48 protein-coding genes and 1 pseudogene (1 of these 49 running past the window's edge) are annotated in these 57,671 nt (G+C 63.5%); 38 read left to right on the forward strand and 11 right to left on the reverse strand.

Going from position 1 to position 57,671, the window contains the following annotated elements; translation table 11 throughout:
• Positions 1–183: 183 nt before the first annotated feature.
• The 6 genes from H1D44_RS08080 to H1D44_RS08105 all read right to left on the reverse strand — a co-directional run bounded on the left by H1D44_RS08080 (position 184) and on the right by H1D44_RS08105 (position 7,929).
• The gene (locus H1D44_RS08080; RefSeq protein WP_181514339.1) at positions 184–1,767 is read right to left on the reverse strand and encodes an indolepyruvate oxidoreductase subunit beta family protein; all 1,584 of its coding nucleotides are present in this window, start codon (positions 1,765–1,767) and stop codon (positions 184–186) included.
• Complete coding sequence (locus tag H1D44_RS08085; protein ID WP_181514340.1) at positions 1,760–3,916, reverse strand: thiamine pyrophosphate-dependent enzyme; 2,157 nt, start codon at positions 3,914–3,916, stop codon at positions 1,760–1,762. Before H1D44_RS08085 ends, H1D44_RS08080 begins: the two co-directional genes overlap by 8 nt.
• Before the next feature lie 57 nt (positions 3,917–3,973).
• Positions 3,974–5,290, reverse strand: coding sequence for a TRAP transporter large permease (locus H1D44_RS08090; protein WP_181514341.1), 1,317 nt, complete (start codon positions 5,288–5,290; stop codon positions 3,974–3,976).
• A 4-nt stretch (positions 5,291–5,294) separates the two neighbouring features.
• Positions 5,295–5,753, reverse strand: a complete 459-nt coding sequence (locus H1D44_RS08095) for a TRAP transporter small permease (protein ID WP_181514342.1) — start codon at positions 5,751–5,753, stop codon at positions 5,295–5,297.
• A gap of 61 nt (positions 5,754–5,814) precedes the next feature.
• Positions 5,815–6,792, reverse strand: a complete 978-nt coding sequence (gene dctP / locus H1D44_RS08100; RefSeq protein ID WP_181514343.1) for a TRAP transporter substrate-binding protein DctP — start codon at positions 6,790–6,792, stop codon at positions 5,815–5,817.
• A 54-nt stretch (positions 6,793–6,846) separates the two neighbouring features.
• The gene (locus H1D44_RS08105) at positions 6,847–7,929 is read right to left on the reverse strand and encodes a cyclase family protein (RefSeq protein ID WP_220128029.1); all 1,083 of its coding nucleotides are present in this window, start codon (positions 7,927–7,929) and stop codon (positions 6,847–6,849) included.
• 371 nt (positions 7,930–8,300) lie between these two features.
• Between H1D44_RS08105 and H1D44_RS08110 the strand changes: the two genes are divergently transcribed.
• The 30 genes and pseudogenes from H1D44_RS08110 to H1D44_RS08250 all read left to right on the forward strand — a co-directional run bounded on the left by H1D44_RS08110 (position 8,301) and on the right by H1D44_RS08250 (position 44,038).
• Positions 8,301–8,522 carry a DUF2835 family protein gene (locus tag H1D44_RS08110; RefSeq protein WP_181514344.1) on the forward strand — a complete coding sequence of 74 codons (222 nt, stop codon included), beginning with the start codon at positions 8,301–8,303 and terminating at the stop codon, positions 8,520–8,522.
• A 139-nt stretch (positions 8,523–8,661) separates the two neighbouring features.
• On the forward strand, positions 8,662–9,939 hold the full coding sequence (locus tag H1D44_RS08115; RefSeq protein WP_181514345.1) for a GGDEF domain-containing protein: 1,278 nt from the start codon (positions 8,662–8,664) through the stop codon (positions 9,937–9,939).
• A 74-nt stretch (positions 9,940–10,013) separates the two neighbouring features.
• Entirely contained in the window at positions 10,014–13,997 is a 3,984-nt protein-coding gene (locus H1D44_RS08120) for an EAL domain-containing protein (RefSeq protein WP_238984515.1), read from the forward strand.
• Positions 13,998–14,063: 66 nt separating this feature from the next.
• The gene (locus tag H1D44_RS08125) at positions 14,064–15,755 is read left to right on the forward strand and encodes an HD domain-containing phosphohydrolase (protein ID WP_181514346.1); all 1,692 of its coding nucleotides are present in this window, start codon (positions 14,064–14,066) and stop codon (positions 15,753–15,755) included.
• A 123-nt stretch (positions 15,756–15,878) separates the two neighbouring features.
• A complete protein-coding gene (fliD, locus tag H1D44_RS08130; protein ID WP_181514347.1) occupies positions 15,879–17,279 on the forward strand; it encodes a flagellar filament capping protein FliD in 1,401 nt (466 codons plus the stop codon).
• 69 nt (positions 17,280–17,348) lie between these two features.
• Positions 17,349–17,768, forward strand: coding sequence for a flagellar export chaperone FliS (fliS, locus tag H1D44_RS08135; RefSeq protein ID WP_181514348.1), 420 nt, complete (start codon positions 17,349–17,351; stop codon positions 17,766–17,768).
• Positions 17,769–18,152 (forward strand): flagellar protein FliT, encoded by a 384-nt coding sequence (locus tag H1D44_RS08140; protein WP_181514349.1) that lies wholly within the window; start codon positions 17,769–17,771, stop codon positions 18,150–18,152. It begins immediately after the preceding gene.
• Positions 18,149–19,468: a flagellar hook-length control protein FliK gene (gene fliK, locus H1D44_RS21235; protein WP_181514350.1), complete on the forward strand. Its 1,320-nt coding sequence runs from the start codon at positions 18,149–18,151 to the stop codon at positions 19,466–19,468. Before H1D44_RS08140 ends, fliK begins: the two co-directional genes overlap by 4 nt.
• Positions 19,449–19,730 (forward strand): EscU/YscU/HrcU family type III secretion system export apparatus switch protein, encoded by a 282-nt coding sequence (locus H1D44_RS08150; protein ID WP_181514351.1) that lies wholly within the window; start codon positions 19,449–19,451, stop codon positions 19,728–19,730. The genes fliK and H1D44_RS08150 overlap by 20 nt, the downstream gene beginning before the upstream one ends.
• Positions 19,731–20,054: 324 nt before the next feature.
• Positions 20,055–20,384 carry a flagellar transcriptional regulator FlhD gene (gene flhD / locus H1D44_RS08155; protein ID WP_181514352.1) on the forward strand — a complete coding sequence of 110 codons (330 nt, stop codon included), beginning with the start codon at positions 20,055–20,057 and terminating at the stop codon, positions 20,382–20,384.
• The gene (gene flhC, locus H1D44_RS08160) at positions 20,384–20,959 is read left to right on the forward strand and encodes a flagellar transcriptional regulator FlhC (RefSeq protein WP_181514353.1); all 576 of its coding nucleotides are present in this window, start codon (positions 20,384–20,386) and stop codon (positions 20,957–20,959) included. Before flhD ends, flhC begins: the two co-directional genes overlap by 1 nt.
• A gap of 168 nt (positions 20,960–21,127) precedes the next feature.
• Positions 21,128–22,000, forward strand: a complete 873-nt coding sequence (gene motA / locus H1D44_RS08165) for a flagellar motor stator protein MotA (protein ID WP_181514354.1) — start codon at positions 21,128–21,130, stop codon at positions 21,998–22,000.
• Positions 21,997–22,944 (forward strand): flagellar motor protein MotB, encoded by a 948-nt coding sequence (gene motB / locus H1D44_RS08170; RefSeq protein WP_181514355.1) that lies wholly within the window; start codon positions 21,997–21,999, stop codon positions 22,942–22,944. Before motA ends, motB begins: the two co-directional genes overlap by 4 nt.
• A 53-nt stretch (positions 22,945–22,997) precedes the next feature.
• Positions 22,998–25,100: a chemotaxis protein CheA gene (gene cheA / locus H1D44_RS08175; RefSeq protein ID WP_181514356.1), complete on the forward strand. Its 2,103-nt coding sequence runs from the start codon at positions 22,998–23,000 to the stop codon at positions 25,098–25,100.
• Between the two features lie 2 nt (positions 25,101–25,102).
• Positions 25,103–25,597, forward strand: a complete 495-nt coding sequence (locus tag H1D44_RS08180) for a chemotaxis protein CheW (protein WP_181514357.1) — start codon at positions 25,103–25,105, stop codon at positions 25,595–25,597.
• 79 nt (positions 25,598–25,676) lie between these two features.
• Positions 25,677–27,020 carry a methyl-accepting chemotaxis protein gene (locus tag H1D44_RS08185; RefSeq protein ID WP_238984516.1) on the forward strand — a complete coding sequence of 448 codons (1,344 nt, stop codon included), beginning with the start codon at positions 25,677–25,679 and terminating at the stop codon, positions 27,018–27,020.
• A gap of 83 nt (positions 27,021–27,103) precedes the next feature.
• The gene (locus tag H1D44_RS08190) at positions 27,104–29,260 is read left to right on the forward strand and encodes a methyl-accepting chemotaxis protein (RefSeq protein ID WP_181514359.1); all 2,157 of its coding nucleotides are present in this window, start codon (positions 27,104–27,106) and stop codon (positions 29,258–29,260) included.
• A gap of 90 nt (positions 29,261–29,350) precedes the next feature.
• Positions 29,351–29,467: pseudogene (locus H1D44_RS20975) on the forward strand (hypothetical protein); the annotation flags it as partial.
• 62 nt (positions 29,468–29,529) lie between these two features.
• Positions 29,530–31,530, forward strand: a complete 2,001-nt coding sequence (locus tag H1D44_RS08195; protein WP_238984517.1) for a methyl-accepting chemotaxis protein — start codon at positions 29,530–29,532, stop codon at positions 31,528–31,530.
• Positions 31,527–32,414: a CheR family methyltransferase gene (locus H1D44_RS08200; protein ID WP_181514360.1), complete on the forward strand. Its 888-nt coding sequence runs from the start codon at positions 31,527–31,529 to the stop codon at positions 32,412–32,414. Before H1D44_RS08195 ends, H1D44_RS08200 begins: the two co-directional genes overlap by 4 nt.
• Before the next feature lie 102 nt (positions 32,415–32,516).
• Positions 32,517–33,575: a protein-glutamate methylesterase/protein-glutamine glutaminase gene (locus H1D44_RS08205; protein WP_181514361.1), complete on the forward strand. Its 1,059-nt coding sequence runs from the start codon at positions 32,517–32,519 to the stop codon at positions 33,573–33,575.
• 68 nt (positions 33,576–33,643) lie between these two features.
• Positions 33,644–35,416 (forward strand): methyl-accepting chemotaxis protein, encoded by a 1,773-nt coding sequence (locus tag H1D44_RS08210; protein WP_181514362.1) that lies wholly within the window; start codon positions 33,644–33,646, stop codon positions 35,414–35,416.
• A 78-nt stretch (positions 35,417–35,494) separates the two neighbouring features.
• Positions 35,495–35,884 (forward strand): chemotaxis response regulator CheY, encoded by a 390-nt coding sequence (cheY, locus tag H1D44_RS08215; RefSeq protein WP_181514363.1) that lies wholly within the window; start codon positions 35,495–35,497, stop codon positions 35,882–35,884.
• 37 nt (positions 35,885–35,921) lie between these two features.
• On the forward strand, positions 35,922–36,605 hold the full coding sequence (gene cheZ, locus H1D44_RS08220; protein WP_181514364.1) for a protein phosphatase CheZ: 684 nt from the start codon (positions 35,922–35,924) through the stop codon (positions 36,603–36,605).
• A gap of 169 nt (positions 36,606–36,774) precedes the next feature.
• Positions 36,775–37,959: a flagellar biosynthesis protein FlhB gene (flhB, locus tag H1D44_RS08225; protein ID WP_181514365.1), complete on the forward strand. Its 1,185-nt coding sequence runs from the start codon at positions 36,775–36,777 to the stop codon at positions 37,957–37,959.
• Positions 37,956–40,037: a flagellar biosynthesis protein FlhA gene (gene flhA / locus H1D44_RS08230; protein WP_181514366.1), complete on the forward strand. Its 2,082-nt coding sequence runs from the start codon at positions 37,956–37,958 to the stop codon at positions 40,035–40,037. Before flhB ends, flhA begins: the two co-directional genes overlap by 4 nt.
• Before the next feature lie 12 nt (positions 40,038–40,049).
• The gene (gene flhF / locus H1D44_RS08235) at positions 40,050–42,257 is read left to right on the forward strand and encodes a flagellar biosynthesis GTPase FlhF (protein ID WP_181514418.1); all 2,208 of its coding nucleotides are present in this window, start codon (positions 40,050–40,052) and stop codon (positions 42,255–42,257) included.
• A gap of 228 nt (positions 42,258–42,485) precedes the next feature.
• Entirely contained in the window at positions 42,486–42,857 is a 372-nt protein-coding gene (locus tag H1D44_RS08240; protein WP_238984519.1) for a hypothetical protein, read from the forward strand.
• A complete protein-coding gene (locus tag H1D44_RS08245) occupies positions 42,854–43,267 on the forward strand; it encodes a flagellar protein FlhE (RefSeq protein ID WP_181514368.1) in 414 nt (137 codons plus the stop codon). Before H1D44_RS08240 ends, H1D44_RS08245 begins: the two co-directional genes overlap by 4 nt.
• Positions 43,268–43,330: 63 nt before the next feature.
• Positions 43,331–44,038, forward strand: coding sequence for an RNA polymerase sigma factor FliA (locus H1D44_RS08250; protein WP_181514369.1), 708 nt, complete (start codon positions 43,331–43,333; stop codon positions 44,036–44,038).
• An 18-nt stretch (positions 44,039–44,056) separates the two neighbouring features.
• On the opposite strand, the gene H1D44_RS08255 is transcribed toward H1D44_RS08250, so the two are convergent.
• A complete protein-coding gene (locus tag H1D44_RS08255; RefSeq protein ID WP_181514370.1) occupies positions 44,057–45,259 on the reverse strand; it encodes an EAL and HDOD domain-containing protein in 1,203 nt (400 codons plus the stop codon).
• A gap of 97 nt (positions 45,260–45,356) precedes the next feature.
• Positions 45,357–46,133: an EAL domain-containing protein gene (locus H1D44_RS08260; protein WP_181514371.1), complete on the reverse strand. Its 777-nt coding sequence runs from the start codon at positions 46,131–46,133 to the stop codon at positions 45,357–45,359.
• 259 nt (positions 46,134–46,392) lie between these two features.
• Between H1D44_RS08260 and H1D44_RS08265 the strand changes: the two genes are divergently transcribed.
• From H1D44_RS08265 to H1D44_RS08275, 3 genes are read left to right on the forward strand one after another with little or no spacing between them, the layout of a single operon-like run.
• Complete coding sequence (locus H1D44_RS08265) at positions 46,393–47,208, forward strand: motility protein A (RefSeq protein ID WP_181514372.1); 816 nt, start codon at positions 46,393–46,395, stop codon at positions 47,206–47,208.
• Positions 47,201–47,887 (forward strand): OmpA/MotB family protein, encoded by a 687-nt coding sequence (locus H1D44_RS08270; protein ID WP_181514373.1) that lies wholly within the window; start codon positions 47,201–47,203, stop codon positions 47,885–47,887. Before H1D44_RS08265 ends, H1D44_RS08270 begins: the two co-directional genes overlap by 8 nt.
• Before the next feature lie 39 nt (positions 47,888–47,926).
• Positions 47,927–50,659 carry a bifunctional diguanylate cyclase/phosphodiesterase gene (locus H1D44_RS08275; protein ID WP_181514374.1) on the forward strand — a complete coding sequence of 911 codons (2,733 nt, stop codon included), beginning with the start codon at positions 47,927–47,929 and terminating at the stop codon, positions 50,657–50,659.
• Positions 50,660–50,678: 19 nt separating this feature from the next.
• Here the strand turns inward: H1D44_RS08275 and argF are convergent, their stop codons facing one another.
• Positions 50,679–51,599: an ornithine carbamoyltransferase gene (gene argF / locus H1D44_RS08280; protein WP_181514375.1), complete on the reverse strand. Its 921-nt coding sequence runs from the start codon at positions 51,597–51,599 to the stop codon at positions 50,679–50,681.
• Positions 51,600–51,760: 161 nt separating this feature from the next.
• Between argF and grxD the strand changes: the two genes are divergently transcribed.
• Both grxD and H1D44_RS08290 read left to right on the forward strand, forming a co-directional pair.
• Positions 51,761–52,111 (forward strand): Grx4 family monothiol glutaredoxin, encoded by a 351-nt coding sequence (gene grxD, locus H1D44_RS08285; protein ID WP_181514376.1) that lies wholly within the window; start codon positions 51,761–51,763, stop codon positions 52,109–52,111.
• Between the two features lie 194 nt (positions 52,112–52,305).
• Positions 52,306–52,944: an HPF/RaiA family ribosome-associated protein gene (locus H1D44_RS08290; RefSeq protein WP_181514377.1), complete on the forward strand. Its 639-nt coding sequence runs from the start codon at positions 52,306–52,308 to the stop codon at positions 52,942–52,944.
• A gap of 33 nt (positions 52,945–52,977) precedes the next feature.
• On the opposite strand, the gene rnt is transcribed toward H1D44_RS08290, so the two are convergent.
• Positions 52,978–53,640, reverse strand: coding sequence for a ribonuclease T (rnt, locus tag H1D44_RS08295; RefSeq protein ID WP_181514378.1), 663 nt, complete (start codon positions 53,638–53,640; stop codon positions 52,978–52,980).
• A 155-nt stretch (positions 53,641–53,795) separates the two neighbouring features.
• Here rnt and H1D44_RS08300 point away from each other — a divergent pair, with 155 nt between their 5' ends.
• The 3 genes from H1D44_RS08300 (at position 53,796) to H1D44_RS08310 (ending at position 56,637) form a co-directional block, all read left to right on the forward strand.
• Positions 53,796–55,016: an argininosuccinate synthase gene (locus tag H1D44_RS08300; RefSeq protein ID WP_181514379.1), complete on the forward strand. Its 1,221-nt coding sequence runs from the start codon at positions 53,796–53,798 to the stop codon at positions 55,014–55,016.
• An 84-nt stretch (positions 55,017–55,100) separates the two neighbouring features.
• Positions 55,101–55,400 (forward strand): HlyU family transcriptional regulator, encoded by a 300-nt coding sequence (locus H1D44_RS08305; protein ID WP_181514380.1) that lies wholly within the window; start codon positions 55,101–55,103, stop codon positions 55,398–55,400.
• A 109-nt stretch (positions 55,401–55,509) separates the two neighbouring features.
• Positions 55,510–56,637 (forward strand): DUF294 nucleotidyltransferase-like domain-containing protein, encoded by a 1,128-nt coding sequence (locus H1D44_RS08310; RefSeq protein ID WP_181514381.1) that lies wholly within the window; start codon positions 55,510–55,512, stop codon positions 56,635–56,637.
• Positions 56,638–56,655: 18 nt separating this feature from the next.
• Here H1D44_RS08310 and H1D44_RS08315 read toward each other — a convergent pair whose 3' ends face one another.
• On the reverse strand, positions 56,656–57,671 hold the 3' portion of the coding sequence (locus H1D44_RS08315) for an EAL and HDOD domain-containing protein (protein ID WP_181514382.1). 211 nt of this gene lie beyond the right edge of the window; the window shows 1,016 of its 1,227 coding nt (coding positions 212–1,227); its start codon lies beyond the right edge, outside the window; it ends in the stop codon at positions 56,656–56,658.

A 57,671-nucleotide genomic window follows, 5' to 3' on the forward strand; every position in this document is an offset into this window, starting at 1 on the left:
TGGGCGGGGTCGTGCAGCTTCATGCTGATGGCGAAGTAGAGGCCGGCGGGGCCGCCGCCGAGACAGGCGATTCTCATGGCTGTTCTCCGTCTTGTTGTACTTGAAATATTTAAGCTTGAAGTACCTATGCGCTTTTCGGGAACCTGCGTTCCTGTGTCTAGCGCTTGAATGTCTAAGGCATAGCTAGAGCTGCTTTACCGCGATACGCGACGGATCATCCTCGCTGCGTGCCGGCTGTTCCGGCTGCCACTCGCCAACGCTTTGCGTGAGGGTTTCGCCCTTTTCATCGGCGAGGGCGGCATCGCGTAGCTGGCGTAGCCGTGCGGCGGCATCTGGCGCGTCACCCTGGCGCTCGAAGGCCTGCATCAGGGTGTCGAAACTCGCCAGGCCGCGGCGGTGGGTGTCGCCATAGCCCTTGACCAGGCCCTGGGCCTTGATCACCTCCAGGGCGACCTCGGGCGAGATGGCGAGCGCCCGGTCGACGGCTGACAGCCAGCCATCGATGCGCTCACGCTCCTCACGGTAGCGCAGGGTCTTGCGACGCCAGCGGCGCAGGCTCGCCACGCTCATCAACAGCAGAAAGCCCCGTAATTTCTGGGGGCTGATGCGTCGCCCACGCTGGGTCAGCTTCGCCAGCGGACGGCGAACCCAGCCGGTACGCAGCACCCAACGCCCCAGGCCGGCGGGCAGGGTATCGCAGATCTCCTCGACGCGCGGGTGCATGAACTCGGCGGTATAGACGATCTGGTCCGGTTCGGCCTTGACCTCGCTGCGCACCCGTTCCACGCGGTCGCGACGGATCTTCAGGTCGGCGACACGAATGGTGTCCTCATAGCTCAGCCACAGGGCCAGGTGGCGTGCCAGCTCTCGCAGCAGGTGGTGATCGCCGGCTTGTTGCTGAAGCAATGGCAGGCGCTGCTGCAACAGAGCGAGATACTCGCTGGCGTAGGCGGCATCCTGATAGTCGATCAGGCGCAGCACGCCCTGGTGGATTACCTCGCGTGCCGGCTCGGGGAAGCGGCTGTCGACCTCGTCCTTCAAGGCGACGAGCTCCGCGGCCTCTGGGCGGGGCGCTGTCTCGCCGGGCCGGTGGGAGCTGGCGTCTGGCTCAGTGCGTGGCGCCGTGTCCTGGGCCTGGCGGTAGCTGTCATCGAAGGCGCGCAGGCTGGCCGTGACGCCGATGCCGCCGTCGCGTATCGCCTGTTCGAAGGCGGCACGCGGGAACGGCAGCGTCTGGCTGCCGGCCAGGGCGCCGAACAGCACGGCGCTGATCACGCTGCCCTGGCGGCGTGCCGTGGCCTCCATGTCGAACTCGATGAAGCGCAGGGCATGCTGATTGAGCTGCTCACGCACCGGCATCGGGTCGAGGATGCCGTCGCCCATGGCGCTCTTCTCGGTGATGCCGTAGACCCGGTGGCTCGAGGCAATCACCGTGGTGCGATCCGGGGTGACGAGCCCGCGTTCCAGTGCGCGGCCCGCCTCCATGAACTCGGCGGCCAGCACGATATCGACATCGCCGGGAGAGGGCATCAGCGCCAGCACCGGGGCCTGGCCGGTACGCTCGGCCTCGGCTTCCGGAAACAGCTCCAGATAATAGATGGTGGCTCCGGTGCGTTGGGCGACACCGGGCACCGAGGTGGCCTGGGCCAGGTAGCCGTGGCTCTCGGCCAGATGGACGATCCAGTCGGAGAGTACGCCGCCGCCCTGGCCGCCCATGGCCATGATCGCCAGCGTGATCGGTCGTGTGGCGTTGGTCAGGTCAGGCATGGGGTTCTCCCGTGAGATGCGCGGAGGGGGGCAGCTGGGCCAGGCGCTTTTCGCGCCATGCCTGCAGGCGCTGGATGAGGCCCTGGCGCCAGCGATGCAGCAAACGGTCCCAGCGATTGGGATGGCTGATCACATCGGCGCGATAGAAGGAGGGGCAGAGCACGGCGGCGTGGGCCGCCTCGCCGCACAGGCCGCAGCCGACACAGGTGTTGTCCACCTGGGCCACCGGGTGCTCGCGCAGCGGGTCGGGGTTGGGGCGGATCGACAGCGACGGGCAGCCGGAAATGCGGATGCAGGCGTGGTCCCCGGTGCAGGTGTCGCTGTCGACGCCGAAGCGCTGGCGCACGGTGCGCTTGCCCTCCTTGAGGGCCTGACGCACCTTGGGCTTTTCCCGCCGCTGCTTGTTCAGCATGCACTCCGACTGGGCGATGATCACCTTGGGGCCCTTCTCCCGGGTGGTCAGGGCCTCGGTCAAGGTGTCCTTCATGCGCTGCACGTCGTAGGTGTGATCGACGACCCGCACCCACTTGACCCCCACGCCCTTCACCGCCTGCTCGATGGGAATGTTGGTGTGGCGCAGGGGGTTCTCGGCGCGGGAGGAGGGCAGGTCCTGCCCGCCGGTGGCCGCCGAGTAGTAGTTGTCGACGATCAGCAGCACGTCGTCATCGCCGTTGTAGACGGCATTGGCCACGCCGTTGGTCAGGCCGTTGTGCCAGAAGCCGCCGTCGCCCATCACGCTGATGGCGCGTCCTCCCTTGGAGCCATGGAAGGCCGATGCCGCCGAGGCGCCCAGGCCATAGCCCATGGTGGTGTTGCCGATGTTGAAGGGCGGCAGGATGGAGAACAGGTGACAGCCGATGTCGCAGCTGACGTGACGCGGTCCCAGCTCCCGCTCGACTAGCTTCATGGCGGTAAAGATCGGTCGCTCCGGGCAGCCGGTGCAGAATCCCGGCGGGCGGGGCGGCAGGGCCGGTGCCTGAATGTCGAGGGCCGGCTGGGCCTCGGACGCAGGCAGCAGGTCCGGCTCTGCGGCAGCCAGGAAGTCGCGCAGGCCCTTGAGCATCACCTGGCCATTGTATTCACCGGCCTTGGGCAGCACGTCCTTGCCATGAATGCGCGTGGCGATATCGGCGCGGCGCAGGATGCTGGCCAAGGCCTGCTCCAGGTAGTCGGGCTGGCCCTCCTCGATCATCATCACGGCACGCTTGTCGGCGCAGAAGGCCTCCAGCTCGTCGTCCACCAGCGGGTAGGTGACGTTGAGCACATGCAGCGGAATACGCGTGTTGCCGAAGGTGTCGGCCAGGCCGAGGCGCTCGAGTCCGCGGATGACCGTATTGTAGAGCCCGCCCTGCAGGATCAGGCCGATCTCGCCGTGTTCGCCGGGGAAGGTCTCGTTGAGCCCGTGCGCCTTGATGTAGTCCACCGCCGCCGGCCAGCGCGCGTTGACCTTCTCGTGCTCGTGCTGGAAGCTCGCCGGCGGCAGCACGATGCGGCTGGTATCGCGCACCGGGTTGGCCAGGGCGTCATCGATGGTGAAGTCGGGCGAGCGGTTGGCCTGGGCCTGGAAGCGGCCGTGAACGTGACACGCCCGGATGCGCAGCTCCAGCATCACCGGGGTGTTGCTGGCTTCCGAGAGGGCGAAGCCGTGCTCCACCGCCTTGACGATGGAGGGCAGGTTGGGGCGCGGGTCGAGCAGCCAGATCTGGCTCTTCATGGCGAAGGCGTGGGTGCGTTCCTGCATGATGCTCGAGCCGTCGCCGTAGTCTTCGCCGACGATGATCAGCGCGCCGCCGGTCACGCCGCCCGAGGCCAGGTTGGCCAGGGCATCGGATGCGACGTTGGTGCCGACGGTGGATTTCCACGCCACGGCGCCGCGCAGCGGGTAGTTGACCGAGGCGGCCAGCATGGCGGCAGCGGCGGCCTCGCTGGCATTGTTCTCGAAGTGGACGCCCAGCTCCTCGAGGATCGGCTGGGCATCGGCCAGCACGTCCATGAGGTGAGAGATCGGTGCGCCCTGGTAGCCGCCCACGTAGGCGACTCCCGACTGCAGCAGTGCCTTGGTCACGGCCAGGATGCCCTCGCCCTGGAAGGTTTCCCCCTCCCCGAGGCGCAGCTTCTTGACCTCCTCGACAAACGTTCTTTCAGCCATCTTGTTCTCCTCGCCGCGCGGGCATCTTGCCCGCGTCGTGAGCGGTATCGTTGGGTGTCAGCGCATCAGGTTGGGTAGGCCGGTGGCGAGCCAGGGCAATGCCACCACCAGGGCCAGCACCAGTAGCTGCAGCAACAGGAAGGGCAGCGCGGCCTGGTAGACCTGGGTCAGCCGGATGCCGGCAGGTGCCACCCCCTGCATCACGATCAGCAGCAGCCCGAAGGGTGGCGTCAGGAAACTGATCTCCATGGCCACCAGGAACAGCACGCCGATCCAGATCGGGTCGATGCCCAGGCTCGAGACCAGCGGCATGAAGAACGGCAGGGTGATCATGATCATGCTGATCTGGTCGGCGAAGCAGCCCAGCACCAGCAGCACCAGCAGCATGCCGAGCACGATCATCAGCGGCGTCAGCTCCCAGGCGGTGACCACCTGCAGCAGGCCGCTGGTGGCGCCGGAGAAGGAGAGCAGCTGGGAAAAGGTGGTGGAAGCCACCAGCACGAAGAGGATCATGACCGAGACCTTGGCGGTCTCCATCAGAGCCGTGACCAGGGCCTGTCGAGTCAGGCAGCGATAGCACATCGCTGCGATCGTGGCGGCAACGGCGCCGAAGGCGGCCGACTCCGTGGGCTCGGCCCAGCCGGCCAGCAGGCTGCCCACCACGGCGACGAAGATACCGCTCAGCGGCAGGACGTAGACGCAGAACGGCTGCCAGCGCTCCCAGGTAGTGAGGCCGGGATTGCCTTCGTCTGCCGGGGCGAGTTCCGGGTTGCGTGCGCAGCGGATCATCACGTACAGCAGCACGGAGACCCCCATCAGGATGCCTGGAATGATCCCCCCGATCAGCAGCTGACCGATGGAGATGCCGGCCAGGCTGCCGAGGGTGACCGCGAGCGCGGAAGGCGGGATCAGCATGGCGATGCCGCCCACCGCCATGATCGGGCCCATGGCAATGGAGGGGTGGTAGCCGCGCTTGAGCATGTCCGGCAGCAGCGAGCTGCCCATCATGGCCGTATTGGCGATGCTCGACCCGGAGAGGGTGGCGAAGGCCGTGCCGCCGAGGACCGAGACGATGCTCAGGCGCCCCGGTATGCCCTTGATCAGGCGCTCGATGGCGGTGATCGCCTTGTAGGCAAGCCCGGTATGGAAAAGGATTTCGCCCATCAGCACGAACAGCGGTATGGGAATCAGGGAAAAGCTGGTGATGGCCTCGGCGCTGTTGCGCGCCATCTGCATGATGCCCATCTCGCCGCCCATGAAGACGTAGGCGCCGACGAGATTGACCGCAATGAAGGCAAACACCACCGGCAGACCCAGCGCCATGAGCAGGATGAGCCCGCCCACCAGCAGCAGTAGAGCTGAATGCCATTCCATGCCGTCAACCCTCCCGTGGCAGGATGAGGCGCCACACACGGCGCAGGAATTCGAGGGTCAGCAGGCCGAAGCAGAGGGTGGGCAGGACGAAGTTCCACCACTCGGGAAACACGAACGACTTGTAGACCATGGTGCCCCGGCTGAGGTAGTCGGAGCCGGTTGACAGCAGGAAGTAGCCGAAGCACAGGCTGATCGCGGCGCCGAACAGGTTGATCGCCATCTCGAGCCATCTGCCCGGCGCCTTGGGCAGGGCCTGTTGCAGCAGGTCGACCCGCACGTGAGCGCCGTGATAGAGCACCCAGGGAGCGGCCAGGAAGGTGGCGGCAGCGATGGCATATTCGCTGCCTTCCACCGTGCCGTAGATCGAGCCGAACCCCAGGTTTCGGCTCATCACGTTGAGCACGATGACCACCGAGACCAGGCCGATGATGACACCTGCGGCGAGGCCGCAGGCTTGCATCATGTAGTGATACACCTTCTGTAACGGTGATCGAGCCACTTTCTCGTGATGTACGATTGATGCGTCATTCACTGTCGAGAATCTCTCTCAGTCGTTCGGTGTTTTCGGCGTGCTCCTGAGCCAGCCGTTCCCACTGGGCTTCATAGGCCATTTCGAGGAAGCGCTCGCGATCCTCACCCTCGAACTCGATCACCTCGATGCCCGCTTCGGCCTGACGACGTTCCTCTTCGGCATTGATCTCGTCGTTGAGGCCATTGAGCTCCTCCAGCCAAATCGCCTTCTCGGTGAGGTAGTCACGCTGCTCGTCGGTGAGGTTGTCCCAGGTGTTCTGGTTGACCAGCACCCCGACTTCCACGTGGTAGAAGCCCGGATCGACCCGGTAGCGGGTATGCTCGTTCCAGCCGAGGTCGAAGATGCCCTGGATCGGCCAGCCGTAGCCGTCGACGATGCCCCGTTCCAGCGCGGTATAGACCTCGCCCGGCGGGGTCTGGGCCGCTTCGCCGCCCATGGCCTCGACGAAGGCGCGGTAGACCGGGGTGATGCGCATGCGCAGGCCGTTGAGCTCAGGGCCGTCGATGGGCTCGTTGAGATAGAGGTGGTAGCGATTGCCGTAGTTGGTATAGGCCAGGTAGTGCACGTTCATCTGCTCGCGCCACATCTCCTGCAGCTGCTCGAAACGGCCGGTTTCGCGCAGCTCCTCGGGCGAGAAGCGCGTCAGGTTCAGCGCATGGGCCGCCGGCAGCGAACTGGTATAGAACGCGGAGGTGACGAACGCCATGTCGACCACGCCGTTACTGACCGCATTGCCTACCTGGAAGGGGGGCATGGCCTCGGGGCCGCCGATGAAGTTGATCTGCACCGGGGCATCGGCATCGTTCTTGATCTCTTCGAGAAACTTTTCGAAGGTGTGCGGTATTGCCGTGCCGGGGTTGAAGGAACTGACGGTTCTCAGCGTCACCGTGTCGGCAGCGGCTTGCGTCACCAGGCCCAGGGAGACCAGGGCGGCGCCGATGGTGGTGGTCCAGCGAAGCTTGTCGTTCATGTCGTAACTCCCTTGTTGTTGTCGTGACGGGTTATCGGTTGGCAGGGACAGGTTTCAGGGGCGCGCAGGAGCGCCGATGGCCACCGGCCTGACCGGCGCCTGCGCGGCTCCCTGGGTCAGGGTGGGCAGGATCATGGTGCAAGAGGTCCAGACCCGGTCGGCGGCGAGTTCGCCCAGCCGCGCGTTCTGGATCTGGTAGATACCCGATTGCGTCAGGTTATGGTGATGGATGGCGAAAGGCAGACCATCCGGTACCCCCTTGGGTATGGCCTCGCCCGTCAGCATTCCTTCCGGGGCGGGGTCGGTGAAGGGGTTGTCCAGGGCGACCAGCACGATGGCCTGCTCTTCCAGCCATTCCATGGTGTCGTAGGCCAGGCCAGGGCCCTGGGTGTAGTAGCGATCGTCGTCCCAGTGCTCACCCCAGCCGGTATGAATATAGAGCACGTCGCCGGGAAGCAGGCCGCGCCAGGCGAGCCCCTGTGCCTCGATCATGGCCTGGATATCTTCTTGGGTGATGAGGTCGCCGGCGGCCAGCGGCTCGCCTTCGTTGAGGTATGCCGCGGCATCCAGCAGCACGGCGGAGGAGACGATCGGTGGCAGGTGTTCCAGGCCGAGCCTGGCGAGCGGTGCCTCCGGGCCAGGCTTGACGTCTTCCTGGGTGAAACCCCCGTAGTACTGCAGCGCTTCGGCAGGAAACTCCCCTTCACCGCTCCAGGGCTCGGGCAGGTAGGCGAAGTGGCCCAGGCCGTCGAGCTGGGTGCCCTGGCCGCCGATATTGCCGCTGGTCGACTCGGTATTGAAGCCATGGCGAGTGCCAGGGATACCGCTGGAGGGATCGAAGCGGTAGGTCTCCGGCTCGGCAAACGGCGACTGGGGCATCGTCGCAGTGCGTGGATAGGATAGCTCGTAGGACATTGCCTCGGGCTGCATCAGGTGGAAGGCGCAGCGCTGCCAGGTGCCGTTGCCCTGCGTGTTGCCCATACCGGCTTGGTCCGCATCCGGCCAGGGGGGCAGCGGGACGGGCGGAACCTTCTCCAGATGGGCCTGGTGATCGCCAGGTGCGGCTGCCAGGGCAGCCGAGCAGCTCAGGACTGCCATGCACGCGGCAGCGGGCAGCAATATCAAGCGGGATGTCATTGTCGTTGTTCCCTTGCTTGCAGTTCACGTTGGTTTGTCGTGCCTGAATCAGACTAGGAAGAAAATCGGTATATTTCAAGATTAAAGTTTCAGGCTTGAATACTTCGCGGGCTAACGTATTGAAAGAGTGTCACTTGGCTGGCAATGGGTGCCGGTGGAGCGCAGCTAGAGAACGATGCCAGGCGACTCGTCGATGGCTGATCTGGTCTGCCTGGCGCTTCGTAAGGCGTGTGAGTGCTCGAAAGATGGTATCTGTCAGTCGCTCCACAGGTAGAATGGTGGCGCAGGAATTGGCCTGGCCGGTTGCCAAGGGTGGCCGCGAGGATCTCTCTCCTTGGCATTCTTCAGGGGCTGGAAGGACGTTGCTTTCGATGCCGAGTATCGATGTGGTGCTGGACCTCTCTGCCGAGACTTGCCTGGCTCATTACGAGGGAAGGGTAGGGCAGGTCATGGCCTTCAGCCTGGATGGCAAGCGGGTCGTGTTTCCCGCCGAGGCGCTGCGTCGAGTGGTCGCTCGAGACGGCGTGCATGGCACCTTTCGTCTCGCCTTTACCGCCGAAGGCCGCTTTATTTCCATTGTGCGACTCGAATAGCAGCACGGCAGCCATTCTCCCTGTGCGCTAAAACAGTAAGTTCGAATTGGCGTCTTAATGACCGGATGTTTGCCCAATGTCAAACCCAGGTCTCTCGTTACAATGAGCAGGTTCTGATATAACCAAGGCAAGCACGGATATGCTTCGCTCATCGACCAGCCGCAGCGCGGCCGCTGCACAGGGCTCCATCATGCTCTTCAGCAAGACCCAGAAACCCCGCGAGTACCAGAACCGACGCCTGGATGCCTTGGCCGAGCCGCCGGAAGTGGGACATGAACTCTTCGTTGGCCTGAGCGCCCTGCGCGACACCCTCAGCAGTCGTCATCACAGCCGTGATTTCGTCTTTGCCCACGCCCGTTACCTGCGCAGTCGGGTGCTGGCCCTGGGGCTGATCTTTGCGCTGCTCTCGCCGCTGTGGATCGTGGTCGACTCGCTGGTGCTGCCTGCCGAGCTGCTGCGCTACACCCTGGTGGGCCGGGTCGTATTGATGCTGGGTCTGGTAGGCGTTCTGCTATTGGCCTACCTCAACCAGGAGCGGATACGGCGGATCCGCTTCAGCGCCGGCATGCTTCTGGCGCTACCGGCAAGCTTCTATCTGCTGGTACTGCTCATGCTTCCGTCGGAACATGTGCCGAACCTGGTGGGCTACGGCTTCATTCCTTTCCTGCTGGTCGCCGCCCTCAGTGTCTTTCCTTTTACGCTGCTGGAGTCGCTCCTGGCCGGCCTGGCGATGCTGGCACTGCTGGCCTTTGCCCAGATGATAGACGGCAGTTGGATGACCGGGCGAGGCATGGAAAGTCTTTGGCTGTTGGCCAGCCTGCTGCTGGTATCGCTGGCGGCCAACCACTTCCAGCTCAGCCTGCTGCTGCGGCTCTACCGCCAGGCGACTCACGACCCCTTGACCGGACTCTTCAATCGCGGCGCGCTGGAAGTGCACCTGGCCAAGGTCCAGGCCTGGCAGCGGGAGACGGAAGGCGAGGCCGGGCTGACCGGCTCAGTGCCTTGTTCGGTATTGATGCTCGATCTCGACCACTTCAAGGGGATCAACGACAGCTACGGTCACTCCGTCGGCGACAGGGTGCTGTGCCAATTTGCCGAGCTGTTGGTCAGTCAGACGCGCCGGCATGATTGCGTGGCGCGCTATGGCGGCGAGGAGTTCGTCATCATTCTTGTCGGCAGCGGCCAGGCCAGGGCCATGGAAGTGGCCGAACGGATTCGCTATGCCGTGGAGAAAAGCGAATTCACCGATCACGACGGCAGAGTCATCGCCGTGACCGCCAGCATCGGCGTGACCCGCCTGCAGCAGGATGAGCCGCCCCAGGCTTCACTCAGGCGCGCCGATGAGGCGCTTTATCGGGCCAAGAAGGAAGGGCGCAATCAGGTCGCGCCTGCCCTGGAACCGCCCGGTGACATCTAGCCCCCTCAAGTCTTGCAAGCTTCTGCCGATAAGGAGTCCTGAAGGACTCAGGGAACTTTGCGAGCGAGGAGTCAATGCCCAACAATTCTCAGCAGGTGGCGCTGCACACCTGGCTGGTGCTCGTGCCGGTGCTGCTGCTGGTCATGGGTCTTGTCAACGGCCTGGCCAGCTGGCAGCTGCCCGTGGATTGGCAGCCGGCCTGGGTCAGCCTGCCGATCATGCTGCTGGTAGGCAGCGGCCTGCTCGCCACCCTCAAGGGGCGGGTGGTGATTGCTCAGGCCTGTGGCATCGCGCTGCTGCCCGTCGGGCTTCTGGCCCCCTTCATGGGGTGGCTGCCTGCCGATGTCGGAGGCCTTCCGTTGCCTCGCCCTGCACTTACACCGGCAACCAGTATCGCCTTGCTGATCGGTTCGGCCTGCCTGATGGCTGGGCTAGCCACACCACGAGCGCGTCTGCTCTGGTGGGTCGGTGGCGTTGGCATCTGTGTCGTCGCCGCTGTGAGTACCCTGGCTGGCTTGCGTCCCGACCTGCTGTCGGCAAGTCCTTGGGGGGCTGCCTTCGCCACGCCTTTTACTGCACTTCCAGCCCTGCTTTGCGGTACCGCCATGGTCTTGATGGCACGCCATCCGGCTGTGACGCCAGTCATGGGGCGTCCCGTCATGCTGGCTTTGATGGTCGGCGTTCTGTCGAGCGGACTCGCCTGGTATGCGTTGACCTGGCAGCAGTACGATGCCCGCCAGCAGCATGCGACCGAGCTGCTCTACAGCTTCAAGACCAAGGCAGAACGAGTCGCGTTGGACCAGCAGCGCGAGATCCAGCGTATGGCGGTGCGCTGGGCGGAATTCGGTGGATTGCCGCCGACGGAATATCGGCGGATCGAAGCCGACACCACCTTTCAGGACATGGCCAGCCTCACCTCGCTGTACTGGCAGGCAGAGGAGCTCGAGCAGTTCAGCTGGGGCCGTGAGAGGGCCGAAGACTTTCAGATGCTGAACTGGCTGGAGCAGCACGACTGGCTGCTGGACTGGCTGGCGGTGGGCGGCTCCTACCCGCGCTGGGTGCTGCCAGACAGCGACCGGCCCGAGCTGGCCATGGTGTCGGTACCCTTGCCTCGGCCGGCCGAGGGGCGGCTGGTCGCGGTGCTCGACCTGGCTCGTCTGTTCCGGCAGGAGGTCGACGCGCTCATTACCCCGCTCGAGCTCTCCGTAGCTCGCCGGGGGAGCATGATGGTGGCCAATCACGTCGCCAGCGAGCAGGCGGGTGTAGAGCTCCAGCAAGGCCTCGTCGTGCTGCCTGGTGGGGAGACGGTTAGCGTTCAGGTGCGAGGCGAGGGGCCGCTGGCCGCTTCCAGTCTGGTGGGGTTGATGCCGCTTGCCGTGGCCGTGGGAGGGCTTCTGCTGAGCTACCTGCTGGCCTTCAGCCTGGCCATGACGGCCCTGAGCCGGCGTCGATCCCTGGCCCTTGCGCGTGCCCAGCGCCACCTGCGAGCTCAGCAGCGGGTGCAAACCCTGATTGCGCGGGACCAGCCGCTCGAAGAGACGCTCAGGGTCATCTGCCGCATCGTGGAAACCCAGGTGCCGGGCGGGATGGCGTCCATCATGCTGTGCGATGAGCCTCAGCTGACGCTGGATCGCATTTTCAGCCTCAAGCTGCCGCAAGCCTACCAAGATGCCGTCAAGGGGGTGGCGATTGGTCCGAGAAATGGCGCCTGCGGCCGTGCGGCCCATACGCGTGATCTGGTGGTATGCCGGGAGATTGCCAGCGACCCCGCCTGGCGTGGCTATCATGAGATTGCCGAGCGTCATGGCCTCAGGGCCTGCTGGTCTTTTCCGGTGATTGGCAGCGACAATCAGCTACTGGGTACCTTCGCCATCTATTACCCTCGACCGAGCGAGCCGGCACGAAGCGATCGTCGTCGCGTGCTGGAGGCCGCCGAGCTGGTATCGTTGGCGGTGGAACGGGAGCGCAACCGCCAGGCGTTGCAAGAGAGTGAGCAGAGGTATCGCTCGCTGTTCACCTACCATCCCGATGCGGTGTTTTCCCTGGATCTCGAGGGTGTGTTCACCTCGGCCAATACCGCCTGCAGCCAGCTCACCGGGCTGGCACACGAGACGCTGATCGGGACGCACTACTCGATGCTGGTGCCGGTGGAGGAGCGGGAGCGCATCAGCTCGCTTTATCGAGAGGGCAGCAAGGGCAAGGCCTTTCGTTATGAGCTCTCCATTCGAGACCATGAGGGGCGTGGCGTCCATCTCGATGTGACCAACCTGCCGATCGTCGTCAACGACCGGGTCACCGGCTTCTATGGCATAGCCAAGGACATGACCGAGAAGCATCGCCGAGATACCGAGCTGCGCTTGTTGCAGCGAAGCGTCGAGGCCAGCATCAACGGTATCGTTATCGCGGACGCGGGTCAGGACGACTTGCCGGTCGTCTACGTCAACGAGGCCTTCGAGCGCATCACGGGCTATCAGCGTGAAGAGGTCATCGGCCACAACTGCCGTTTCCTGCAGGGTGGTGAGACCGATGGCGAGGCCGTGAAGCAGATGGAAAGGGCGATGGCCGAGCAGCGCGACGTGGCCGTCACCCTGTGCAACTATCGCAAGGACGGCACGCCCTTCTGGAACAATCTCTACCTGGCACCGGTACGAGACGGCGATAACAGCGTGACCCACTATGTGGGAATCCTGCACGATATTTCCGAACGCAAGGCCTACGAGGCCAAGCTCTCGTTCCACGCCAGCCACGACGCCCTGACGGGGCTGGCCAATCGAAACCTGTTCGAGGATCACCTGCAGCACGATGTCATGCTGGCCAGGCGTCACGGTCGTCACCTGGCGGTGCTGTTCGTCGATCTGGACGACTTCAAGCCAATCAATGACAGTCTCGGCCACGAAGTGGGTGACCGGGTGCTGATTCTGGTCGCCCAGCGGCTGGCGGAGCAGCTGGATCCGGGAGATACGCTGGCGCGGTTCGGCAGTGACGAATACGTCATCCTGCTGCCGGAGCTGAAGCGCGAGGAGGATGCCATTCGCCTGGTCGAGCACCTGCTCGGCTGCATCCGCCGTCCTTTCCGGGTCGGGGAGCATGAGCTCTACATCGGCGCCAGCGTGGGCATCGCTTTCCTTCAGCAGGAGCTGGAGAATCCCGTGGAGCTGATTCAGCAGGCCGACATGGCCATGTACCGCGCCAAGCAGAAAGGGCGCAACGCCTGGGAATGCTTCACCAATGACATCAACGATGAGGTGCGCGCGCGCATGGCGCTGCGCAACGATCTGCAGGAGGCCATCGAAGCCGAGAACTTCGAGCTTCACTACCAGCCCCTCATCGATGCCCGGAACGATAGTGTCGTGGGATTCGAGGCCCTGGTGCGCTGGAAGCATCCGGTCAAGGGATACCTCTCCCCCGGGCTATTCATCCCGCTGGCCGAAGACACCGGTCAGATCGGCCCCATCAGCGAGTGGGTACTGCGCCAGGCCTGTCGCGACATGTGTCTGCTGGCGGCACAAGGGTTTGGCCACTATCGCGTCTCGGTCAATCTCTCCCCCTTGCAGTTCCGCCGCCCCAATTTCCTGGTCAACCTGCAGCAGGCCCTGCTGGAGACCGGGCTGTCTCCCGAGTGGCTGGAGCTGGAGCTGACCGAGGGTATTCTGATGGCCGATACCGCCGCGGCCGTCGATACCCTGCACCGCCTGCGCGACATGGGGGTGGAGGTGTCCATCGATGATTTCGGCACCGGTTTTTCCAGCCTCAGCTACCTCAAGCAGCTGCCGATCGGCAAGATCAAGATCGACCGCAGTTTCGTGCGCGATATCGCTACCAGCCGTCACGACGGTGCGATCGTCCAGGGCATCATTTCCATGGCGCACCACCTTGGCCTGGCCGTGGTCGCCGAAGGGATTGAAGAGACCGAGCAGCGTGACTTCCTCGCCGCGCATGGCTGCGACGTGTTCCAGGGCTTCCTGTTTGCCCGGCCGATGCCGCTGGACAAGTTGCAGGCTTACCTGCGCAAGCCCAAGGCAGTGGCACAGGTCTCGTCATTGCCGATCGACAGGTAGCCAGGGCAACGACGCAGCCAGGCAGGACGAAAACGATAAACGACATGATGGTGTGGAGAAGCGAGGATGGGGCAGGTTCAGGATGAATTCATTCGGGTGGGAAGTCCGAGCGAGATCGAGGTGCTGCTGGACAAGCTGATCCAGCCCGGCGGTGCGTCATTATTGCTCGACAGGCCCGACAGCACGCCCTTGCCGGTGGTTGTCATGGAGCAGGCGCCGCCCGAATCGATGCTTCTCGACATTACCGCGGTGCGCGAGATCGCCGGTGAGCTGAAGCGCGGGGCCGGCTTTCGCCTGCTGGGTCAGGTGCAGGGCAAGATGATTCGCACGCCTACCCTGAAATCCCTGCAGGTGGACTCCCTGCAAGGGCGGTTGCAGTGTCGCTGCGATTATCCCCACTATCTTGAGGAGCTGCAGCGCCGCGAGGCTTTTCGGGCTCGTCTGCGGCTGGGCATGGAGGTGGGGGCCATCGTGCGCGGGAGTCAAGGCGATGGCGACACCATGGTTCAGGGCGATCTGAAGGATCTTTCCCAGCAGGGATGCCAACTGGAGCTGCCCTCTTCCTCCGCCACGCTGCTGGCAGAAGCGGCGCTGGTGGAGATCGAACTCTGCTTTCCCAATGGCACGCGTTTCACGGTACAGGCCGCTCCGCGGCACAAGGTGGCGGACAGTGACCGCCGGACCCTGCGGGTCGGTTTCCAGTTGCAGGGCTTGAGCGCCGAGCAGGAGCGCAAGCTGTGGTTCTTCGTACGTGAGATCGAACGCGAGTCGTCCCGCTACGGCGAAGAGGCCGATGTGGGCCGGCTGCCGTCAATGCTGTTCCAGAGCCAGGCAGCGGGCGCTTCGCCACCCGTGGGAAGGCGCAATCTGCTGAGCTACCCCACGCCCATGACACGCCGCCTGGCGCGGGTCGCGGGCTACCTGGATGCCCAGTTGCTCGAGCTGCAGCAGGGCGATGAGGTCGATCCCGTACAGCTTTCCCGGCATGCCGACATGCTGCTTCAGCTGGCCGATGAGGACATCGAGGCGCTGCTGTTCGCGACCCGTTGCCTGGGCCAGGAGCCGGTGCTGGTGCGTCATGGGCTCGGCGTTGCCGTGCATTTGCTGGCCTTGGCCAGTGCCAGTTCGGTACCCAGGGACGTGCGCAAGGCCTTGGCGGCCAGCGCCATGATCCATGACCTGGGCAAGGGGCTGCTGCCGCCAGGGGTGATAGCGGGAGCGCTGCTTCGGCCCGAGGAGTACGCCCGGGTCAAGGAGCATGTGGAGCTGCTGATGCAGCGCATGGGGCGCTGCCAGTGGCTTTCGGACAAGATCATGGTTGCGGTCGTGGCCAGAACCAATGAGCGACTCGACGGCAGTGGCTATCCCGCTGGGGTCGAGAGTGAAGGCCTTTCGGAACTGGCGCGCATGAGTGCAGTGGTCGACGTGGTGGACGCCATGCGGCGCGACCGCGGCGACCGGCCCGCCTGGCGCATCGATGCGGTTTATCGTCATCTGCTCCAGTCGCCGCAGCAGTTCGATCCGCGCTGGGTGAAGCGCTACGTGCAGCGCTTCGGACTGCGTCCGGTAGGATCGCTGGTGCGGTTCTCCGGAGGGGCGCTGGGCTGGATCCAGCGCCTCGACCAGCAGGGCAAGCCCTTCCAGGTGCAGTTGACTGAGGAAATGGCTCCGCCCACGGAAACCATGGGCGAGGTGCTGCGTGGCGATGTCACCGCGCGGCTGGGGGAGATAGTCGAGGAACTTCCCGTCTCCACATGATCGGCAGGCCTAAAGTCGGCCCGTTGTTGGCCGATAAAGGGAAATACCCCCTTGATCGCGGGCTTTTCACCGGAACCCTTGGCGCAAAGCCTGCCACACTAGCAGCACGAAAAAGGAAGCGTCATGGCAACGATAAGTTCACTTGGCATCGGTTCCGGGCTGGATCTCAATGGGCTGCTCGATCAGCTCAATGCGGCAGAGCGCAAGAAACTCGAGCCGATCAAGCTGCAGCAGCAAAGTCACCAGGCCAAGATCTCGGCCTATGGCAAGCTGCAGGGCGCGCTGACCAAGCTGCAGGAAGCAGCCGCCAAGCTCAACGACCCGAAGTTCTTCCAGAATGTATCGAGCAACGTCAATGGCAGTGGCATCAAGGCGGCAGCCAGGTCCGACGCTCCGCCGGGTCGCTATAGTGTTGAGGTGAGTCATCTGGCTCGGGCGCAGAGTATCGCGACCGTGGGCTTCGCCGAAGATGCCAAGTTCGGCGGCCAGCTGACGATGACGGTGGGCGTGGGTGACAAGGCCAAGGAGCTGTCGATCAACGTCAAGGAAGGCAGCTCGCTTACCGAGCTGCGTAATGCCATCAATGCGGAGAACAGCGGTGTCACGGCCTCTATCGTCAACGATGGCGATCCCGATTCACCGTTTCGTCTGGTATTGACCAGCAGCGAAACCGGTACCCAGGCTGCCATTCAGGCGCTTTCCCTGGAGGGAGAGAACGAACTCAGCTTCCAGCTTGGTGCCGGGGAGGGGGAAAGCAATACCGGCTCGATGACGCAGACCGTGGCGGCAGAGAATGCTCAACTCGTGGTCAACGGCATCGAGATAACGAGCCAGACCAATCGGGTGGAAGGGGCGATCCAGGGTGTGACACTCGACCTGGAGGAAAAAACCGCCGAGGGTGGCAGTGTCACCGTGGTGGTCGAGCGCAACACGCTGGCGATACGCGAGGCAGTGAGCGGCTTCGTCAATGCCTACAACGACCTGCGCAAGAACATCAGCGAGATGACGCGCTTCAATGCCGACACCGGGGCGGCTGGCGAGTTGCTGGGCGACAGCGCATTGCGCACCGTGGAGTCGCGCCTGCGCGGCGTGCTCGGCGGTGGGGTAGGAGAGGGTGAGTTTCGCATGCTCTCCGATATCGGCATCAGCCTGCAGCGCGACGGTACGCTCAAGCTCGACGAGGCGAAGATGAGCGGGATCGTGGCCGAAGACCCCCAGGCCTTGGCGGCGTTTTTTTCCGGTAATGACAAGGCGGGCGGTCTGGCCGGCAAGCTCGGTGAGACGTTGGATCAGGTACTGCAAGACCGTGGCCTGCTGGACAATGCCAAGCGTGGCCTGGAAGCGCGCATCGATGGGCTCAAGGATCGCTATGAGCGTATGGAGCGCAGCATCGAGCAGACCATCCAGCGCTACCGCGTTCAGTTCGGCCAGCTCGATGCGATGATCGCCAGCATGAACCAGGTGAGCGATTACCTGTTCCAGCAGTTCGATATGATGAATGCCCAGCTTGGGCGCAAGAGATGACGGCTCCTTCGGTGATGCCGAGGTGAGGCCGATGTAACGAAGGTCATGCCACCACAGGAGAATTACGCCATGACTGTCACGCGAGGAGCAGCCGCTTACGGCCGTGGCGCCGGAGCCTATGCCAGGGTCGGCGTGGAGAGTGGGGTCATGTCGGCTTCGCCGCACCAACTGATCGTGATGCTGTTCGACGGTGCTCAGGGCGCCATCCGCGCAGCGCGCATCCATATGCAGTCGGGGAACACTGCCGAGAAGGGCAAGTCGATTTCCAAGGCGCTGGATATCGTGAATAACGGCCTGCTAGCAGCGCTGGATACCGAGAAGGGCGGCGAGGTTGCCGAGCGGCTCGGCTCACTTTACGACTATATCTCCCGGTTGCTGCTGGCAGCCAACCTGCACAACGATCAGGAGAGTCTCGATCAGGCAGAAAAGCTGCTTGACGACATCGCCTCTGCCTGGCGTGAAATCGGCGCCACGGGAGCGCAAGGCTGAATGGCAATGACAACGGCTCGCGCTGTGCTTGAAGGTTATGCCCAGCTCAGACAGCAGGTCGCCATCATGCTCGAACTGGCAAGAGCCGGCGAGTGGGATACGCTCATCGAGCGCCAGGGCGGCTATCTTCAATTGGCCGATCGCCTGCGGCAGCTCGACAAGGAGGTCGAGCTCGATCAGGACGGCATTCAGTGCAAGGCCGAGTTGCTGGAAGCGATTCTGGCGGATGACCTGGCTATCCAAGAATATCTCATGGCGCGGCGCAGTGAGCTTGGCCAGTTGATGGGCACCAGTCGGCGACAGCGTGACCTGCATCGCAGCTATGGCAAGCAGGCGACCGTCGTGGTCGATGCCGGCGACAAGTTCGATCCGGGGACGCCGTGAGTGGCATCACGCCACTGCTGGATACGCTGCTCCATCAGGTATTGGGCAAGCGTGTCGATACGGCGCCGCCGCGCGACCTGACGGAACCGGTTCGGCCGGTCGATTCGGGGGAGGGGCCCAGGGCGCTGCATAGCGACTCGCGGCTCGATGGGCGCCGGCCGGCACTGGCCCCGCTACCCGGCACGACGACCCCTGGCCAGCGTGGCGATGGGATGCCGTCGCGTACCGATGCGCCGTTGCCGCCCGCTTCCACCCAGACCCACTTCAGTCCTTCAGCGCGCACTATTGCTGATCTCCTGGTGCGCTTCCCGGCGCCGCCCTCGGTATTGAGTACGACGGCTCCGCTGATGCAGGCAGGGGAGGCCCCCAGCGTTCCGACACTGGCGGACAGGCTCCAGTCGGGCATACGCGACAGCGGGCTGTTCTACGAGTCACACCTCTCACGCTGGTATCGCGGAGAGGTGAGTCGCCAGCAGCTCGAGCGAGAGCCGCAGATGCTACGCACGCTGCGCTTCACGCCGGCAACGGCAGGGCAGGGCAATGCGCCATCACCCGGTGCAGCGGCCACGGCGCAGCAGGCTGCGCCGAGCCAACTGACGGCCGGCCAGGCTCCGCTCGCTGCAGCGCCTCCCGCGCCAGGCCAGGCTGCGCCCGGGCAGCTCGCAGCGGGTCAGGGTCAGGCAACCCAAGGGGTGCATTCCTATACCGCCACCGAGGCGCTCTTTCCCTCGCCTGGCCCCGGCCAGCGGCCGGCTGGCGAGGCTGCGGGGGGGAGTGCTGGGCAAGGGCGTGAGCCTGCGGCGCCGTCAGTGGCGGCACGCGCCGAAGGTCCTGAGGCGGCGTTGCGTGAAGGGAGCGAGCAGACGGTTCGGGCGCGTCCCGCCGGTGGTGAGCCTGTGCACGAAAGCCTTCAGGGCGTGGTGCGCCATCAGCTCGAGATGCTGGTGACTCCGGTCCTGCGCTGGGAGGGGGATGTCTGGTCGGGGATCTTCATGGCACTGATGATCCACATGCCCGCCGGTGCCCGCCGTGACGGCGAAGAGTCGGCTCAGGACGAGCATGACTCGAGCCAGGAGGCCTGGCACTCCGAGCTTCAACTGACGGTGCCCAGCCTGGGGGACATTCATGTTGCCTTGTGGCTGCAGGAGCAGAGTGTCCGCTTGCAGTTGCAGAGTCGTGACGAGGCTGCCGTGGAGACGCTGCTGGCCGGGATTCCCAAACTGGAGCAGCGACTTCTTGCGGCTGGGCTGACGACGGTGCTGATCGATGCCCGACCCTGGGAGGCAGGGGGAGAGAATGACGGAACCCAGGCCTGAGCGTCGCCGCCAAGCCGTGGCCTTGGCCTATCGCGAGGGCGACGATGCCCCGCGAGTGCTGGCCAAGGGGTATGGCGACATGGCCGAGCGCATCTTGAACGAAGCCAGGCGGCAGGGCATCTATGTGCATGATGCCCCGGAGCTGGTATCGCTGCTGATGGGCCTTGACCTCGATGAGCGGATCCCGCCAATGCTCTATCAGGTCATCGCCGAACTGCTGGTATGGGTGTACGAAATAGACGAGGCACAGGCCTCACGCTGATGTCTTGAGTGTTAAAATGTAAAATTTTGTTAATGAATTGATGCTATTAAGGTGTTGTCAAGAGCTGTTTGTATCTTTTTTTATGTTACGGCACAGCAAGTTAACAAACTAGTCTAAAGGTATTAGCAGGCTCATGTTTTTGCCTGAGCGGTTTGTATGGCGCGGGGTGGTTGGCAGGTTGCAAAACAGTGGTCACAATGAGCCTGTACGTTAAGTCCTTACGAAGGTGGCAGTCAGCTTTATCCGTGAAAACGTTGCTGCGACCCTCAACTAGCAAGTGATAAAAAGATAAGGACACGCGAAGTAACCGCGTGCAGGGAACCAATGAAGAACCAGAATCACCTGGATGAAATCCAGGAGCTCAACCTCGCCTATCTGCTTTTGGCGCAGCGGCTGTTGAACGAAGACCGTGCCGCGGCCATGTTCCGGCTCAAGATCGACGATGAAACCGCCGATCTGCTGCATTCGCTCGGTGCTGCCCAGCTGACACGCTTGGCTCGCACCAACCAGCTGCTATGCCACTTCGGCTTTGAAGGTGCGGATCAGCTGCGCCAGGTCGTCGATAACCCCCGTGACAATGGATTGTCGCAGTTTCATGCCTCCCTGCTGATGGCAGGGCGTGGAACCGCCGCCATGTCACGGGGGGTCGAGTGATGTCGCAAAAAAGCCTTGTCGAGGAGATGCAGCAGGTCCAGCTTGCCATCGAGTTGATCGAGCTCGGTGCGCGTCTCCAGGTGCTCGAAACCGAGACCGACCTGAGCCGCGCTCGCCTGATTCGCCTGTTCAAGGAGGTGCGCGGCATGTCGCCGCCCAAGGGCATGTTGCCCTTCTCCACGGACTGGTTCATCACCTGGCTGCCCAACGTGCACGCCTCGCTGTTCTACAACATCTATCGCAATCTGCTGGAAGAGCAGCAGCTGGAAAGAATGCAGGCATTCGTCACGGCCTACCGGCTCTACTCCGAGCAGGTCGGCATCGATGAGGCCGAGCCGGTGCTGGCGTTGACACGAGCCTGGACCCTGGTGCGCTTCTTCGAGAGCGAGTTGCTGCAGCTCTCCACCTGCAACCACTGCGGTGGTCACTTCGTCGCCCATGCCCATACCCCGGATCATGACTATGTCTGTGGTATCTGCATGCCGCCCTCCCGCGCCGGCAAGACCCGCAAGCGTCGTGAGCAGGAGCGGGAGGCGAGCGAGCAGGAGGTGGCGCCGGTCCGGCGAGTCGGCTGACCGGTCGCTTGCAAAGAGGTGCTGGTCGCCTAGGACGCCGCCCCAACTGGGGCGGCGTCTTGCTATGTGCGTAATCTCACTTCTTTTTTCCGTGAAGCCTCAAGTGTTGCTTCGGTTGGCCGATACATTGGGTTAACGACGCCTCGCATCCACTGAAGGGTATCGGTTGTGCTGATTCTGCTCGGGTATATCGTAGTTACACTTTGTGTCTTCGGCGGCTTCGTGCTTGCCGGAGGCTATCTTGGACCGCTCTACCAGCCGACAGAGCTGCTGATGATCGGTGGCGCCGGCGTGGGCGCCTTCATTGCCGCCAACAACGGCAAGGCCATCATGGCCACCTTCCGCATTTTTCCCAAGCTGAAGCGCACCAAGAAATACAAGAAAGATCTGTTCATGGAGCTGCTGGCGGTGCAGTTCAAGCTGCTGTCCAAGATTCGCCGTGAGGGCATGCTTGGCATCGAGCGCGACATCGACAGCCCGCAGGAGAGCGCGCTCTTCCAGGAGCACCCCAAGGTGCTCGAGGATCCGCTGATCATGAACTTCCTCACCGACTACCTGCGGCTGATGGTGGCCGGCGGCATGGATCCGATGGAGATCGATGAACTGATGCTCCACGAGATCGAGACCTTCGAGCAGGAGGCGCACATCCCGGCCGACGCCATTGCCAAGGTGGGCGACGCCATGCCGGCCTTCGGTATCGTGGCAGCGGTCATGGGGGTGGTGAAGGCGCTGACCTACGCCGATGCCGGTCCGGACCAGATGGGTGAGATGATCGCTCACGCCCTGGTCGGTACCTTCCTGGGCATCCTGATGGGCTATGGCTTCATCAACCCGGTGGCCAGCAGCATCGAGCGTCAGGCCAAGGAAGCCGAGAAGATGCTGCAGTGCATTCGCATCACGCTGCTGGCCAGCCTGCACGGCTATGCGCCGCAGCTGGCGGTCGAGTTCGGTCGCAAGGCGCTGCACACCTCGGAGCGCCCGGGGTTCACCGAGCTCGAAACCTATGTGCGTAACGCCAAGACGGGTGCGGCAGCGGAATGAGTGCGGCGGGAGACAAGCGCCCGATCGTCATCCGGCGCAAGAAGGTCGTCCACGGCCACCACGGCGGCAGCTGGAAGATCGCCCTGGCCGACTTCATGACTGCCTTGATGGCCCTGTTCCTGGTGATGTGGATCCTCTCGGTGGCCAGTGAGGAGCAGCGCCAGGGCGTGGCGGACTACTTCAGTACGCCACTGACCAGTGCCGTCACCGGTGGAGATCGCTCCGGCAGTACCCGTGCCATCCCCGGTGGCGGTCCGGATCCGGCCCACAGCGATGGCGAGAGGGCTCGCATCGATACGCGAGAGTTCTCGCGGCCAAGCGAGCAGCAGCGACGCTTCTTCATGGACCTGCAGCGACGGATCGAGACGGCTATCGAGGCAGACCCGGAGCTGCGTGAATTGCGCCAGCAGATGCGCTTCGACCTCACTCCCGAGGGGCTGCGCATTCAGCTGCTCGATCACGAGCTCAGGCCGATGTTCGATGTGGGCAGCGACCGCGTCGAGCCCTATATGCGCAACCTGCTGCGCACCATTGCGCCTCTGCTCAATGAGCTACCCAATTACTTGAGCATCAGTGGGCATACCGACAGCCGTGCCTATGCGGGCGGGTATCGTGGCTACAGCAACTGGGAGCTCTCCACGGATCGCGCCAATGCCTCGCGCCGCGAGCTCGTTGCCGGAGGACTCGATACGGACAAGCTGTTGAGGGTCTCCGGTTTCGCCGATCGCGTGATGTTGCCGGATACCGATCCGCTCGATGCGGACAATCGCCGGATCGAGCTACTCGTGCTGCTGCCCGAGGTGGCGGAGTACATTCGCCGGCCCAGCATCGTGAATGGCCCCGGCGTGCCGAGTCCAATGAGTTCGCGCCTGCAGAGCGACGTCGATCTGGCGCCCGTAGAGCAATTTTCCGAAGGTCTGCGCCGTACTCTCAATCCCGAGTAGGGGAGGGAGAGCCGGGCATTGGCAAATTCAATTGACACCAGGTGGTAAAGCGCATGGATATCACGGATTTCTATGACACATTCTTCGAGGAGGCCGAGGAGCTGCTCGCCGACATGGAGCGATACCTCCTGGAGCTCGATGTGGACGAACCGGATGTCGAGCAACTCAACGCCATCTTTCGTGCCGCCCATTCCATCAAGGGGGGCGCGGGCACCTTCGGCTTCGACATCCTGCAACGAACCACGCACCTGTTCGAGAACCTGCTCGATCATACCCGCAAGGGCGAGCTCAAGCTGCGCCGGGATATCGTCGATACCTTTCTGGAAACCAAGGATATGCTCAGCGACCAGCTAGACGCCTACCGCAACAGCGATGAGCCCGATCAGGAAGCGTTCGAGCGTATCTGCCAGACGCTGCAACGGATTGCACTCGAGGAGATCGGCCAGGACCTGGAGGATGGGGCGCCACCGGCACCCAAGCCTGAACCTGAGCCCGAACCTGAGCCAACAGGCGGCCCGGAGGAGGCCGGTTCGGGTGGTAGCGGTAAGCGCATCGTGTCGCTGCTCAATGTCGGCGAGAAGGACCGCCAGCTGCTGGTCGAGGAGCTGGGGCAGTTGGGAGAGGTGGTTTCCCACGAAGGCGATGAGGCGTGCTATGAAGTCACGCTTCTCTCTACCGACAGCAATGACGATATCGAAGCGGTGATGTGCTTCATCGTCGACGCCGATCAGGTCAAGATTCGCGATGCCGGGGGGGAGCCTTCGTCCCAGGCAGAGCCGCAGCCAGCGGTTGCCAAGACCCAGGCCGAGCCGGCCCAGGCCGCCGCCAGCCCGGCGGAGCCGGTAGCAGCTGCGTCAGCTTCCAAGCCGGCCGGTGGTGCCAAGCCTTCCAAGTCCAAGCCCGCCAAGGCCAAGGGGGCAGGAGAATCGACCTCGATCCGGGTGTCGGTGGACAAGGTCGACCAGATCATCAATCTGGTGGGCGAGTTGATCATCACCCAGTCGATGCTCGACCAGACCGTCAGTGAAATGGAAAACGCCGCAGACAGCGCCTTGCAGAACGGCATGAGCCTGCTCCAGCGCAACGCCCGGGACCTGCAGGAATCGGTGATGTCGATTCGCATGATCCCCATGGATTTCGTCTTCAGCCGCTTTCCTCGTGTCGTCCGCGAAACCGCGGGCAAGCTGGGCAAGGATATCGAGCTGGTGACCGAGGGTGAGTCCACCGAGCTCGACAAGAGTCTCACCGAGCGCATCATCGACCCGCTGACGCACCTGGTTCGCAACAGCCTCGATCACGGTATCGAGGCACCCGACGTGCGCGAGGCCGCCGGCAAGCCGCGCACAGGCAAGCTGGTGCTGTCGGCCAAGCATCAGGGCGGCAATATCATCATCGAGGTGATCGACGACGGCGCCGGCCTCAACCGCGACAAGCTGCTGGCCAAGGCGCGGGAGAGCGGCCTGCCGGTATCCGACACCATGAGCGACGACGAGGTCTGGCAGCTCATCTTCGCGCCGGGCTTCTCCACCGCCAAGGAGGTGACCGACGTTTCGGGCCGCGGTGTCGGCATGGACGTGGTCAAGCGAAACATCCAGGGCATGGGCGGTCACGTGCAGATCATGTCCACCCCCGGCGAAGGCACCACCATTCGCATCGTGCTGCCGCTGACCCTGGCGATTCTCGACGGCATGTCGATCAAGGTCGGCAACGAGATGTTCATCCTGCCGCTCTCCGCCGTACTCGAATCGCTGCAGCCGGCCAAGGAAGACCTCTATGCCATGGCCGGGGACGACGTGGTGCTGAAGGTGCGTGATGAATACCTGCCGGTGGTGGCCGTGCATGAAGCGCTGGACGTGCCGCAGGCGAAGACCGAGCTCACCGAGACCATCGCGGTGATCGTGCAAGGGGAAGGCCGCCGCTATGCGCTGCTGGTGGACGACCTCGTGGGCCAGCAGCAGGTGGTCGTCAAGAACCTGGAAACCAACTACCGCAAGGTGCCGGGAGTGTCCGCTGCCACCATTCTGGGCGACGGCAGCGTGGCGCTGATCCTCGATATCACCGGTTTGCATCGCCTTAGCCGGGCCAAGAAAGAGAAGCGCCGGCCTGAGCAACACACCACACTCGAAGCCCTCACCGAAAAAGAGCTGGAGATCTGATCATGAGCCAGACGAATGATGCGGCATTTGCCGCCGCCGAAGCCCATAACCGCGAATTCCTGGTGTTCTCGCTGGGTGACGAGGAGTACGCCATCGACATCCTCAAGGTGCAGGAGATCCGCGGCTACGAGAACGTGACCCGCATCGCCAACGCGCCGGAATTCATCAAGGGTGTCACCAACCTGCGCGGCGTGATCGTTCCCATCGTCGACCTGCGCATCAAGTTCCATCTCGACAAGGTGGAGTACGGTGGCCAGACCGTCGTCATCGTGGTCAACGTCGAGGATCGTGTCGTTGGCATCGTCGTCGACGGGGTTTCCGACGTCATGACGCTTTCTCCCGACCAGATCAAGCCGGCGCCGGAATTCGGCGTCACGCTGTCGTCCGATTTCCTGAGCGGCCTGGGCAGCCTGGAGGATCGCATGCTGGTGATCGTGGATATCGACAAGCTGCTGACCAGCGATGAGATGGAGCTTGTCGAGCGCGTCGCCGAGTAAAGGCGTCAAGTTCCTCGATTGCAAGCCGATATCGAAGGGGATGGCGGCTATCCGCCGTGTAGGGAACAGGGGGGGAGATGTGAAATTACTCGATAACCTGACGGTCAGGGCCAGCTGGTTCCTGGTTCTGCTCTTCTTCGGCGGCATGATCGTCGTGCTCAGCGCCCTGGGACTCTATGCCTTGCAGCAGGCAGGTGTCGCGGTGTCGGCCATGGCACCCCATGCCGGCGAGTCGGGAGCGGCCCACGAGGCCTCTTTCGAAGCTGTCGCCGGCATGATGCGCCTGGCCATCGTCGCCGTGCTGGCTGGGTCGTTGGCGGTCATGGTCGTCGTGGTGTGGGGGATCAGCGTCAACGTGCTCAAGCCGCTGGCCCGTCTGGTCGGCTACTTCGAAGGCCTGGCCAAGGGCGATCTGTCCCAGCCGGTGGAAAATCGCGGCAACAACGAGATAGGCCGTCTGTTCATCTCTCTCAGGCATATGCAGGAAGGTCTTTCCGCTACCGTGGGTACGGTTCGCAGCAGCAGCGAGGGGATCTACGTTGGTGCCCAGGATATTGCCGACGGCAACGGCGAGCTGTCCTCACGCACCGAGCAGCAGGCCGCTTCGCTGGCGGAAACCGCCTCGAGCATGGAAGAGCTGGCCTCCACGGTGGAGCAGAATGCCGACAATGCCCGCCAGGCAAGCCAGCTGGCTGCCGAGGCCTCGCGTACCGCGGCCCAGGGTGGCGAGGTGGTCGGCGAAGTGGTCGCTACCATGCACGACATCAGCGAAAGCTCCCACCAGATGTCGGACATCATCGGTGTGATCGACACCATCGCCTTCCAGACCAACATCCTGGCACTCAACGCCTCGGTGGAAGCCGCGCGGGCCGGTGAGCACGGGCGAGGCTTCGCCGTGGTTGCCCAGGAGGTGCGTAACCTGGCTGGGCGCAGTGCCTCGGCCGCCGGTGAAATACGTGAGCTTATCCAGGCGTCGCTCGAGAGGGTGGATGTCGGCACGTCCCGGGTGGACAAGGCGGGGCAGACCATGCAGGAGATCGTCGCCGCGGTGCAGCGAGTGAGCGACATCATGGATGAGATTGCCTCGGCCTCGCTGGAGCAGAGCAACGGCATCGGCCAGGTCAACCAGGCCGTGACCCAGATGGACCAGGTCACCCAGCAGAATGCGGCGCTGGTGCAGCAGGCAGCGACCGCGGCAACCCAACTCGAGGCCGAGGCCGGACGCCTGAGGGAAGCCGTTCTGCGCTTCCGCCTGGCGGGCCAGCCAACAGAATCCGTGCAGACGACTCGCCGCGAGGAGAACGCAAGCCAGGCGCTGCCTGCCGCTGTGCAGCGCGACCCCTTGCCTGCCCGCCGCTCTCAGGAGTCATCTTCGGGTGCGTCTCACAACAAGAATGAAGAAGAGGAGTGGGCCTCGTTCTGAGGCACTGACTCCCGCTTAGTGGAGGCGCGTGCACGCCAGCGCCTCACCCCTGATGAAACATGGCGGTGAAGGTAATCCATACAATGCGTAACAATCAGCCGATTACACAGCGTGAATACAAGCTTGGTGAGCAACATCTGTTGATCACACGCACCGATCTCGACGGGCGAATCACCTACGCCAACGCGGCTTTCGTCGAGGTCAGTGGCTATGCCCATGACGAATTGATCGGGGCGAACCACAACCTCATTCGCCACCCCGACATGCCGCCCGAGGCGTTTGCCGACCTATGGCAGGCACTCAAGCGCGGTGAATCCTGGCAGGGGGTGATCAAGAACCGGCGCAAGGACGGCGACCACTACTGGGTACGGGCCACGGTAACGCCCATTGTCGAGGGGGGGCAGTGCCTCGGCTACACCTCGGTACGTACGGCGGTGGAGCCGGAGGCGGCTCAGGCGGCTGAACGTGCCTATGCACGCATTCGTGACGGCCGCTCCGGGCTTGTCATTCGCCGCGGCCAGGCAGTACGTCGTGGCCCGCTCGGCTGGCTGTCGCAGCTCAATTTGCGCAGCATCCGTTCGCGCCTCTCCATGCTCACCGCCTCGGCCCTGGTACTGCTTGCCATCAGTGGCGGCGTGGGCCTCTATGGCCTGCAGGCGTCGGGCGAACGCTTGGCAGAGCTCAACCGGGATGGCCTTCAGGATGTCATTCGCCTGCAGCAGATCGGCCAGCTGGTGAATGCCGCCCCGCAGCGGCTGAGTGGCGAAGAGCGGATGAGTCTGCTCAACGAGCGGAACCAGCATGCCGAGGCGCTGCGTGACGTCTCCGAGCAACTCGGTGCGCTATGGGATGAGTACACGGCGCGTGAGGTCAACGTGAACTCCGTCGCCATGGAGTTCGATGCCTCGCTGACCGGTTATCGCGAGGACGAACTGACCCCCATGGCAGACGCGCTGGGCGGCGAGGAAGCCTTCGACGCCATGATGGCGCTCAACAACGACTTGTCCGCACTGCGCGAGGCGGCAGAGTCCCTGACCGAGCAGGTCAATGGGTTGATCGATCAGCAGCGCGTGGCGGCCTTGAACATGGCTGAAGCGGCTGAGCAAGGGCAGCGTCAGATGCTGGTCGGCCAACTGGGCTTCATGGCAGTGGGCTTCGTGCTGCTGTTGGTCATCAGCGTGTGGATATTGCGGGCGATCACGCGTCCCGTGCGCCGGGCCACCGATTTCAGCCTTCAGATTGCCTCGGGCAACCTGGCGGTGACCACGCCCAAACAGAGCCGTGACGAGATCGGTGCCCTGCTCGGCTCGCTGGATACCATGCGCAAGAGTCTCTACAGCACGACCGAAAACGTGCAGCAGGGGATCGAGGTGGTGACCCCGGCCTCGAGCTCCATCGCTCGTGGTAACGAGGATCTTTCGGCGCGGACCGAGCAGCAGGCTGCCTCGTTGCAGCAGACTGCCTCCAGCATGGAAGAGATGACCACCACGGTGCAGCAGAATACCGATAATGCTCGCCAGGCGAGCGGCCTGGCCCTGGAGAACGCCAACCGTGTCAGCGAAACGGGCGAGCTGATGAACGGTGTGGTGCAGACCATGGGGCGGATCACCGCTGGTTCGGAAAAGATGAAGGACATCATCAACGTCATCGACTCGATTGCGTTCCAGACCAACATCCTGGCGCTAAACGCCTCGGTGGAGGCGGCGCGGGCCGGCGAGCAGGGCCGCGGCTTCGCCGTGGTCGCGGGAGAGGTACGCAACCTGGCCGGGCGCAGCGCTGACGCGGCCAAGGAGATCCGCCAGCTGATCGACGGTTCCGCCAGCGAGATCAATGAAGGTGCGAGTCAGGTGCAGCGTGCCGAGAGCGCCTTGAACGAGGTGATGGCGGCTTCGCAACGGGTCAACGACATCATGGGCGAGATTACCGCTGCATCTGAGGAGCAGAGCAGCGGCATCGGTCAGATCAACCAGGCCATCACCGAGATGGACCAGGTGACCCAGCAGAACGCCGAGCGGGTACAGCAGAGTGCACGTGCCGCCAGCGACCTGCAGCGTCAGGCCGAGCAACTGGCACAGACGATTCGTGTGTTCCGCCTGCGGGGAGCCGGGCCCGAGCAGATCCCGGCCTCGCAGCCCGCCGCATCGCCGTCGCCTGCCTTGTTGCAAGATCCGCTTCCCGCCCGGCGGGCCGCGGCCAAGACGAGCCAGCAGGCGACCGAAGGAGAGTGGGAAACGTTCTAGACGCTGATGGGAGCCGGTTGACTTGGTACAGGCAGCGTCTGGGGAAAATGATGAGCGGGGACTCATACAAGGCGCCAAAGGATAATAACTATGCGTGACAATCAGCCGGTAACTCAGCGTGAATACAAGCTCAGCAGTGAGCATGTGCTAATTACCCGCACTGACTTGAAGGGGGTGATTACCTATGCCAACACGACATTCGTCGAAGTCAGCGGGTACTCTCATGACGAACTGATCGGGCTCCCCATAACCTCATTCGTCACCCCGACATGCCGCAGGAGGCCTTTGCCGACCTGTGGAAGACGATACAGCGGGGTGAGACCTGGCAGGGCATCATCAAGAATCGGCGCAAGGATGGCGACCACTACTGGGTGCAGGCCACGGTCACGCCGATACTCGAGGAGGGCAAGTGCCTGGGCTACACCTCGGTCCGCATGCCCGCTGAGCGGGAGGTTGCCGAGCGTGCCGAGCTTCACTATGCCCGGATTCGCGAGGGGCGCAGCCGCATGGCCCTGCGCAAAGGGCAGCTGGTGCGGCGTGGCCTGCTGGGGAAGCTGTCTCGGTTCAACGTGCATACGATTCGCGCCAAGCTGGTCATGCTCACCGTGCTGCCGGTACTGCTGCTCGTTCTCAGCGGGGCCGTGGGCATCTATGGCCTGCAGGTCTCGGGCGATCGGGTCGCCGTGCTCAACACCAACGGCGTTCAGGACATTGCCGACCTGCAGCGCATCGACCAGCTGCTCGGGCAATTGATGATCGACCTCGAGCGTCCGGTGCGCAATCCACGCGCGCTGCGGATGGAGCAGATCGACGAGATCGCCGAGCAGTCCGAAGGGGTGGTCGAGCGAATCCAGGCTGCCTGGACCAGTTTTCTCGAGGGAGAAGACTTGGCGAATGCCGAGGTGAGCAGCCTGGATAGCCATCTTGGGGTGGCCATCGATGAGGGTGTCCGTCCTACCATCCAGGCCTTGATCGACGGCAGCGGCTTTGCCGCCTACGAGGCCTACAACGATGTGCTGCGACCTGAAGTCGATGTCATCGGCGGCGGAATCAACGTGCTGGTCGAGGGCAAGCTGGCTTTCGCCAACCGCATTGCCGAGGAGGCGGAGAGCGGGCAGGCGCTGATGCTGAAAGGGCAGATTGGAGCCATCTCGGCTGCCGTGCTGTTCCTGATCCTGCTGGGGGGCTGGACCATGCGAGCAATCACACGCCCGCTGGGTCGCGCCGTGGAGTTCACCCTGCAGGTGGCCTCGGGGAACCTGGCGGTAAGATCGCCGGATCGTAGCCGCGATGAAATCGGCCAGCTGCTCGGTGCGCTGAATGGCATGCGCAAGAGCCTCTACAATACGACGGCTGGCGTTCAGCAGGGTATCGACGTGGTGACACCGGCTTCGCGCTCCATCGCTCGTGGCAACGAGGATCTATCGGCGCGCACCGAGCAGCAGGCCGCCTCGTTGCAGCAGACTGCCTCCAGTATGGAGGAGATGACCGCCACGGTGCGGCAGAACACCGATAACGCTCGTCAGGCCAGCGGGCTGGCAGTGGACAACGCCAGTCGAGTGCGAGATACCGGCGAGCTCATGCATGGTGTCGTGGAAACCATGGGGCGCATCACCGCGGGGGCCGAGAAGATGAAGGACATCACCAGCGTCATCGACTCGATTGCCTTCCAGACCAATATCCTGGCGCTCAATGCCTCGGTGGAGGCGGCCCGGGCCGGCGAGCAGGGCCGCGGCTTTGCCGTGGTCGCAGGAGAGGTGCGCAACCTGGCCGGGCGCAGCGCCGAGGCCGCCAAGGAGATTCGTCAGCTGATCGACGGCTCCGCCAGCGAGATTCATGAGGGGGCCAGCCAGGTGCAGCGCGCCGAGGGCGCCTTGAACGAGGTGATGGCGGCTTCGCAGCGGGTCAACGACATCATGGGTGAGATCACCGCGGCTTCGGAAGAGCAGAGCGGGGGCATCGGTCAGATCAATCAGGCCATTACCGAGATGGACCAGGTGACCCAGCAGAACGCCGAGCGGGTACAGCAGAGCGCACGTGCTGCCGCTGACCTGCAGCGCCAGGCAGAATTGCTCGAGCGTGCCATTCGCGTCTTCCGACTGCGTGGGGCCGGGCCTGAAGAGGCATCCGGCCGGAACCAAGCGTCGCTGGAGCAGTCATCCGGCCCGGGGGCCGCTGCCCCTGCGCTGTCGCACGATCCGCTTCCCACGAAGCGTGCAGCAACGAAGCCCAGCAAGACGGCAGCCGATGAGGAGTGGGAAACATTTTGACGCAGTCACAGGTACCCGTAGCGGAATCGGGGCAATGGTCGGGGCTGGGGCATCTCGAGCGAGACCTGGTCCTCACCGATGAGGATTTTTCCAGGATTCGGCAACTGATCTATCAGCGTGCCGGTATCGTGCTGGCGGAGCACAAGCGGGAAATGGTCTACAGCCGCCTGGCCAAGCGGTTGCGCCACCACGGCATGACGCGCTTCAGCGATTATCTCGAGAAACTGGCACGTCAGCCCGATGCGCGTGAGTGGGAGGCCTTTACCAACGCCTTGACCACCAATCTCACGGCTTTTTTCCGCGAGATGCATCACTTTCCGCTGCTGGCCGAGCACGTGGCCAAGGCCAATGGGCCCGTGCGCGTCTGGAGTGCCGCGGCATCGACCGGCGAGGAGCCGTACTCGATCGCCATGACCCTGCATGAAGCGTTGGGAGCCCGGGCGAGGGAAGCTCGTGTCGTGGCTACCGATATCGACACCGAAGCCTTGGCGCGTGCCCGCGCCGGTGTCTATCCGGTCGAGCAGGTTCGCAAGCTTGACGAAAACCGCGTCAGGCGCTTCTTCCAGAAGGGACGGGGGCAGCATGAGGGACTGGCCCGTGTGCGCCCGGAAGTGTCGGAGCTGGTGGAGTTCCTGCCCATGAACCTGCTCGCGCCGCAGTGGCCTCTCAAGGGCCCTTTCGATGCCATCTTCTGTCGCAACGTCATGATCTATTTCGACAAGCAGACGCAGGCTCGAATACTCGAGCGTTTCGCTCCGCTGCTGAAGCCGGACGGACTGCTGTTCGCCGGTCACTCCGAGAACTTTTCCTACATCAGCAAGGTGTTTCGGTTGCGCGGGCAGACGGTTTACACCTTGGCGGATCGGGCTGGAAGCAGGAAGTGATTGCCCCCTGCATAACTTAAAGTTTTTCCCGACCCTGCCGATGTAATGAGAAATGCTGATGGCTGGGGCCGCAAAGACTCCCCACAAGACAGGAGACTAGCCTTGGGATCGAAGATCAGGGTGCTGTGCGTTGATGACTCGGCGCTGATTCGAGACCTGCTCAGCGAGATCATCAACTCGCAGCCGGACATGGAAGTCGTCGCCGTGGCGCCGGATCCGCTGGTCGCGCGAGACTTGATCAAACAGCACAACCCCGACGTCCTGACCCTTGATGTCGAGATGCCGCGCATGGATGGTCTCGACTTTCTCGAGCGCCTGATGCGTTTGCGGCCGATGCCGGTGCTGATGGTTTCATCGCTTACCCAGGCCGGATCGGAAATCACCCTGAGGGCACTGGAGCTTGGGGCGCTGGACTTCGTTGCCAAGCCCTCGCTGGGCATTCGCAGCGGCATGCTGGAGTACGCCAACGATATTGCCGAAAAGATTCGCGCAGCAGCCAAGTCCCGCCCGCGTCAGGCTCGTCAGGCGCAGGCAGCGCCCAGAGCAACCTTGAAGGCGCCGCTGGTGTCGAGCGAGAAGCTGATCATCATCGGCGCCTCGACGGGCGGTACCGAGGCGATCCGGTCCGTACTCGAGCCGCTGCCGGCCAATAGCCCGGCCATTCTCATCACGCAGCACATGCCGGGCGGTTTTACCCGTTCCTTTGCCGAGCGGCTCGATCGGCTTTGCAGTATTACCGTCAAGGAAGCCAGTGACGGTGAGCGAGTGCTGCCCGGCCATGCCTATATCGCACCCGGTGATGCGCACCTGAAAGTGGCGCGCAGCGGGGCCAACTACGTCGCCAGGCTCGACGACGGTCCGCCGGTCAACCGCCACCGCCCGTCGGTAGACGTGCTGTTTCATTCGGCTGCTACACAGGCTGGACGTAACGCCATTGGCGTGATTCTGACCGGCATGGGCAAGGACGGTGCCGCTGGGTTGCTGGAGATGCGCCAGGCCGGTTCGCCGACCCTGGCGCAGGATGAGGCAAGCTGTGTCGTATTTGGTATGCCACGCGAGGCCATTGCCCTGGGGGGAGCAGTCGAGGTGGTCGGCCTCGAGGACATACCGGAGCGTCTGATGGCGCTGGTGGCGGCCTCGGGCCGCGCCCAGCGGGTCTGATCGAAGGGACGCGAGACCAACGACTCCGTGAATGGGAAACATCCGTCTTTATCGCGAGGAACGCCAAGATGAGCCGCTTCATACGTAATATCAGCATTCATGCTTCCGTGATCGCCGCCTTGGCCAGCTTCGCCGTGCTCATCGGCGTGGTGGCTCTGCTGTCGTTTCTGTCGGACCGCCAGGCCGGGCGAATCATGACGGACCTGGACCGTATCAATGTGCAGCAGCTCAACGAGATCAACCGTGCCGATGCGTTGCTCAATCATGCTCGGGTTAGCCTCGAGATTGCCTCCAACCAGATCATGCTCGGCCGCATGCAGGATGCCAATCGGCAGCTCGAGATGGCCGAGGACCGCATGGACCGGGCAGAGGTGCGCCTGAGCAACTTCATTGCCGCCCCCAAGTCCAGCGAGGCCCAGCAGATTGCCGTGCAGTTGGAGCACTACTTCGCCACCGTGCTCGATCTCGTGCGTCGCCAGCATACGGCGCTGGATGAGCTCGATACCCCGGGGTTTGGCAACCTGCGTGATGAGCTGATCGAGCCGAGCGCCGCGCTGGCGGACAGCATGACCGAGTTCGTGGCCTATGGCTTCGACAATGCCCAGACGATGACCGCGGATTTTCATAGTCAGGCCGAGCGGTTTGGTTGGATTATACTGGGAGCAGTGGCACTGGCGGCCATCGCTCTGCTGCTCGTCTATATCGGGCTGCGGGCCACGGTCATTCGGCCGCTGAACTCCGCCGTCCAGCACCTGCAGACCATCGCCAAGGCCGACTTGACCGCCAGGATTCCCGAGGGGAGCCGCAACGAGATCGGCAAGCTGTTCAATGCCATGCGCAACATGCAGCAGAGCCTGACCCGTATCGTCGGCCAGGTTCGCGACAGCAGCGGCTCGATACATATCGGCACTCGCGAGATCGCCAGTGGCAACACCGACTTGTCCACGCGTACGGAGCAGCAGGCTGCCTCGCTTCAGGAAACCGCCGCCAGCATGGAAGAGCTGACCGCCACCGTGCGGCAGAATGCCGACAACGCTCGCCAGGCCAGCGGGCTGGCGCTGGAGGCGTCGACCACCGCCGAGCGCGGAGGGGAAGTGGTCGACCGTGTGGTCAGTACCATGGGTGCCATTTCCACCAGCTCGCAGAAGATCAGCGACATCACCAGCGTCATCGACTCGATTGCTTTTCAGACCAACATTCTTGCTCTCAACGCCTCGGTGGAAGCCGCCCGCGCCGGCGAGCAGGGGCGGGGCTTTGCCGTGGTGGCCGGCGAGGTGCGCAACCTGGCCAGCCGCAGTGCCACGGCAGCCAAGGAGATCAAGGAGCTGATCGACAGCTCTGTGGCCCAGGTGAAGGACGGCTCCACCCTCGCCGAACAGGCGGGTGAAACCATGGATGAAGTGGTCAAGGCCGTGCGCCGCGTGACCGATATCATGGATGAGATATCCGCCGCCTCCCAGGAGCAGAGCGATGGCATCGAACAGGTCAGCCAGGCGGTAGGCCAGATGGACCAGGTAACCCAGCAGAACGCATCGTTGGTTCAGCAGGCCACGGCTGCCGCCGCTTCCCTCGAGGAGCAGGCGAGCCGCCTGGAGCAGGCCGCTGCCGTGTTCCGCCTTGCGGGCGATGCGCAGCGAGAACCCGGTAACGCTGAGCACAGCCAGCAGCACGCCCAGCAGGCATCGGCGCCGAATGGCGGGCAGCCTGCCCCCGTACCGGCCCTCGCCGGCGGAGCCGGGCAGGCGCGTCCGGCCGCGAGCGTGCCGGTTCAGGTCGATCCCAAGCCCAAGCGCAAGCCTCAAACCGAGTCGGTTTCCGAAGGTGACTGGGAAGAATTCTGAGCGTGCATGACTAACCCTGTGGCGGTGTGTCGCGCCGCCAATACGACGATCACTGTGTGAATGAGAAGAGGATTCCCGATGGCAGACAAGAATATGAGCTTTCTCGTGGTGGATGACTTTCCGACCATGCGCCGGATCGTCCGCAGCCTGCTCAAGGAGCTGGGCTACACCAACGTGGAGGAGGCCGAGGATGGACAGGAGGCGCTGACCAAGCTGCGCTCGGGGAGCTTCGAGTTCGTGGTCTCGGACTGGAACATGCCCAACCTCGACGGCCTGGAAATGCTCAAGCAGATTCGTGCCGATGACAGCCTCAAGGAGCTTCCGGTGCTGATGGTGACCGCCGAGGCCAAGAAGGAGAACATCATCGCGGCCGCCCAGGCAGGGGCCAGCGGCTACGTGGTGAAGCCCTTCACGGCTGCCACTCTGGAAGAGAAGCTCAACAAGATTTTCGAGAAACTGGGCAAGTGATGCTGGCAGGTGAAAGCCGCTTGCGGAGGAGAACAAGATGAGCGCAAACGAGCAGCCTGATCAGGCCTCTGCCCCGGGGGAGGACCTGGTCCAGCGGATCGGACAGCTGACTCGCATGTTGCGGGAGAGCATGCGTGAACTGGGCCTGGACAAGGAGATCGAGAGGGCGGCGGAGGCCATCCCCGATGCCCGTGACCGCCTGAGCTACGTGGCCACCATGACCGAGCAGGCCGCCGAGCGTGCCCTCAACGCGATCGATCGGGCACAGCCGCTGCAGGATTCGATCAGCAGCGGCGCCGAGTCGCTGGACAAGCGCTGGGCGGAGTGGTTTGCCGAGCCCAAGGAGCTCGACGAGGCGCGTGATCTGGTCAAGGAGACCCGCTCCTATCTGGCCGTGGTGCCCGACAAGACCCAGGCGACTCAGAAGGAGCTGCTTGAGATCATGATGGCCCAGGACTTCCAGGACCTGACGGGTCAGGTGATCAAGAAGATGATGGATGTCATCCGCGAGATCGAGCATCAGCTGGTCCAGGTGCTGATCGACAACGTCCCCGAGGAGATGGCGCGTGAGAACATGCAGCGCAAGGCCAACGACCAGTGGGAGAATGACGCGCGTCGCAGGGAGGAAGGCTTGATGAACGGGCCCCAGATCAAGCCCGGAGCCGATGTGGTGACCAACCAGGATCAGGTGGATGACCTGCTTGATCAGTTGGGTTTTTGAGCGCGAGCTGAGGAGCGCAAGCGCTTCGCGCTGTATCAATCCCCTCCGTTATCCCGCCTGGCGTCGAGGGTCGTGGCCGATAAAGCCACGATCATCGGCGCTTTTTGGCGTATCACCCCTCTGGCGTTGACGCCACAATGGCCACCGTGCGGAGAAATGTGCGGGTGCCATGGCCGACCAGAGCAGCGATCAGGAAAAGACCGAAGAGGCCACGCCACGACGCCTGCAAAAGGCACGTGAAGAGGGCCAGGTCGCCCGGTCCCGTGAGCTGACCACTTTCATGCTCCTGCTGGGGGGCGTGGTCGGCATGTGGGGGATGGGGGCGTTGCTCTACGATCAGCTGGGGCTGGTGATGGAGCAGGCTTTCCTGTTCGAGCGTCGTCAAGCCTTCGAAACCGGCCCCATGTTGAGCAACGTGCTCGACCTGGCCACCCGGACGCTGTTGACCATGCTGCCGCTGTTTCTCCTGCTCACGCTGGTGGCGCTGGTAGCCCCGGCCCTGCTGGGTGGCTGGCTGATCTCGGCCAAGTCACTCAAGCCGCAGCTGTCGAAGCTCAACCCGTTCAAGGGGCTGAAGCGCATGTTCGGCACGCAGGCGCTGGTGGAGCTGTTCAAGGCGATTGCCAAGTCGACGCTGATTGGCGGGGTTGGCATGGCCTATCTGTACTTCAACCGCGGGGAATACCTGTCGTTGATGGATCAGCCGACCACCCAGGCTCTGGCCCGGGCGCTGATGATGGCGGCCCAGGCCTGTGGCCTGATGGTGTTGACGCTATTGGTGGTGATCCTGATCGATGTGCCCTATCAGCTGTGGAGTCATGCCAAGAAGCTGCGCATGTCGAAGGAGGAGGTCAAGCGTGAGCACAAGGAGTCCGAGGGCGATCCGCACGTCAAGGCGCGTATTCGCTCCCAGCAGCAGGCGATGGCTCGCGGGCGCATGATGAGCAAGGTACCCGAGGCGGATGTGATCATCACCAACCCGACGCACTACGCAGTGGCTCTACAGTACGACGAGAAGGGCATGGGCGCCCCCAGGGTGGTGGCCAAGGGGGCCGACCTGGTGGCCGCGCGCATTCGTGAGCTCGGTCACGAAGCCGGTGTGCCGCTGCTCGAGGCGCCGCCCTTGGCTCGCGCGCTCTACCATCATGTCGATCTCGAGCATGAGATACCGATGGATCTGTATACCGCCGTAGCGGAAGTCCTGGCCTGGGCCTTCCGACTCAAGCACGTGTCTGAAGAAGGGGGAGAGGTGCCGCCTACACCCGAGAACTTGCCGATACCGGAGAGCCTGTCAGTGCCAGCTGAAGCACCTGCCGACCCGGCCGCATCCGAGCCTGGTGGAGCGCAGCGATGAAATCCTTCAGCCATATTCTTGGCAGTCGCGACTGGATGGGCGACGTGCGCATGAAGCTGCTGGCCGGCCCGATCCTGATCCTCATGATCCTGGCCATGATGATCCTGCCGCTGCCGCCGTTCGCTCTCGACCTGCTGTTTACCTTCAACATCGCGCTGGCCGTCATGGTGCTGCTGGTCAGCATGTTCACCCAGAAACCGCTGGACTTTGCCGCCTTCCCGGCGATCCTGCTCTTCACTACCCTGCTGCGGCTGTCGCTCAACGTGGCCTCGACCCGGGTCATCCTGATGGAGGGCCACCAGGGCGGCGACTCCGCCGGCAAGGTCATCGAGGCCTTCGGTACCTTCCTGGTCGGCGGCAACTTCGCCGTCGGCCTGGTGGTCTTCCTGATCCTGGTCATCATCAATTTCATGGTCATCACCAAGGGGGCGGGACGCATCGCCGAGGTGGGCGCGCGCTTCATGCTGGATGCCATGCCTGGCAAGCAGATGGCCATCGATGCCGACCTCAACGCTGGACTCATCGGTGAAGATGACGCTCGCAAGCGCCGTGCCGAGGTTGCCCAGGAAGCCGATTTCTACGGCTCCATGGACGGTGCCAGCAAGTTCGTGCGTGGCGATGCCATGGCCGGGCTGGTGATCATGGTGGTCAACATCATCGGCGGACTGCTGATCGGCATGCTTCAGCACGGCATGGGCTTTGGCGATGCTGCCCGCACCTACACCCTGATGACTATCGGCGACGGCCTGGTAGCCCAGATCCCTGCCCTGGTCATCTCGACCGCGGCAGGTGTGACCGTGTCCCGGGTCAATACCGACCAGGATGTCGGCCAGCAGATGATCAGTCAGCTGTTCGTCAATCCCCAGGTCATGGTCCTGGCCGCTCTCGTCATGGGCCTGCTTGGCCTGGTGCCGGGCATGCCCAACCTGGTCTTCCTGATCTTTACCGGGCTGCTGGCCGGGCTGGCCTGGATGCTGACGCGCCAGAAGGAGCAGCGCCTGGTGGAGCAGGAGCTCAACGTCGAGCCGCCACCCCCTCCAGAAGCCCCCGAGGCCAGCTGGGAGGACGTGCAGCTGGTGGATACGCTGGGCCTCGAAGTCGGTCATCGCCTGATCCCGCTGGTCGACCAGCGCCAGGATGGCGAGCTGCTGGGGCGCATCAAGAGCGTACGCAAGAAGTTCGCCCAGGAGGTCGGCTTCCTGCCTGCCGTGGTACATATCCGCGACAATCTCGAGCTGGGTGCCAATACCTACGTGATCACCCTCAAGGGTGCCGAGATCGGTCGCGCCGAGGCTTTCCCGGGACAGTGGCTGGCGATCGATCCGGGCCAGGTCACCGGCCAGCTGCAGGGCACGCCGACCGCCGATCCGGCCTTCGGCCTGCCGGCCATCTGGATCGATGCCGGGCAGCGGGAGCATGCTCAGGTCTATGGATACACGGTGGTCGATGCCGGTACGGTGATCGCTACCCATCTCAACCACCTGCTGCATCGCCATGCCCCCGAGATGCTGGGTCGCCAGGAGGTGCAGAAGCTGCTCGACAAGCTGGGCGACGAACAGAAGTCCCTGGTCGAGGATGTGGTGCCCAAGGCGCTCAACCTGACGGCGCTGCAGCGCATCCTGCAGAGCCTGCTCGAAGAGGATGTCTCGATCCGTGACATGCGTACGATCCTGGATACCCTGGCGGAGTACGCGCCTCATCAGCAGGATGTCAACGAGCTGACCGCACTGGTACGAATCGCCCTGGGGCGGGCGATTACCCAGCAGTGGTTCCCTGGAAGTAGTACGCTGAACGTGATCGGTCTGGATGCCCAGCTCGAGCAGGTGCTGATGCAGGCGATGAACGGCAATGGCGCGCTCGAGCCGGGGCTTGCCGAGACCCTGATGAGCCAGGCCGAGCAAGCGCTGGAGCGTCACGAAGCCAGTGGCGAGCCTCCGGTGCTGGTGGTGCAGCATAGCCTGCGCCCGCTGCTGGCCCGGTTCCTGCGCCGGCGTATGCGGCATTTGGTGGTCATGTCACAGGCGGAGATTCCCGATGATCGGACACTGCGCGTCACCACGCTGGTGGGAGGTCGATAAGCAATGAGTGTGATGCGGTTCGTGGGAGCCAACAGTCGTGAAGCCATGCGCCAGGTGCGCGCGGCGCTGGGCGATGAGGCCCTGATCCTGGCCAACCGGCACACCGAGCAGGGCGTCGAGATCCTGGCGATGGCGGAGTCTTCGGCGCCGTCTCAGCCCACCGAGGCAGCACGCCAGGAGACGCCTCCCGCAGCGCCTGAGCCGGCTTCCCCCGTTGCGCTGGAGAGCAGCAACCCGGCCCATGCCTTCGAGGCCATGAGTGCCCGGCTGCTCGAGGAGATGCGCGACATGCGTGCGCTGCTCTCCCGTGAGCGGAGCCAGCCGGAACCGGGCGGCACGGTCAGCGACCAACTGATCAAGCTGATGCTCGAATCCGGCTTCAGCCAGACGCTGGCCGAAGAGGTGGTATCGGCGCTGCCGGAGGAGCTGGCACTGCGGGACGGCGTGGAGGACCAGGTCATGGCTTGGCTCGCGCGCCAGCTGGTGAAGCGCTTGCCCGGCCTGGGAGACGAGGCCGCGTTCATGGATCGTCAGGGGATCGTGGCGCTCATTGGCCCCACCGGCGTGGGCAAGACCACCACCACGGCCAAGCTCGCTGCGCGCTATGTCATGCGCCACGGTACTCGCCCGGTGGCACTGGTGACCACCGACAGCTTCCGTATCGGTGCCCATGAACAGCTGCGCATTTATTCGCGTCTACTCGATGTTCCCATGTACGCCTTGAACGCCGACCAGCCGGTTTCCGATCTGCTGGAGCGAATGAAGGGCAAGTCCTGGGTCATCATCGACACGGTCGGAATGAGCCAGCGCGACCACCGCGTCATCGAGCAGGTCGGGCATCTGCGCGGCGGTGATGATTCCGTGCGGCTGGTGCTGCTGCTCAATGCCGCCAGCCAGCCCGAGACCCTCGAGGAGGTCGTGATCCGTTATCGTCAGGCGGCCCAGGCAGCCGGGGGCGAGCTGCGCGACTGCATCATCACCAAACAGGACGAGGCGGGAAGGCTCGCCCCGGTACTGGACATCGTCATGCGTCACGGCTTGCGGCTGCTGTTCGTTTCCCACGGACAGCGAGTGCCGGAAGACATGGCGCTGGCCGAGCCCAGCGCCCTGGTCGAACAGTGTCTTGCCAACCGCATACCCCTGCCTGGTTCCCTGCCACGGGTGGCTCCGATGGAAGCGGCGGGGCGGACCTCGGGTACCCTGCTGGGGCAGGGACGGCGTCTGGCAGCGGTGCTGGAAGCCCTGCGCCAGCGGCTGCCGGCTTTCGAGGGCCTGGAGTCAGTGTGGAACCTGCTGGGACTGCCTGTATCGACCCAGCAGCAGCGCCTCGAGGCCCTGCTGGCGAATCATCCGCGGTCGGGCCAGGCAGCGGGCATGCTGTGGAGCGAGCGGCGGCGGGTACCCGGCGAGTCGTGGGCCATGCCCGATGTGGCACTGAGTGCCGAAGGCACCTGGCTGGCGCTGCCTCTGCTGCAGCATCGTCAGGTGGCGGGTCAACAGGCGCGGCTTGAAGCCGTGCTCCAGCAACAGGGTGTCGCCGCTCACCTGATCCACGGCCTTCCCGATAGCGAGGCGGGCGAATGGCTGGAGGGCCAGGCGCTGACCTGGTGCAGCCAGGTGCGGGGAAGCCTGCGGGTCGAACATGCCGGAGAGCGTCAGAGCCTGGCAGCATTGAGCGCTGTCAGTGAGACCACTGGCGAAGTTCGTTGTCGTTTCCGCGGTGCCCCGGCACGTCTCGTTCTTTCCACTTTACCGGTCGGCATCCATTACAAGGGTAGCCGGCGGGACCAACCGGGCCTCGATACGCGGGCCTGGTTCGGTGAGCTGTACGACGCCGAGAGTGGCAAGTCGCTGGGCCGGCGTTACTGGGTCACGCCCGCCAGGCTTGGCCGGGAGCCAGAGTCCTTGCTGCTGGCACTGCTTCAGAGCGATGCCATGCCACAGCTCGCTCGCCGCGCCTGGCAGCGTTTCGACCCCACCGAGATCGGTGAAGTTCGCGCCGACGTGCGCTTGCTCATGGCCAGCGGCCTGGCTGCCGTGGCCGCTCACCTGGATCTTGGCGAAGACGAGGCTGCCATGGATATCCGTGCCGAGCTGCTCGGGCTGGGTACGGGGAAAAAGCGTCGTCGCGACGTCGCCCTGCTCGAAGCGCTGATACAACTTTTCCAGGTGCGCGATGCCATTCGCCGCCTTGGCCTTGGTGAAAGGGAGACAGGCTAGATGGGATGGGACCAGGCCGCGGGCTTGCGCCAATGGGCGAACGATACTGCGCAGGAGGGGTGCCCGACACATGTGGCCGAAATGCTGGTCCAGCTGGCATCGGACAAGGTGCCCGAGGGTACGAGCAGGCAATCCCCAGTGTCGCCGCAGACACCCGTGCGACCCTCGGCGACACGCGCTGCGCCGCCAGTTGCACGACCGCCATCCGGCGAGCAGGAGCGAACCCTGATGGTAGTGGGCCTGCCGGGGACCGCAGAGAGGCATACCGCCAGAGTGACCGAGCTGCTGCAGAGCTGGTCGCAGGAGGGACGGCGCTGGGTCGGCGATCCCCAGGCCTGGCGCATCGTGGCGCTGCCGATCCACAGTGCGCACCTGTCGCTGCTGGCGGATCAGCAGTCGCGCTGGGCGCTCTGGATCGACGACGACCTGGAGGCCTTTCGCCGGGGCTATCGCATGCTCAAGCAGATTGCCGAGCGAGACGGCCCTCGTCGACTGATAGCCGTGCATTCGCCTGGTCTTGGCCCCAAGGGGTTGCTGAGCAATCTTCAGTACGTCGCCGAGACGCATTTCGGCATCGAACTGCTGGTGTTGGCGAGATGAAGCGTAACGGGAGATGGCTACTCTGCCTGGCCCTGGGTGGCCTGTGGCCAGGGCTGGCCCAGGCGTCGGGAAGCTGGGTGGCAACGGCACCTGCCGTCCTGGTGGCAATGGCCGACCGCCCCACGACCTCGGCGCTCATGCAGCCGCCTTCGCCCGAGTTTGCCCAGGGCCAGGTCATGGGGCGGGTTGGCTGGCAGTACCAGCAACCCGTGGGCAGCGAAGTGGATGCCTGGCTTTGTCATCCGGGAGGCTGCATTCCACTGCGCGGGGCGCGAGGGCAGACCGACGCCCTGGCCGGGTTGCCGGCGGATGCGCCGCTATATTTCCAGTTTTCGCTCCAGGATCGGCGCCAGCGCAGCGCGACCCTGCAGGGCCTGCAGGTGATAGTCAATCATGAGAACCTCCAGTGAATCTGACCCGTCGGGCGTGTAAAGGCCACGTTCGAGGGAATCGTCAGCCGCGAGAGCAAGAGCATGTACACAGCAAGAGGCAAGATCGAACAGGCAGACCTGCTGGATGAGTACCTGCCGCTGGTGAGGCGCCAGGCGCTGTCGATGCAGGTTCGGCTACCCGCGAGTATCGAGCTCGATGACCTGATCCAGGCCGGTACGGTGGGGCTTCTCGAAGCCATGGGGCGCTTCGACGCGACCCAGGGTGCCAGTTTTGCCACGTTTGCCAGTCAGCGCATTCGCGGCGCCATGCTCGATGAGCTGCGAAGCCGGGACTGGCTGCCGCGCAGCGTGAGGCGCAACGCCCGTGCGGTGGACGAAGGCGTGCGACGGCTGGAGCAGCGGCTGGGCAGGGCGGCCGATGAACTCGAGATCGCCGCCGAACTCGACATGGATCTTGAGGAGTACCGCCAGCTGCTCAGCGATACCAACAGCGGGCATTTGCTGCCGTTCGAGTCGCTCATGGCAGAGGGTGTCGAGCCGGGCATCGAGGACGCATCGGTCGATACGCCGTTTCGCAATCTCATCGACCAGGAGAAGCGTCAGCAGCTGATTGACGGCATCGAAGCTTTGCCGGAGCGTGAAAAGCTGCTGATGGGGCTGTATTACCAGGAAGAGCTCAACCTCAAGGAGATCGGCGCTGTCCTCGGGGTCACCGAATCCCGGGTGTGCCAGCTGCATAGCCAGGCGGTAAGCCGTTTACGGGGCCGCCTGGCCGACAAGGAGGACTAGTCTCCGGCGCTACAATCGCTAGAGGTTGTTCATCAACGCCTTGGTGCTCGCCAGAGCGTTCATGTAGCAGCCGTGCAGCTGGTCGGCAGGCACTTCCTCGGTGGTTTCTTCGACCTGGCGCTCATGGTTTTCGCACAGCGTCAGTACGGCTCCCAGAGGTCCCGCCCGCTCTTTCAGGGCGGCAATGATGGACTGGCCCAACGGCAACTGGTCGAGCAGGGTGGCGCGGTCCTCCTCCAGCAGGGCATCCATCATCGAGAACAGGCCGGTAGTGAAGGCGTCCTCGGGATCGAGGGCAGGGAAGGGAGCCGCCAGGTTGCGGCACATGAAGGCGCGTATCAGCGCCATGCGCAACACGATGCGGGAGGAGGGTTGAAGACTGGCGAGCGTCAGGGTCAGGATCAGGCGGCGCAGCTCGATGAGCCCCAGGACTTGAACCGCGCGGTGAAGGTCGACCTCCTTGCCGCCGCGATTGAAGTAGTTCGAGTTGGCCCGGCGCAATATGGCCACGTGAAGGTGGGGGACCTGCACCACCAGTTCATGCAGCCGATTGAGGTCGTTATTGTCTTCGTAAAGTGCACGAATGAGGCGGATCTGGGCTGCGCGGTTGCCGTGGCGTCCTCGGGCGGGCGAGGCAATGAAGCTGGGCCTCGCCAGGTAGTCGCCGTTGTAGTAGTCGCAGCCCATCGCCTGATAGCACTCGAGTGCTTCACGGCTGGTGAGGTTCTCGACCAGCAGCTTGATGTTGCGTGCCGGCAGCCTCTCGAGAGTCGTCTCGTCGAGATCGCCGGGGGTGGCAAGCTGAATGATGTCGCAGCGGTCAAGCATGGCCTCGAGGTCTTGCTTGAGTAGGCTTGATGGCACGATTATCCGGTAGCCTCGCTCACGGATATCGTCGAGGCGAGTGAGGAACTCGCCATCGATCGTCCCTGCGTCTGCGATTCCGAGCGCCAGTCGCGGGGCCGGGGTCGGCAGCAGCTCGGGGCGGTCCAGCCATTCCAGGGGGAGATCGACGAACAGCGTCCGATCCCCCAGCAGGCCGCTATCGCCGAGCTCATAGACGGCGCTGGCCAGTGCCCTGGCGGTGACTGACATGAGGTCCTCGTCCTCGGCATGCGTCCGCTCGCCATAGACCAGCCGATCCGCCACATGATGATGGCTGGCATCGTGTATCGGGTGGAGGGCGATAGTGAAAGGCTCTGGGCCCTGTTGCTCGGGCATCTGCTTGGCTCCCTGCTGAGTGTCAGTGCACTCTGGATATTCTCATGATTACTGATATAGCGGTGAATATGCAGCCTTGTTGTCGACGACGTACGATCTACAACGCACGATGCAGTGCGGCAAGGGCGGGCTCCAGACCGGTCACCAGGCTCTCGAGGCTCGGCCGGGCATGAAAGTATCCCTGCTGCAAGTGGATGCCGGTGCGACCGAGCCACACGGCCTCCGCCTGTGTTTCCACGCCCTCGGCAATCAGCTCGACGTCGATATCTTCTGCCAGGACGACGAGGGCCTTGAGTATCGCCTGGCGACGCGTGTCCCTGTTGCAGTTCATCACCAGGGCGCGGTCGATCTTGAGCCGGTCGGGATGCAGCTCTGCCAGGAGGTCGAGATTGGCAAAGCCGTTGCCGAAGTCATCCAGAGCCGTCACGAAGCCCATGCTGCGGTAGGCCTGGATGATATTGCGCAGGTGCTGCTGGTCCTGGACCTTTTCGCTCTCGGTGACCTCGAACACGAGTTTTTCGGTCGGCCAGCCGACCTTCTCGGAGATGGCCAGTGTCGCCTGGATGCAGGCTTCGGGTTCATATACGGCGTTGGGCAGGAAATTGATCGACAGGCTCTCGCGCATGCCAAGCCGGCTGGCGAGCTCGATGGCGCGGATCCGGCAGGCCTGGTCGAAGCGGTAGAGGAGGCGAGGCGTCACCTGCGACAGGATGCTGGCTGCCGATTCTCCATTCGGACCTCGTACCAGCGCTTCATGAGCGGTGATCGAAGCGGTGCTCAGGTCGACGATCGGCTGGAAGGCCATGGTGAAATCGAATGGCAGCGAACCTTCGCAGCGTTCGCATTTGCCGGCCTTCTCGGCGCATCGTTGCATGTCATGGTTCTCCTGACCGCCTACGGCCAATGGTGGGTCACTCACTGCGCAGCACGAATCGCACGTTATTCTCGCTGCGGGCTTCCGGAGCCCCCATCGAAGCATGTCACCCATTGTATCGGCAGCAGGAGGACGAACTTTAGTTCAGGCGTTTCGGTTGATCTGCATCAATGTTTCCCAGGGTAAAGCGCTAAAGTCCGTTCTTGGGCTGCCGATATCATCCATCAGGCTTCATGCCATTGCACTTTCAGGAGTTTGAATGAATCCATCCACTATCATCGGCATGTTTGCCAGCGTCGTGCTGCTGGTAAGCGTCCTGTTTTTCACTGCCGAGTCGCCCCAGAGCTTCATCAACCTGCCGGGGCTCGCTATCGTGCTGGCGGGAACCATGGCGGCTACGTTCATCAGCTATCCGCTCAAGGAAGTGCTGCGTGTGGTGCGCCTGGTGGGGCTGGTGTTTCGGCGTGAAAATACCTACACCCGGGATGACATCAAGGAGCTGGTGGATATTTCACGGCTCTGGTTCAAGGGGGATGTGCGAGCCGTGGAGGCCGCCCTGGAAAAGGCGCGCAATCCCTTCCTGCGTACCGGGATCCAATTGGTCATCGCCAATACCAAGGAAGAGGAGATTTTCGACCTGTTGCGCTGGCGCATTGCACGCCTGAAGGCCCGCGAGCACGCCGAGGCACAGATCTTCCGCACCATGGCAACCTACGCGCCGGCGTTCGGCATGATCGGAACCCTGGTCGGGCTGGTCAACATGCTGGAGGTCATGGAGGCGGGCGACCTGCACGTGATCGGCCCGCGCATGGCCGTGGCGCTGTTGACGACCTTCTATGGCATCCTGCTGGCCAATCTGGTTTTCAAGCCGATCGCCGTGAAGCTGGAGCGGCGCACGGAAGAGCGTCTGATCGCCATGAACATGGTGCTCGAGGGTATCTCCTTGATCACCAAGCGTCGGCTGCCGTCCTTCATCGAGGAAACCCTCAACTCCTTCGTTGCCAACTACCACGACGAGATTCGCGACCCTGAGGTGGCACGGCGCGACTCTGACGGACAGGCCCAGAATGCTTGATCGCAGCACCCGTGACATGCTGACTCCCCCGGCCCATGGCGAGGGCGACGGGGAGAGCTGGTTGATCAGCTACCTTGATGTGTTGACCCTGCTCATCACGCTGTTCGTGCTGCTGCTCTCGCTGGCCGGTAATGGCCTGGCGGTCCAGGGCAGCCGGCATGGTGGCGATGCCGCGTCGCTGATCTCGCCTCACGCCGAGGCAGCGGCGCGCATGGTGGCAGGCGTGGGCATCAAGCCGCGTCAGGATGGGCTGCAGCCGCGCTTCTCGGGGCTCGAGATCGAGGGGGTCAGCGTGGATGAAGGTCAGCGGGGGATTACCCTGCGTATCGATGACAACCTGCTATTCCAGAGCGGCCAGGCATCGCTTACGGCCCAGGGTCGCGAAGTCCTGGCTGGCTTGCGTAGCGTCTTGCAAGATTTTGAAGGCGAGGTTTCCGTCGAGGGTCATACCGACAGCATTCCTATTGCCACGGCGCAGTTTCCTTCCAATTGGGAGCTCTCTTCCGGGCGAGCCATCGCGGTGCTGCGCTACCTTTCTGAACTGGAGGTGCCGGCCGAGCGACTGCGGGCGGTGGGCTATGCCGACACGCGCCCCCTCGAAAGCAACGAGACGCCTGAAGGGCGTGCAGCCAATCGCCGGGTGGAGCTCCTGTTACATCAAGAGGTTGCAACCCAATAGCCTGCGCAATGCCAGGGTCGCAAGGGTTAAGGGCATCGAATGACGACAAGTGGTGGGAAGCGAGAGCGATCGGCGCGTCAACGCTGGTCTGCCTGGCAGGCTTCGCTGTTCTACTGTGTGATGATGGCCTTGCTGCTGGCCATGATCACCTGGGCGCTTTGGGACATGCGTGAGCGAGAGCTGGAGGCGGCACGAGTCGGCACCCAGGGCCACGCGGAGCTGGTGGCGGAGTGGGCGACGTCTGCCTTCGCTCGGACCGACGACACCTTGAGCGGGACGGCCAACCTGTTCGCGCTCTCTCTCGTGGAGGAAGCCAGCCCCTGGCTTGCCGATGCCTTCAATAGCCTGCTGGAACAGCGTCAGCGCAGCCTGCCGTTCCTCGAGAGCCTGGGCATCATCAATCATCTCGGTGAGCCGCTTTACACGACACGGCCCCAAGGTTCCGATTACCAGGATCCGCAAGAGCGGGAATTCATCCGCCGCTTTCTGAATGACCCTGAGCAGGCACTTTCCGCGGCGTACTGGAACCCGGAGGAGAGCGGCCATCGCATGCTCTACCTGCGCCGCATGTTCGATGCCGATGGCTCTTTCACCGGCGTTGCAGCGGCTCATCTGGATCTGTTCTATTTTACTCACGCACTCCAGAGCATCCAGCTCAGCCAGGGCGAGAGCATTGCTTTCGTCGACGACGAACATCGCCTGATTGCCCGGCATCCCAGTCTTGAGGGGCTCTCCGTTACCCAGGCGTTGGGCAGGCAAGTCGATACATCGGAGGTTGCCGAACTCATGCGGGCCGACCGTGATCAGTCGGCGATTACCACCTCACCGCTGGACGGCGAGCGACGCCTGTTCGGGATGGGGCGTGTCGATGGGCTGCCCTTCGCCGTCATCGTCGGCAAGCAGGTGGATCGGGTACTTGCCGGCTGGCGCGACAAAGTGATGGTGTTCGTGCTGGCATGGTTGATCGTGGCTCTGCTAGGCGCCTTCCTTCTGCGTCATTACCTGCGCCTGGCGCGCACCGAGGAGGCACTCCATCTCAGCGATCAGCGGCTTCGTGGCCTCAATGAGTCGCTGCAGGCGGAGCTCGATATCGCCGCACTGGCCTTCGAGACACACCTGGGCATGTTCATTACCGACGCCAGCGGCGCGATTCGCAAGGTCAACTCGACCTTCGAGGAGATTACCGGCTATCGTGCCGAAGAAGTGCTGGGTGAGAATCCGCGCATCCTCAGCTCTGGCCGCCACGACGCCGATTTTTTCCGTGCAATGTGGGCCAGTATCCATACCCATGGCAGCTGGCAGGGTGAGGTCTGGAACCGGCGCAAGAATAGCGAGATCTATCCGCAACGGGTCACCATCAGTGAGGTCCGGGATGGCGCCGGCAAGCCCAGCCACTACGTGGCGACGCTCAGCGACATCTCCGAACACCGTGCCGCACAGCAGCAAGCCCACCGGCTGGCCTTCTACGATCCGCTGACCGGCCTGCCCAATCGGCGCATGCTGCTCGAGCGACTTGGGCGGGCGATGAAGGAGGGGGCGGCTCAGGCGCGACAGGGCGCACTGCTGTTCATCGACCTCGATGGCTTCAAGCATATCAATGACACTCTCGGCCACCAGACAGGCGACGAGCTGCTGCGGCTCATGTCGCGCCGCCTGGTCGAGGCTAGCGGTCAGGCACAGCTGGTCTCCCGTCTTGGAGGCGACGAATTCGTGGTGCTGGCCGAAGACATGGGTGAATCGATCAAGGTGGCCTCAACGCAAGTGGAGCGGCTGGCAAACCGCTTGCTTGCCATGCTGGCCGAGCCCTGCTGGCTGGGCGCGCGGCGTCATTTACTGTCAGGTAGCGTCGGAGTCACCCTGCTGAACGACGGCGCGGAGGATGCCGAAGCCTGCCTGCAGCAGGCGGAAATGGCGATGTATCAAGCCAAGCAGGCGGGACGCAATACCTGGCGTTTCTATGACCCCGCCATGCAGGCCGTGGCGGTACGGCGGGCGATGCTCGAAAGCGAGTTGCGCCAGGCGGTGCCACGCAACCAGCTTCGGCTTTACTATCAGGTCCAGGTCGATCGGCGAGGCAGGGTCACCGGGGTCGAGGCGCTGTTGCGCTGGCAACACCCCGGATATGGCATGGTGCCTCCCTATGACTTCATATCCATTGCCGAGGAGAGCTACCTCATCGTGCCCATCGGTGAATGGGTCATGGAGACGGCCTGCCGTCAGCTGGCCGCCTGGGCCGCCGAGCCGTACACGGAAGGACTCAGCATGGCGGTCAACATCAGCCCGCTGCAGTTCCAGCAGCCCGAATTCGTCGGTCGGCTCGAGACGATTCTCGCGGCGACCGGAGCGCGCCCTGAGCGGCTCAAGCTGGAGATCACCGAGAGTCTGTTCATGGAAGAGCCGGATGCCGTGCGTGACACCATGCTGCGTATCAAGGCGTTGGGCGTGCGTTTCTCGCTCGATGACTTCGGCACCGGTTACTCATCGCTCAGCTATCTCAATCGCCTGCCGCTCGACCAGCTGAAGATCGACCAGTCTTTCGTGCGTACCCTGTTCGAGGATAATGCCAATGCCGTGATCTGCGCTTCGGTCATCGACCTGGGGCGCAACCTGGGGCTGGAGGTCATCGCCGAGGGAGTGGAGACCGAGGAACATCGAGACTGGCTGGAGAACAAGGGATGCCACGCCTACCAGGGCTACCTGTTCGGACGGCCGCTGCCTCTGGGGGAGTTGGAGCCGCTGTTGCGGGAGTCGGCGTGCATCGCCGGCAGGTGACGGCCGGCGATGCGTCGAGTTAGTGGTCCACTCGGCCCAGCAGCAGAAATTCGATCAGGGCCTTCTGGGCGTGCAGGCGGTTTCCTGCTTCCTGCCAAACCACGGCACGCGGGTCGTCGAGCAGGGTTTCGCTGATCTCCTCGCCGCGATGTGCGGGCAGGCAGTGCAGGAACAATGCATCGGCCTTGGCGCTGTCGAGCAGCGCCTCGGTGACCTGGAAACCGGTGAAGTCGGCCTCGCGCCTGGCCTGCTCCTCTTCCTGACCCATGGAGGCCCACACGTCGGTGGTCACCAGGTCGGCATCGACCACGGCCTGGGCAGGATCGTGCAGCAGGGTCACCCGGTCGCCGGCCGCCTCGAGAATCTCCTGGCGCGGCTCATAGCCTTCGGGACAGCAGACGCGCAGCTGGAAGTCGAACTGGCGGGCGGCGTTGATCCAGGAGTGGCACATGTTGTTGCCATCGCCGATCCAGACGGCGGTGCGCCCGCGTACGCTGCCGCGCAGCTCGGTCCAGGTCATGACGTCCGCCAGCAGCTGGCAGGGATGGTAATCGTCGCTCAGGGCATTGATCACCGGCACCGAGCTGGCCCCGGCATAGGTTTCCAGGCCGGCATGGGAGAAAGTGCGGATCATGACGATGTCGACCATTTCGGAGAGGACCCGCGCGGTGTCCTCGATCGGCTCGCCCCGGCCCAGCTGGGTGTCCCGCGGCGAGAGAAACAGCGCATGACCGCCGAAGTGGGCCATGGCCGTCTCGAAGGACACCCGGGTGCGGGTCGAGGATTTCTCGAAGATCATCGCCAGTGTGCGATTGCTGAACGGCGCATAGGTCGGGCCCTGGGCACGCAGGCGGTTCTTGATCGTGATGGCGCGCTGGATCAGGTAGTGCAGCTCTTCGGGGCTCAGGTCCAGCAGGGTCAGGAAATGACGTGTCGCCATGGCGATCTCTCCGCGCGAAAAAACCACCATCCTAGCCAGCCTGTGGGGGATGCGCAATTCGCTTGTGATCAGTAGAATGAGCCCATGAGCAAATGGCCGAGTGCGGCACTCAGGTATTGCCGCGCCACCTTCGGCATTCCACGATCCAGTATGGAGCGCACATGAGCACTACCCTCGAGAACATAGAGCGCCAGATCGGCGAAAACCCCATCCTCATCTACATGAAGGGCACGCCCCAGCTGCCTCAGTGCGGCTTCTCCGCCCAGACCGTCCAGGCGCTGATGTCCTGCGGCGAGCGCTTCGCCTTCGTCAACGTGCTGGACAACCCGGATATCCGTGCCGAGCTGCCCAAGTACGCCAACTGGCCCACCTTCCCCCAGCTGTGGGTGGAAGGCGAGCTGGTGGGCGGTTGCGACATCGTCGCCGAGATGCATCAAAGCGGCGAGCTGGAAAAGCTGATCAAGGAGGCTGCTGCACGCGCCAATGCCAAGGAGGAGGGCGGCGACGCCTGAGTTCTTCCCTGAGCAGTCTGTACGTCGCAAGGCCCGGGAGCTTAGGCTCGCGGGCCTTGTGCTATCTGCTTCTTTTTCCCGCCAGCTTACGTAGGGAAACCAAAACCCGGCAAAGGGCCGATTGAAATCTCATCTCACCGCTACCACGCTGACGAGGTGAAGGGTCATCGAGGATTCAGGCACAGGGAGGTAGCATGCAGACACCCTTGGAGATCACCTACCAGCATGTCTCGCGCTCCGAGTGGATCGACGAATACGTCAGGTCGCGCGTGGCCAAGCTCGAGAACTTCAGCAAGGATATCGTTTCATGCCGGGTCGTCATCGAACAGACCCAGAATCCCCACAAGACCGGCAATCCCTATCGAGCGCTGATCGAAGTCAGCCTGCCGGCCAAGGGCGAGCTTGTTGCAGAGAAAAGCGACAAGGTGACCGACCCCCAGGTCCAGCTGCGGCCCATCATCCGCAGCGCCTTCGAGGCAATGGAAAAGCAGCTGAAGAAGCAGACCGCCAAGCGGGATGGCAAGGTCAAGCAGCATAACGACGAGCCGCTGCCGCCGGTGGCGACTGTCGTACGTATCTTCGACGGCTACGGGTTTCTCAAGAGTCTCAGCGGCCAGGAGTATTATTTCCACCGCAATGCGGTGCTGCACAACGACTTCGCCCGCGTGACCGTGGGTACCCGCGTGCGCTTCGAGCCCAACGAGGGCGACGAGGGGCTACACGCCAGCTCCATCCAGATTATCGACAAGCCCGGGGTGGGTGGCTCGGCCGACGGGGAGGACGACCTCGACATGCCGGCCGGCTGGGAGCAGGATGCCGGCAGCCGTCAATGAAGCGAGCGGTGATCTCGCGGCACGGCCTCGGCGTCAGATGTCCTCGAGGCCCTGCTCCCGCTGGGCCAGCGCCCAACCGCCAAGATCCTTGTAGCGATTGACGATGGCGCAGAACAGCTCCGCGGTGCGCTCGGTGTCGTAGCGCGCCGAGTGGGCTTCCTGGTTGTCGAAAGGAATGCCGGCCGCCCGACAGGCCCGTGCCAGCACCGTCTGGCCGTAGACGAGTCCCGACAGGCTGGCGGTATCGAAGCTAGAGAAGGGGTGGAACGGGTTGCGCTTGATGCCGCAGCGGTTGACCGCGGCATTGAGGAAGCCGTGATCGAAGGCGGCGTTGTGGCCCACCAGCACGGCGCGGGTGCAGCCGTGAGACTTGATTGCCTTGCGCACTGGGCGAAAGATTTCCCCCAGCGCCTCGGCCTCTGAGAGCGCTACGCGTTGCCGCAGCGGATCGTCGAGCTTGATGCCGGTGAAGTCCAGCGCCGACTGCTCCACGTTGGCCCCGGAGAAAGGCTGCACGTGATAGGCGAAGGTAGCGTCCGGCATCAAGTTGCCTTCAGGATCCATGGTCAGCGTCACGGCAGCGATTTCGAGGATGGCGTCGCGCTCGGGGTTGAATCCGCCGGTTTCCAGATCGACGACCACCGGCAGGAAGCTGCGAAACCGTTGGGCCATCAGCTCGCGAGTCGCCTCGCTCATGCACCTCTCCTCATCACGTGCGCTTCTCCTTGAATAATGGCGGTTGGGCAAAAAGTCTATCAGCTTGGCCGCGATACGTCCCGTTGTCGGTATTCGGCGGGCGTCGGCCACGCTATACTGGTCGTCTTGTCACGTTATCTCAGAGGAGCCCCCGAATGTCCGATGTCAAGAAGGTCGTGCTTGCCTATTCAGGCGGCCTGGACACCTCCGTCATCGTCAAGTGGTTGCAGGAAACCTACAGCTGCGAAGTCGTGACCTTTACTGCCGACATCGGTCAGGGTGAGGAAGTCGAGCCCGCGCGAACCAAGGCTCAGGCCCTGGGTGTCAAGGAAATCTACATCGAAGACCTGCGCGAGGAGTTCGTGCGCGACTACGTCTACCCGATGTTCCGCGCCAACACCATCTACGAAGGCGAGTACCTGCTGGGCACTTCCATCGCCCGACCGTTGATCGCCAAGCGCCTGATCGAGATCGCCAACGAGACCGGTGCCGACGCCATCTCCCATGGCGCCACCGGCAAGGGCAACGATCAGGTGCGCTTCGAGATGGGCGCCTATGCGCTCAAGCCCGGCGTCAAGGTGATCGCCCCCTGGCGTGAATGGGACCTCACTTCGCGTGAGAAGCTGATGGCCTACTGCGAGGAGCACGACATCCCGGTCGACTTCTCCAGCGGCAAGAAGAAGTCACCCTACTCGATGGACGCCAACCTGCTTCACATCTCCTACGAGGGCGGTATCCTCGAGGATCCCTGGGCCGAGGCGGAAGAGGACATGTGGCGCTGGAGCGTATCGCCGGAAGCCGCGCCGGATGAGCCTACCTACGTCGAGCTCACCTATGAGCAGGGCGACATCGTCGCCATCGACGGCAAGGCGATGAAGCCCCACGAGGTGCTCGAGACCCTCAACAAGATTGGCGGCGACAACGGTATCGGCCGTCTCGACATCGTCGAGAACCGCTACGTGGGCATGAAGTCCCGCGGCTGCTACGAGACGCCGGGGGGCACCATCATGCTGCGTGCCCATCGCGCCATCGAGTCCATCACTCTCGATCGCGAGGAAGCCCACCTCAAGGACGAGCTGATGCCCAAGTACGCCAAGGTGATCTACAACGGCTACTGGTGGAGCCCGGAGCGCCGCATGCTTCAGGCGGCCATCGACGAAACCCAGAAGAACGTCTCTGGCGTGGTGCGCATGAAGCTCTACAAGGGCAGCGCCACCGTGGTGGGTCGCAAGTCCGAGCAGTCGCTGTTCGACGAGTCGATCGCTACCTTCGAGGACGATGCCGGCGCCTACGACCAGAAGGATGCCGAGGGCTTCATCAAGCTCAACGCCCTGCGCCTGCGGATTGCCGCCGGCAAGGGCCGTCGCCAGGCCTGATCGCTGGCGATGGGTCAGTCTCAAGGATGCGCCGGCCCCGAGGGCCGGCGCTCTTGCATGGGCAGTCACGAAGGGGGATGAACGATGCTGAAAAAATTGTTGGGCGGCCTGTTCGGTAGCGGTGACGCCAAGCCGGGCAATGCCAAGGCCGCCGAGCCAGTGGAGTACAACGGCTACGAGATCGTCTCGGAGCCTGCCGAGCAGGGCGGGCAGTATCGCGTCAGCGGCTGGATTCGCAAGCCTGGCACGCAAGGCGAGACCCTCGAGCATCGCTTCGAGCGCTCCGACCTCGTACCGGGCCGCGAGGCCTGTGACCAATTGATGGTCAGCAAGGCGCAGCGCTTTATCGATCAGGTCGGCGACGACATGTTCAAGTCGGAATGATACCGACCGCGCGATGGCTTGCCGCTTCGCCGTCTCATCCCTAGGCCCAAGTGCCTCATCCGTCTCCTCTCGTTACACTCCCTGTTGAGAAAATGCGATGGGAGACGACATGCAACTACTGCATCGGGCCTCACCCTGGCGTGAGCTTTTCACCAGCGACAACCTGCCGGCGCCGGCGACATTGCTGGCGCCGCTGTGCGCTGCGTTGGATGAGCTGGGCCCAAGTCCCGAGTTGTCCACCGCGCATGCCTGGCAGCCTCAGCTGGTCGAGGCTCTGCAGCGCCTTGACTTGCCGGCCTGGCGCATCAGCCAACTGATCAGCGATCACAACGAAATGCTCTATCGCCGCGCCATCCAGCTCTCGCTCAACGAGATGCAGGGCCAGGGCTGGGGAGAACCGCCGGTCGCCTTCTGCGTGCTGACACTCGGCTCGGCCGGTCGCCACGAGAGTCTTCTGGGGCCTGACCAGGACAATGCCATGATCGTGGCCGACTATCCTGATGAACGTCATACCGAGATCGACGGCTTCTTCCAGGCGCTGGGCGAGCGTTTCACCACTCGGCTCGATGAAGCGGGCATTCCGCTCTGCAGCGGCCATGTGATGGCGCGTTGGCCGATGTGGCGCAAGCGGCTCTCGGAGTGGTGCGACCAACTCAGTCGCTGGACACAGGACCGGCGCGTCAAGCGCGTGCAGCAGAGCAACATCCTGCTTGATTTTCACCCTGCATTCGGTGATGCCGCCCTGGCTGAAGCGCTTGCCGAACATGTCCAGCACGTCATGCCCAGGGCCGGCCTCTTTTTTGACGAGATGGCGCATCTCCTCGATGAGCTGCCGGTAGCGCTTGACCGCTTCGGCCGGCTGGCCGGGGACGGAGATGGCGCACCCCACGACAATGCCCTGAACCTCAAGCGCCAGGGCCTGTTGCCGCTGGTCAATGCCGTTCGACTGCTGTCGTTGCGACATGGCGTCAGTCTACCCGCGACACGACTGCGGCTATCGGCGCTGGTCCTCAAGGACGCCTTGACGGTGCGTCAGGCGCGGGCGGGAATCACCGCGCTGGAGCGCTTGCAGGCGCTGCTGCTGACCTCGCAGTTGACGAGCCTGAAGTCGGGGGGAGCACCAGATGGCTGGATCGATGTGAGTCAGCTTGAAGACGATCAGCGCCTGCTACTGAGACATGACATGCAGGTGATACGCAGCCTGGTTCGGGTCGCGCAGCGTGGAACAACGGGGTAACGTCCTCCAGCCGGTGCGTTACTTCTTTACGGCCATGAGGGTGGAAAGCAGCTCAAACGCACTGTGATGAGCCTGGCGATAGAGCGTCAACAGTCTCCCCATGTCTTCGCTCAGGCCCTGCTCGCGCATGGCGTAATGACGCTCGATCATTTCGATGCGATGAAGGATGTCACCGTAGTGCCCTCTGCCGTGAAGAATGGCCCCGGCGGTTTCGTCGTCGATTTCGAGGCATGTCAGAAATTCTTCCCTGGGGATGCCCAGCAGGAGTTCGACGCTGGAGAGCAAGCCGATGAAATAGGCATCCTGTTCGCACAAGGCATGGCTGCGGGCCAGCAGTTCGCATGCCTTGGCCCGAGTCAGGGCCAGTTCGGCGTGCTCGGACCGGGCTGCGCCGAGCAGTCCGAACAGGGCGACCCAGTTGGTCAGCTGGCGCAGGCCAAGATGCGTCACGATACCTCTGACTGAGCGTATCGGGGCACGGGGATGGTAGAAGGCGCTGTTTGCCACCCGAGTCAACTTCAAGGCAAGCTCGGGGTCGGCTTGAATGAGGGAGATGATCTCATCGTTATCGGGCTCAGGCTGGTGAAGTACGCGTAGCAGGGTGGTGGCCTGCAGCGTGGAAGCGGGAATCTTCTTTCCATAAACGGGACTTGGACGCGCGTAGTAGTATCCCTGAAAGAGGTCGAAGCCGAGCTGTCGATAGATATCACGCTCTTCACGGGTCTCGACGCGCTCCGCCACCCATTTCAGACTCGGGTGGTAATAGCGGTCCTTGCAGGCCTTTACAGTCTCCGGCGTCAAGGTCGATATATCGACCTTGACGTACGAGGCCATGGCGAGCAGGGGTTCCCATTGTGGGTCGAAAGCAAAGTCGTCAAGGGCGATGCGAAATCCCTGATGCCTCAAGTGCTCGACCGCCTTTATCAATTCACCCGTGGGCTCCAGGCGCTCTACTAGCTCGATGACCACGTGTTCCGGCGACACCGGCAGAAAGTGCCGTGCCAAGAGGATATCGTCGGAGACGTTGACGAAGG

The sequence above is a fragment of the Billgrantia kenyensis genome (genome assembly GCF_013697085.1).
In the GTDB taxonomy this organism is placed as follows: domain Bacteria; phylum Pseudomonadota; class Gammaproteobacteria; order Pseudomonadales; family Halomonadaceae; genus Halomonas; species Halomonas kenyensis.

Bases quoted from the DNA above. Each gene is read 5' to 3' on its own strand.
- H1D44_RS08080 (WP_181514339.1), bottom strand. From the start codon at position 1,767: ATGCCTGACCTGACCAACGCCACACGACCGATCACGCTGGCGATCATG.
- H1D44_RS08085 (WP_181514340.1), bottom strand. From the start codon at position 3,916: ATGGCTGAAAGAACGTTTGTCGAGGAGGTCAAGAAGCTGCGCCTCGGG.
- H1D44_RS08090 (WP_181514341.1), bottom strand. From the start codon at position 5,290: ATGGAATGGCATTCAGCTCTACTGCTGCTGGTGGGCGGGCTCATCCTG.
- H1D44_RS08095 (WP_181514342.1), bottom strand. From the start codon at position 5,753: ATGATGCAAGCCTGCGGCCTCGCCGCAGGTGTCATCATCGGCCTGGTC.
- dctP (WP_181514343.1), bottom strand. From the start codon at position 6,792: ATGAACGACAAGCTTCGCTGGACCACCACCATCGGCGCCGCCCTGGTC.
- H1D44_RS08105 (WP_220128029.1), bottom strand. From the start codon at position 7,929: ATGACATCCCGCTTGATATTGCTGCCCGCTGCCGCGTGCATGGCAGTC.
- H1D44_RS08110 (WP_181514344.1), top strand. From the start codon at position 8,301: ATGCCGAGTATCGATGTGGTGCTGGACCTCTCTGCCGAGACTTGCCTG.
- H1D44_RS08115 (WP_181514345.1), top strand. From the start codon at position 8,662: ATGCTTCGCTCATCGACCAGCCGCAGCGCGGCCGCTGCACAGGGCTCC.
- H1D44_RS08120 (WP_238984515.1), top strand. From the start codon at position 10,014: ATGCCCAACAATTCTCAGCAGGTGGCGCTGCACACCTGGCTGGTGCTC.
- H1D44_RS08125 (WP_181514346.1), top strand. From the start codon at position 14,064: ATGGGGCAGGTTCAGGATGAATTCATTCGGGTGGGAAGTCCGAGCGAG.
- fliD (WP_181514347.1), top strand. From the start codon at position 15,879: ATGGCAACGATAAGTTCACTTGGCATCGGTTCCGGGCTGGATCTCAAT.
- fliS (WP_181514348.1), top strand. From the start codon at position 17,349: ATGACTGTCACGCGAGGAGCAGCCGCTTACGGCCGTGGCGCCGGAGCC.
- H1D44_RS08140 (WP_181514349.1), top strand. From the start codon at position 17,769: ATGGCAATGACAACGGCTCGCGCTGTGCTTGAAGGTTATGCCCAGCTC.
- H1D44_RS08150 (WP_181514351.1), top strand. From the start codon at position 19,449: ATGACGGAACCCAGGCCTGAGCGTCGCCGCCAAGCCGTGGCCTTGGCC.
- flhD (WP_181514352.1), top strand. From the start codon at position 20,055: ATGAAGAACCAGAATCACCTGGATGAAATCCAGGAGCTCAACCTCGCC.
- flhC (WP_181514353.1), top strand. From the start codon at position 20,384: ATGTCGCAAAAAAGCCTTGTCGAGGAGATGCAGCAGGTCCAGCTTGCC.
- motB (WP_181514355.1), top strand. From the start codon at position 21,997: ATGAGTGCGGCGGGAGACAAGCGCCCGATCGTCATCCGGCGCAAGAAG.
- cheA (WP_181514356.1), top strand. From the start codon at position 22,998: ATGGATATCACGGATTTCTATGACACATTCTTCGAGGAGGCCGAGGAG.
- H1D44_RS08180 (WP_181514357.1), top strand. From the start codon at position 25,103: ATGAGCCAGACGAATGATGCGGCATTTGCCGCCGCCGAAGCCCATAAC.
- H1D44_RS08190 (WP_181514359.1), top strand. From the start codon at position 27,104: ATGCGTAACAATCAGCCGATTACACAGCGTGAATACAAGCTTGGTGAG.
- H1D44_RS08195 (WP_238984517.1), top strand. From the start codon at position 29,530: ATGCCGCAGGAGGCCTTTGCCGACCTGTGGAAGACGATACAGCGGGGT.
- H1D44_RS08210 (WP_181514362.1), top strand. From the start codon at position 33,644: ATGAGCCGCTTCATACGTAATATCAGCATTCATGCTTCCGTGATCGCC.
- cheY (WP_181514363.1), top strand. From the start codon at position 35,495: ATGGCAGACAAGAATATGAGCTTTCTCGTGGTGGATGACTTTCCGACC.
- cheZ (WP_181514364.1), top strand. From the start codon at position 35,922: ATGAGCGCAAACGAGCAGCCTGATCAGGCCTCTGCCCCGGGGGAGGAC.
- flhB (WP_181514365.1), top strand. From the start codon at position 36,775: ATGGCCGACCAGAGCAGCGATCAGGAAAAGACCGAAGAGGCCACGCCA.
- flhA (WP_181514366.1), top strand. From the start codon at position 37,956: ATGAAATCCTTCAGCCATATTCTTGGCAGTCGCGACTGGATGGGCGAC.
- flhF (WP_181514418.1), top strand. From the start codon at position 40,050: ATGCGGTTCGTGGGAGCCAACAGTCGTGAAGCCATGCGCCAGGTGCGC.
- H1D44_RS08240 (WP_238984519.1), top strand. From the start codon at position 42,486: ATGGTAGTGGGCCTGCCGGGGACCGCAGAGAGGCATACCGCCAGAGTG.
- H1D44_RS08245 (WP_181514368.1), top strand. From the start codon at position 42,854: ATGAAGCGTAACGGGAGATGGCTACTCTGCCTGGCCCTGGGTGGCCTG.
- H1D44_RS08250 (WP_181514369.1), top strand. From the start codon at position 43,331: ATGTACACAGCAAGAGGCAAGATCGAACAGGCAGACCTGCTGGATGAG.
- H1D44_RS08255 (WP_181514370.1), bottom strand. From the start codon at position 45,259: ATGCCCGAGCAACAGGGCCCAGAGCCTTTCACTATCGCCCTCCACCCG.
- H1D44_RS08260 (WP_181514371.1), bottom strand. From the start codon at position 46,133: ATGCAACGATGCGCCGAGAAGGCCGGCAAATGCGAACGCTGCGAAGGT.
- H1D44_RS08265 (WP_181514372.1), top strand. From the start codon at position 46,393: ATGAATCCATCCACTATCATCGGCATGTTTGCCAGCGTCGTGCTGCTG.
- H1D44_RS08270 (WP_181514373.1), top strand. From the start codon at position 47,201: ATGCTTGATCGCAGCACCCGTGACATGCTGACTCCCCCGGCCCATGGC.
- H1D44_RS08275 (WP_181514374.1), top strand. From the start codon at position 47,927: ATGACGACAAGTGGTGGGAAGCGAGAGCGATCGGCGCGTCAACGCTGG.
- argF (WP_181514375.1), bottom strand. From the start codon at position 51,599: ATGGCGACACGTCATTTCCTGACCCTGCTGGACCTGAGCCCCGAAGAG.
- grxD (WP_181514376.1), top strand. From the start codon at position 51,761: ATGAGCACTACCCTCGAGAACATAGAGCGCCAGATCGGCGAAAACCCC.
- H1D44_RS08290 (WP_181514377.1), top strand. From the start codon at position 52,306: ATGCAGACACCCTTGGAGATCACCTACCAGCATGTCTCGCGCTCCGAG.
- rnt (WP_181514378.1), bottom strand. From the start codon at position 53,640: ATGAGCGAGGCGACTCGCGAGCTGATGGCCCAACGGTTTCGCAGCTTC.
- H1D44_RS08300 (WP_181514379.1), top strand. From the start codon at position 53,796: ATGTCCGATGTCAAGAAGGTCGTGCTTGCCTATTCAGGCGGCCTGGAC.
- H1D44_RS08305 (WP_181514380.1), top strand. From the start codon at position 55,101: ATGCTGAAAAAATTGTTGGGCGGCCTGTTCGGTAGCGGTGACGCCAAG.
- H1D44_RS08310 (WP_181514381.1), top strand. From the start codon at position 55,510: ATGCAACTACTGCATCGGGCCTCACCCTGGCGTGAGCTTTTCACCAGC.